The organism is Halanaerobium kushneri, from assembly GCF_900156285.1.
In the GTDB taxonomy this organism is placed as follows: Bacteria; Bacillota; Halanaerobiia; order Halanaerobiales; family Halanaerobiaceae; genus Halanaerobium; species Halanaerobium kushneri.
On record NZ_FTNC01000007.1, the window covers coordinates 1 to 57,671 of the forward strand.

54 protein-coding genes, 1 pseudogene and 1 riboswitch (1 of these 56 running past the window's edge) are annotated in these 57,671 nt (G+C 33.5%); of the genes and pseudogenes, 50 read left to right on the forward strand and 5 right to left on the reverse strand.

Translation table 11 applies throughout. The features are described 5' to 3' along the window. The first annotated feature begins 340 nt into the window (after positions 1 to 340). From BW929_RS06065 to BW929_RS06075, 3 genes are read left to right on the forward strand one after another with little or no spacing between them, the layout of a single operon-like run. Positions 341 to 817, forward strand: a complete 477-nt coding sequence (locus BW929_RS06065) for a trimeric intracellular cation channel family protein (protein WP_076544614.1) — start codon at positions 341 to 343, stop codon at positions 815 to 817. Positions 818 to 839: 22 nt separating this feature from the next. Further along, entirely contained in the window at positions 840 to 2,015 is a 1,176-nt protein-coding gene (locus BW929_RS06070; RefSeq protein ID WP_076544486.1) for an amidohydrolase, read from the forward strand. Between the two features lie 25 nt (positions 2,016 to 2,040). After that, complete coding sequence (locus tag BW929_RS06075; RefSeq protein WP_076544487.1) at positions 2,041 to 2,895, forward strand: VOC family protein; 855 nt, start codon at positions 2,041 to 2,043, stop codon at positions 2,893 to 2,895. Positions 2,896 to 3,022: 127 nt separating this feature from the next. Here the strand turns inward: BW929_RS06075 and BW929_RS06080 are convergent. Beyond that, positions 3,023 to 5,680 (reverse strand): annotated as a pseudogene (locus tag BW929_RS06080) (carboxylesterase family protein); the annotation flags it as partial. Positions 5,681 to 5,883: 203 nt separating this feature from the next. Here BW929_RS06080 and BW929_RS06085 point away from each other — a divergent pair. The 18 genes from BW929_RS06085 to BW929_RS06170 all read left to right on the forward strand — a co-directional run bounded on the left by BW929_RS06085 (position 5,884) and on the right by BW929_RS06170 (position 22,765). Then, positions 5,884 to 6,639 carry a GntR family transcriptional regulator gene (locus BW929_RS06085; RefSeq protein WP_076544489.1) on the forward strand — a complete coding sequence of 252 codons (756 nt, stop codon included), beginning with the start codon at positions 5,884 to 5,886 and terminating at the stop codon, positions 6,637 to 6,639. A gap of 82 nt (positions 6,640 to 6,721) precedes the next feature. Then, positions 6,722 to 7,747 carry a BMP family lipoprotein gene (locus tag BW929_RS06090; protein ID WP_143414017.1) on the forward strand — a complete coding sequence of 342 codons (1,026 nt, stop codon included), beginning with the start codon at positions 6,722 to 6,724 and terminating at the stop codon, positions 7,745 to 7,747. A gap of 59 nt (positions 7,748 to 7,806) precedes the next feature. After that, on the forward strand, positions 7,807 to 9,309 hold the full coding sequence (locus BW929_RS06095) for an ABC transporter ATP-binding protein (protein WP_076544490.1): 1,503 nt from the start codon (positions 7,807 to 7,809) through the stop codon (positions 9,307 to 9,309). Beyond that, positions 9,299 to 10,360, forward strand: coding sequence for an ABC transporter permease (locus BW929_RS06100; RefSeq protein WP_076544491.1), 1,062 nt, complete (start codon positions 9,299 to 9,301; stop codon positions 10,358 to 10,360). The genes BW929_RS06095 and BW929_RS06100 overlap by 11 nt, the downstream gene beginning before the upstream one ends. Then, positions 10,360 to 11,277, forward strand: coding sequence for an ABC transporter permease (locus tag BW929_RS06105; protein WP_076544492.1), 918 nt, complete (start codon positions 10,360 to 10,362; stop codon positions 11,275 to 11,277). Before BW929_RS06100 ends, BW929_RS06105 begins: the two co-directional genes overlap by 1 nt. Next, positions 11,270 to 12,598 carry an amidohydrolase gene (locus BW929_RS06110; RefSeq protein ID WP_084566114.1) on the forward strand — a complete coding sequence of 443 codons (1,329 nt, stop codon included), beginning with the start codon at positions 11,270 to 11,272 and terminating at the stop codon, positions 12,596 to 12,598. Before BW929_RS06105 ends, BW929_RS06110 begins: the two co-directional genes overlap by 8 nt. Before the next feature lie 19 nt (positions 12,599 to 12,617). After that, on the forward strand, positions 12,618 to 13,394 hold the full coding sequence (locus BW929_RS06115) for a nucleoside phosphorylase (protein ID WP_076544493.1): 777 nt from the start codon (positions 12,618 to 12,620) through the stop codon (positions 13,392 to 13,394). A gap of 190 nt (positions 13,395 to 13,584) precedes the next feature. Next, on the forward strand, positions 13,585 to 13,890 hold the full coding sequence (locus BW929_RS06120) for a nucleotidyltransferase family protein (RefSeq protein ID WP_200805225.1): 306 nt from the start codon (positions 13,585 to 13,587) through the stop codon (positions 13,888 to 13,890). A 399-nt stretch (positions 13,891 to 14,289) separates the two neighbouring features. Beyond that, on the forward strand, positions 14,290 to 14,586 hold the full coding sequence (locus BW929_RS06125; RefSeq protein ID WP_076544494.1) for a nucleotidyltransferase family protein: 297 nt from the start codon (positions 14,290 to 14,292) through the stop codon (positions 14,584 to 14,586). Next, complete coding sequence (locus tag BW929_RS06130) at positions 14,573 to 14,908, forward strand: HepT-like ribonuclease domain-containing protein (RefSeq protein WP_076544495.1); 336 nt, start codon at positions 14,573 to 14,575, stop codon at positions 14,906 to 14,908. Before BW929_RS06125 ends, BW929_RS06130 begins: the two co-directional genes overlap by 14 nt. Before the next feature lie 38 nt (positions 14,909 to 14,946). Then, positions 14,947 to 15,071, forward strand: a riboswitch (cyclic di-AMP (ydaO/yuaA leader). Between the two features lie 135 nt (positions 15,072 to 15,206). After that, on the forward strand, positions 15,207 to 16,529 hold the full coding sequence (locus BW929_RS06135) for a TrkH family potassium uptake protein (protein WP_076544496.1): 1,323 nt from the start codon (positions 15,207 to 15,209) through the stop codon (positions 16,527 to 16,529). Between the two features lie 21 nt (positions 16,530 to 16,550). Next, positions 16,551 to 17,204, forward strand: coding sequence for a potassium channel family protein (locus tag BW929_RS06140; protein WP_076544497.1), 654 nt, complete (start codon positions 16,551 to 16,553; stop codon positions 17,202 to 17,204). Between the two features lie 81 nt (positions 17,205 to 17,285). Continuing rightward, entirely contained in the window at positions 17,286 to 19,112 is a 1,827-nt protein-coding gene (locus tag BW929_RS06145; RefSeq protein WP_076544498.1) for a HAMP domain-containing sensor histidine kinase, read from the forward strand. After that, complete coding sequence (locus BW929_RS06150) at positions 19,105 to 19,518, forward strand: response regulator transcription factor (RefSeq protein WP_076544499.1); 414 nt, start codon at positions 19,105 to 19,107, stop codon at positions 19,516 to 19,518. The genes BW929_RS06145 and BW929_RS06150 overlap by 8 nt, the downstream gene beginning before the upstream one ends. Then, complete coding sequence (locus BW929_RS06155) at positions 19,508 to 20,203, forward strand: response regulator (RefSeq protein WP_076544500.1); 696 nt, start codon at positions 19,508 to 19,510, stop codon at positions 20,201 to 20,203. The genes BW929_RS06150 and BW929_RS06155 overlap by 11 nt, the downstream gene beginning before the upstream one ends. Further along, a complete protein-coding gene (locus tag BW929_RS06160) occupies positions 20,204 to 20,617 on the forward strand; it encodes a potassium channel family protein (protein WP_076544501.1) in 414 nt (137 codons plus the stop codon). A gap of 2 nt (positions 20,618 to 20,619) precedes the next feature. Further along, complete coding sequence (locus tag BW929_RS06165; protein WP_076544502.1) at positions 20,620 to 21,282, forward strand: potassium channel family protein; 663 nt, start codon at positions 20,620 to 20,622, stop codon at positions 21,280 to 21,282. Position 21,283: 1 nt separating this feature from the next. Continuing rightward, on the forward strand, positions 21,284 to 22,765 hold the full coding sequence (locus tag BW929_RS06170) for a TrkH family potassium uptake protein (protein WP_076544503.1): 1,482 nt from the start codon (positions 21,284 to 21,286) through the stop codon (positions 22,763 to 22,765). Positions 22,766 to 23,184: 419 nt separating this feature from the next. Here the strand turns inward: BW929_RS06170 and BW929_RS06175 are convergent, their stop codons facing one another. Then, positions 23,185 to 24,705, reverse strand: a complete 1,521-nt coding sequence (locus BW929_RS06175; RefSeq protein WP_076544504.1) for a sensor histidine kinase — start codon at positions 24,703 to 24,705, stop codon at positions 23,185 to 23,187. Then, the gene (locus tag BW929_RS06180) at positions 24,695 to 25,426 is read right to left on the reverse strand and encodes a response regulator transcription factor (protein ID WP_076544505.1); all 732 of its coding nucleotides are present in this window, start codon (positions 25,424 to 25,426) and stop codon (positions 24,695 to 24,697) included. The genes BW929_RS06175 and BW929_RS06180 overlap by 11 nt, the downstream gene beginning before the upstream one ends. A gap of 196 nt (positions 25,427 to 25,622) precedes the next feature. Here BW929_RS06180 and BW929_RS06185 point away from each other — a divergent pair, with 196 nt between their 5' ends. The 9 genes from BW929_RS06185 to BW929_RS15225 all read left to right on the forward strand — a co-directional run bounded on the left by BW929_RS06185 (position 25,623) and on the right by BW929_RS15225 (position 35,366). Further along, on the forward strand, positions 25,623 to 26,210 hold the full coding sequence (locus BW929_RS06185; protein WP_076544506.1) for a hypothetical protein: 588 nt from the start codon (positions 25,623 to 25,625) through the stop codon (positions 26,208 to 26,210). 86 nt (positions 26,211 to 26,296) lie between these two features. After that, positions 26,297 to 27,313: a sodium:calcium antiporter gene (locus BW929_RS06190; RefSeq protein ID WP_076544507.1), complete on the forward strand. Its 1,017-nt coding sequence runs from the start codon at positions 26,297 to 26,299 to the stop codon at positions 27,311 to 27,313. Positions 27,314 to 28,098: 785 nt separating this feature from the next. After that, positions 28,099 to 29,475 carry an AAA family ATPase gene (locus BW929_RS06195; RefSeq protein ID WP_076544508.1) on the forward strand — a complete coding sequence of 459 codons (1,377 nt, stop codon included), beginning with the start codon at positions 28,099 to 28,101 and terminating at the stop codon, positions 29,473 to 29,475. Between the two features lie 81 nt (positions 29,476 to 29,556). Then, positions 29,557 to 31,116, forward strand: coding sequence for an AAA-like domain-containing protein (locus BW929_RS06200; RefSeq protein WP_076544509.1), 1,560 nt, complete (start codon positions 29,557 to 29,559; stop codon positions 31,114 to 31,116). Positions 31,117 to 31,569: 453 nt separating this feature from the next. Further along, positions 31,570 to 32,370 carry a cation efflux transmembrane domain-containing protein gene (locus BW929_RS06205; protein WP_076544510.1) on the forward strand — a complete coding sequence of 267 codons (801 nt, stop codon included), beginning with the start codon at positions 31,570 to 31,572 and terminating at the stop codon, positions 32,368 to 32,370. A gap of 41 nt (positions 32,371 to 32,411) precedes the next feature. Further along, positions 32,412 to 33,569, forward strand: coding sequence for a cysteine desulfurase family protein (locus BW929_RS06210; RefSeq protein WP_076544511.1), 1,158 nt, complete (start codon positions 32,412 to 32,414; stop codon positions 33,567 to 33,569). Positions 33,570 to 33,622: 53 nt separating this feature from the next. Beyond that, the gene (locus BW929_RS06215) at positions 33,623 to 33,904 is read left to right on the forward strand and encodes a transposase (protein ID WP_076544512.1); all 282 of its coding nucleotides are present in this window, start codon (positions 33,623 to 33,625) and stop codon (positions 33,902 to 33,904) included. A 14-nt stretch (positions 33,905 to 33,918) separates the two neighbouring features. After that, complete coding sequence (locus BW929_RS06220) at positions 33,919 to 34,917, forward strand: IS3 family transposase (protein ID WP_258222415.1); 999 nt, start codon at positions 33,919 to 33,921, stop codon at positions 34,915 to 34,917. Positions 34,918 to 35,228: 311 nt separating this feature from the next. Further along, a complete protein-coding gene (locus BW929_RS15225) occupies positions 35,229 to 35,366 on the forward strand; it encodes a hypothetical protein (RefSeq protein ID WP_159437152.1) in 138 nt (45 codons plus the stop codon). A gap of 39 nt (positions 35,367 to 35,405) precedes the next feature. Here BW929_RS15225 and BW929_RS06225 read toward each other — a convergent pair whose 3' ends face one another. Continuing rightward, entirely contained in the window at positions 35,406 to 36,173 is a 768-nt protein-coding gene (locus BW929_RS06225; protein WP_076544514.1) for an undecaprenyl-diphosphate phosphatase, read from the reverse strand. 244 nt (positions 36,174 to 36,417) lie between these two features. Here BW929_RS06225 and BW929_RS06230 point away from each other — a divergent pair, with 244 nt between their 5' ends. The 19 genes from BW929_RS06230 to BW929_RS06310 all read left to right on the forward strand — a co-directional run bounded on the left by BW929_RS06230 (position 36,418) and on the right by BW929_RS06310 (position 55,585). After that, the gene (locus BW929_RS06230) at positions 36,418 to 37,548 is read left to right on the forward strand and encodes a peptidoglycan DD-metalloendopeptidase family protein (protein WP_076544515.1); all 1,131 of its coding nucleotides are present in this window, start codon (positions 36,418 to 36,420) and stop codon (positions 37,546 to 37,548) included. A 148-nt stretch (positions 37,549 to 37,696) separates the two neighbouring features. After that, positions 37,697 to 39,925, forward strand: coding sequence for a heavy metal translocating P-type ATPase (locus BW929_RS06235; RefSeq protein ID WP_076544516.1), 2,229 nt, complete (start codon positions 37,697 to 37,699; stop codon positions 39,923 to 39,925). Between the two features lie 223 nt (positions 39,926 to 40,148). Next, positions 40,149 to 40,652 carry a class I SAM-dependent methyltransferase gene (locus BW929_RS06240; RefSeq protein ID WP_223174487.1) on the forward strand — a complete coding sequence of 168 codons (504 nt, stop codon included), beginning with the start codon at positions 40,149 to 40,151 and terminating at the stop codon, positions 40,650 to 40,652. A gap of 112 nt (positions 40,653 to 40,764) precedes the next feature. Continuing rightward, a complete protein-coding gene (locus BW929_RS06245; RefSeq protein WP_076544517.1) occupies positions 40,765 to 41,133 on the forward strand; it encodes an ArsR/SmtB family transcription factor in 369 nt (122 codons plus the stop codon). 751 nt (positions 41,134 to 41,884) lie between these two features. Beyond that, entirely contained in the window at positions 41,885 to 43,273 is a 1,389-nt protein-coding gene (locus BW929_RS06250; protein WP_073158290.1) for an AAA family ATPase, read from the forward strand. Further along, entirely contained in the window at positions 43,266 to 43,943 is a 678-nt protein-coding gene (locus BW929_RS06255) for a hypothetical protein (RefSeq protein ID WP_081374545.1), read from the forward strand. Before BW929_RS06250 ends, BW929_RS06255 begins: the two co-directional genes overlap by 8 nt. A gap of 270 nt (positions 43,944 to 44,213) precedes the next feature. Further along, positions 44,214 to 44,336, forward strand: a complete 123-nt coding sequence (locus BW929_RS15525; RefSeq protein WP_257286577.1) for a hypothetical protein — start codon at positions 44,214 to 44,216, stop codon at positions 44,334 to 44,336. Between the two features lie 52 nt (positions 44,337 to 44,388). Beyond that, the gene (locus BW929_RS06260; protein ID WP_073158286.1) at positions 44,389 to 44,811 is read left to right on the forward strand and encodes a hypothetical protein; all 423 of its coding nucleotides are present in this window, start codon (positions 44,389 to 44,391) and stop codon (positions 44,809 to 44,811) included. A 64-nt stretch (positions 44,812 to 44,875) separates the two neighbouring features. Beyond that, entirely contained in the window at positions 44,876 to 45,049 is a 174-nt protein-coding gene (locus tag BW929_RS15230; RefSeq protein WP_159432604.1) for a hypothetical protein, read from the forward strand. A gap of 32 nt (positions 45,050 to 45,081) precedes the next feature. Continuing rightward, on the forward strand, positions 45,082 to 45,537 hold the full coding sequence (locus BW929_RS06270; RefSeq protein ID WP_073158282.1) for a JAB domain-containing protein: 456 nt from the start codon (positions 45,082 to 45,084) through the stop codon (positions 45,535 to 45,537). Between the two features lie 86 nt (positions 45,538 to 45,623). Continuing rightward, positions 45,624 to 45,752 (forward strand): hypothetical protein, encoded by a 129-nt coding sequence (locus BW929_RS15530; protein ID WP_256208207.1) that lies wholly within the window; start codon positions 45,624 to 45,626, stop codon positions 45,750 to 45,752. Between the two features lie 59 nt (positions 45,753 to 45,811). Further along, positions 45,812 to 46,705, forward strand: coding sequence for a phage recombination protein Bet (gene bet, locus BW929_RS06275; protein WP_073158280.1), 894 nt, complete (start codon positions 45,812 to 45,814; stop codon positions 46,703 to 46,705). Continuing rightward, entirely contained in the window at positions 46,702 to 46,968 is a 267-nt protein-coding gene (locus tag BW929_RS06280) for a LysM peptidoglycan-binding domain-containing protein (protein WP_076544519.1), read from the forward strand. The genes bet and BW929_RS06280 overlap by 4 nt, the downstream gene beginning before the upstream one ends. Before the next feature lie 476 nt (positions 46,969 to 47,444). Further along, a complete protein-coding gene (locus tag BW929_RS06285; RefSeq protein ID WP_073158276.1) occupies positions 47,445 to 47,885 on the forward strand; it encodes a hypothetical protein in 441 nt (146 codons plus the stop codon). A 53-nt stretch (positions 47,886 to 47,938) separates the two neighbouring features. Next, entirely contained in the window at positions 47,939 to 49,432 is a 1,494-nt protein-coding gene (locus tag BW929_RS06290; protein ID WP_076544520.1) for a type I restriction-modification system subunit M, read from the forward strand. Next, positions 49,425 to 50,696, forward strand: a complete 1,272-nt coding sequence (locus tag BW929_RS06295; protein ID WP_076544521.1) for a restriction endonuclease subunit S — start codon at positions 49,425 to 49,427, stop codon at positions 50,694 to 50,696. The genes BW929_RS06290 and BW929_RS06295 overlap by 8 nt, the downstream gene beginning before the upstream one ends. 3 nt (positions 50,697 to 50,699) lie before the next feature. Next, positions 50,700 to 53,735: a type I restriction endonuclease subunit R gene (locus BW929_RS06300; RefSeq protein ID WP_076544522.1), complete on the forward strand. Its 3,036-nt coding sequence runs from the start codon at positions 50,700 to 50,702 to the stop codon at positions 53,733 to 53,735. 12 nt (positions 53,736 to 53,747) lie between these two features. Next, complete coding sequence (locus BW929_RS06305) at positions 53,748 to 54,476, forward strand: M48 family metallopeptidase (protein ID WP_076544523.1); 729 nt, start codon at positions 53,748 to 53,750, stop codon at positions 54,474 to 54,476. Between the two features lie 29 nt (positions 54,477 to 54,505). After that, entirely contained in the window at positions 54,506 to 55,585 is a 1,080-nt protein-coding gene (locus tag BW929_RS06310) for an RES family NAD+ phosphorylase (RefSeq protein ID WP_076544524.1), read from the forward strand. 141 nt (positions 55,586 to 55,726) lie between these two features. Here the strand turns inward: BW929_RS06310 and BW929_RS06315 are convergent, their stop codons facing one another. Next, positions 55,727 to 56,905 (reverse strand): IS110 family RNA-guided transposase, encoded by a 1,179-nt coding sequence (locus tag BW929_RS06315; RefSeq protein ID WP_076544525.1) that lies wholly within the window; start codon positions 56,903 to 56,905, stop codon positions 55,727 to 55,729. Positions 56,906 to 57,187: 282 nt separating this feature from the next. Here BW929_RS06315 and BW929_RS06320 point away from each other — a divergent pair, with 282 nt between their 5' ends. Next, positions 57,188 to 57,671 carry the 5' portion of a PIN domain-containing protein gene (locus tag BW929_RS06320; protein WP_159437153.1) on the forward strand. Its footprint extends 347 nt past the window's final position, so only the first 484 of its 831 coding nucleotides appear in the window; it begins with the start codon at positions 57,188 to 57,190; its stop codon lies off the right edge, out of view.

Here is a 57,671-nt window from a genome sequence, read left to right on the forward strand (position 1 = left end):
TAAAATAGCAGCCAGAATAGTAAAAACAGGCAGATATATTTATTACAAACTGGCAGAAGGCTGTCCCAACAAAGAATTATTCTTTAAGGTACTGGATAATATACAGGGTTTGGGATTTATCTGAACCTGAATACTAAACTACCTTAACATATAGGGCCTGTAAAGTTTTAAAGACAAAAAGGAAGAACAGGGGATATCTATACCCGATTTTAATAGTAATTTTTACCATAATACCAAAAACAGATCTTTTTTAAGAATTCAACTCAAAAAAATATTTTTAAGTTCTTAAATCAGATGATTTTAGAGTTAAATAAAAGGAAAAATTTATTTTGTGGTTGCTATGAATAATTCAGGTTTAATTAATAAGAATTTACCGGTTTCACTTGCTAACCCAATTTATCTTATAATTAGTATTTTATCAGCCTTGATAGTTATTTTATTTTATAAAAAGATTATTCGTTTTAATCAAATCTTAAATATTTTTGATGCTGTTGGTCTGGCTGCATTTACTGCAATTGGCTCAGATGTAGCAGTTAATAATGGTTATACCCAACCATTTATTATTATAGTTTTAGCAGTAATGACCGGGACAGGTGGGGGTACACTGCGAGACTTATTTGCAAATGAAATACCTTATGTGTTTCACAAAGAAGTCTATGCGGTAGCTGCTGTAATTGGATCAGTTTTCTTTATTATAACTTATCGAACTATTGGTAATAGTGCGGCTTTGTATACTGCTTTTGCAGTAACTTTTTTAATCAGGCTATTTTGTATTAAAAAAGATATACATTTAAAGAAAGTTTCAAAAGAGGCTTAATTATAATAGAAAGGATGTTTTTATGTCAGATATACTGGAAAAAGCTAAATCAATTGAAAACTATATTATTAATTTTAGAAGAGATTTACATAAAAATCCTGAACTCAGCAGTGAGGAATATCAAACTCAGGCTAAAATAATAAATGAATTAGAAAAAATGGAGATTGAGTACAGGAAAGTTGGAAATACATCATTAATAGCTACTCTAAAGGGCAAAAAAAGTGGAAAAACTATAGCTTTAAGGGGAGATATGGATGCTCTGCCAATAAAAGAGGAGGCAGATTTGGATTTTAAATCACAAAAATCTGGAATTATGCATGCCTGTGGACATGATGCTCATACTGCCATGCTACTAGGTGCCGCAAAAATTCTGTCTGGAATGAGAGATGAAATAGTTGGAGAAATTAAATTTTTCTTTCAGGAAGGTGAAGAAACATTTTTAGGTGCTAAAGAAATAATAAAAGCTGGGGGGATGGAGGAAGTTGATGCCTGTTTTGGTATGCATGGAATGCCAGAACTAGAAACTGGTTATGTTAATATTGAACCAGGATATAGAATGGCAGGTAGTGACACTATTTATGTTAAGTTTGAAGGTGTATCAGGTCATGGATCAGCTCCACATCGAGCTAAAGACACCATTTATCCTGCTTGTACTTTTGTCACAGATCTGCAGGGAATAGTAACTAAAAATATCGATGCGCAAAAGCCATTAGTTCTTTCAGTTGGTAAATTTGTTGGAGGAACAAAAGCAAATGTTGTTGCTAAATATACAGAACTTGATATCACTATGAGATATTTTGATTCTGAGGTCAGGAAAAAAGCTCATCAGGCAATAAAAAGGCACGCGAAAGCAATTGCAGATGCTTATGAACTTAAGGTGGATATAAGAATAGAAGATGGCACTCCCAGCCTTTATAATGATGAAAGCTTAACAGTTTTAGCAGCTCAATCTGCAGCAAAAGTTTTTGGAAAAGGTAGAAATAAAACTATACCTAAATATATGGGATCAGAAGATATGGCTTATTATTTTAAGCATGCTAAAGGAGTATACGCATTTATCGGATATAGAAATGAGGAAAAAGAAGCTGTTTATTTTCCCCATCATGAAAAGTTTAAGATTGATGAAGATTATATGAAATATGGTACCGCATTACATGTGCAGTTTGCTCTTGATTTTTTAAAGAACAGCGCAAGTTGATTTTCTAAAAGAGAGGAATGATAGAATGAAAGAATTTCATAAGCAAAAAAATAAATATGTCAAACAAATTGTACTAAAAGTCAGAGATTTAAATAAATCACTGGATTTTTATCAGAAAATATTGGGCTTTGATGTTTTAGAAAAAACAGCAAATAAAGTTTTATTAACAGCTGATGGATCAACCCCTATTATTACTTTAACTTCTTACGCTAATATAATTAAAAAACTACCAAAGCGAAAAGGCTTATATCACTTTGCAATTTTGCTCCCTGAGAGATTTCAGCTGGGATTATTTATTAAAAACTTGAGAGAAAATAATTATGAAATTACAGGAGGGACAGATCATGGTGTAAGTGAAGCAATATATCTTAAAGATCCAGATGATAATGGAATTGAAGTTTATTCTGATTTAGACAGCAGTGAATGGAATCGAAAAAATGGTCAGATAGAAATGATAACTGATCCTTTAGATTATGAGGATATATTGGATGAAGCAGGTGATAGAGTATGGGATGGTATTCCTAAAAAAGCAAAAATAGGTCATATCCATCTTCATGTTGGTAATTTAGAAAAGGCAGAAGAATTTTATGTTCAGGGATTGGGTTTTAATCTTATCCAGAAAATGGGGAGGTCAGCTCTATTCTTATCAACCGGAGGCTATCATCACCATATAGGATTGAATACTTGGAATGGGGTTGGAGCAGATCCACAGCCAGAAAATGCAGCTGGGATGTCATATTATATAATAAAATTTCCTGATCAGAAAACGATAAATGAGAGTATAGAAAATTTAAAAAAGCTGGGATATAAAATTATTGAAAAGGAAAACGACATATTTACAGAAGATCCTGCCGGCAACTTTATCAAGTTAGTTATTTAATTTTAAGGATCAAAACAGCTGTAAAATGACGGTAAAAAGTCGAATAAGATTGGCCTCTCGATTAAAGAGGAATTACCCCCAGAAGAGCTTCATTTTTGAAGCTCTTCTGGGGGTTTAGATTTGGTTTTTAGTTGTTAATTTTATATATTTTTTCAACTAACTCTTTGTTAACTTTATCTCTTAGTGGATAATTAGTGTTTAAAGCATTTTCTGATTTTCCATCATGCCAGTGCATAAAGTTTTCACCTGTTTTATTACTGCATTCATTCCAATTAGCTAAGTCTGCTCCATTTGGGTTTCCTGTTTTAATAAAATTAACAAAATAAGAAGAAATCTCGTCTGCTAAATTGTGATCTTTTTCTGTCCAATTTCTTTGTCCTTCAACATTTCTAAGTGAATAGAAAGAATACCAAAGTTCTGAAGAGTGAAAAGCACCATAAAAGTCAGAATTTCTACCTGGTGGGAAGTGGTTGAAATAGTATACATAAGCATTCATATTTTCATTATTTTCTTTAGCATATTTAGCCGATATAATATACTTTTGGAAAGCTAGGTCGCTCATTATTCTCCAGTTCATTTTATAAGCTTCTTTTTCACTTTCTGGATTATATGCCTTTAATCCTTTACTTCCATATTGGTTAATAATTGTTTCTTCAAAATTATTAACTGGCATTTTACCTTCTGGATTTCCAAATAATGAAGTCATTTCGTCACTTGTCCCACCAATCATTATATCAATATCATCTAAAGCACCTTTTTTTCTTAAATCAATTGACTCTTCTGTGAATACATAACCATCAATAGTAAAATTTGTTATTGAAGAGAGCAAATCGCTGCCATTATCCAGTTTGTTTTCTACAAATGCTGTAACAGGAAGTTCACGTAATTCAGTTAATGACATTTCTTTACCAAATGCTTCTTTAATAGCTTTTTTACCAGACTCAATACTTTCATCTAAAGTTTGATATTTCATAAATCTTGATTTTTGAGGCTCGGTAAGAAGCCCATCAAAACCGCTTTGGATTATTGCTGCTCTATATAAACCATCAGCTAAGGGTGAACGAAGTAGAGCTGTTACATTAAAAGCACCAGCCGATTGACCAGCGATTGTAACTTCACTTGGATTTCCACCAAATTCATTTATATTGTCTTGAACCCATTCTAGCCCTTTAATTAAATCGAGAATTGCATAGTTACCAGTAGATCCGTGTTCATTTTCAGCTGCAGCTTCTTCAAGAGCAAGAAATCCTAAAGCACCGAGTCTATATTGTACTTCAACTACAACAATCCCCTTTTCAGCCAATTTTGAGGCTTCAAATTCAACTTTAGAATTATAGCCGTGATTATTTCCTCCACCATGGATATAATATAGAACTGGCAAACCAACATTTGGAGACTCAGCTGGAGTATAAATGTTTAAATTTAGACCGTTTTCACTAAATTCAGGTATGTAATTATCATCATAGTAAAATTCGGTACCATAAAAACTTTCCCCTGGCTTGCTGGGAGGAGTTTGATATGCTCCATCTCCCCATTTAGTTGTTTTCTTAACTCCTGACCAGGATTTAACAGGTTGAGGGGATTTCCAGCGGTTTTGACCGGCAGTGTCAGAAGCAAATGGAAGTTTACCCTGTGGAATATAGTTTCCAGTGATAATATTCATAACTGCTGCATCACGAACTCCAAAAGTAGCAAGTAAGGCACCTGCATCTCTTAGACCACTTGCTTTATCAATAACAAATGGCTGACGAAAGTAAATTGAAAGAATGGTGTTTTCTGCTCCAACTTCGTCCATTATTTGATTAATATCTTCTAAAGAAGGTGATACAACCCAGCTTTCAGCTTCCGAGGGCTGTTCTATAGGTAATATTTGATCTTTGTTTTCAAGCATAACTATTGATTTACGCTGAGCTTCTTCAGCTTTTCTTTGATATGCTCTATTTCCAACTAAATAGGAAGCGCGATCAGGATCAACATAAGGATTTTCAAAAAGACCGAGTTCAAACTGTTCAGTTAAAAGTCTCTTTACAGATGTATTAACTCTTTCTTCGCTAAGCTTTCCATTTTCTACTAAATCAATAATAACACTGTTATCATTAAATCCTGAAAGCACATCAACACCAGCCTTTACAGACATTTCCATGCGCTCAGGAATAGTTTTGTTTTCTACACCCCAGGGAGTCATAGTCATAATACCTGTATCTGAGTTAACATTACCTGTAAATCCTAGTTCTCCTCTTAATAGATCTGTAATAATCCCCTTAGAGAAGGACATACCAACATCATTTGGTTCATAGTCCTGATCGACAGGCATACCATAATAGGGCATTACAGAAGTTAGTCCTGCATCAATTGCGGCTTTAAATGGTTTTACATGATAATCAAACATATCTGCTGGATAAACTTGGTTTTTACCAAAGTTGTAGTGAGCATCTCCTCCACCTTCTTGAGGACCACCACCAGGGAAATGTTTCATTGTCAGAACAATACTGTCATTAGTTATTTCTTTCCCTTGGAGATTTTCAATTAGCGTTGTCATAATATCAGCAGCAAGATCGGCATCTTCGGTGAAGGTTTCATGTATTCTGAACCAGCGAGGCTCTGTAGCTAAATCTGCCATGTAGCCATACATACTTCTTAAACCAATAGAATTCCATTCACTTCTCATGGTTCTAGCAAATTCAGCGATTAAATCCATATCTCTAGTAGCAGCTAGACCAGCTTCTTTTGGCCATTCTGAGAAAGAACCAGCAGATACATTAATACCAGCTTTTGCACCAGAATCATAAATCGACGTTTGACACCCCACCCCCTAGAGTACAAATGAATATTTAAAGAAATGAATTGTCTAGTCTCTCAATTGGAGATGATTTATCTTCAGATTATTTTAAATATTCTTGCAGGAAATTCTTATAAAACCTAGAATATATTAATAGCTTGTTAAACAAGTTATAAAACATGTACAACAAATGATTGGAGATGTTATTTATGGATAAAATTCAGATAATTGATAAAATTTCCAAAAAAGCAACTGATAGTCGTCCGTTATATGTTATAATTTATGAAAAATTATTTGATCTTATAAAAGAAGGCCATTTTAAGAGAGGTCAGAAATTACCTGGAGAGCATACACTTGCTAATCAATTTGGAGTTAGCAGAGGTACACTTAGACAGGCTCTATTGATATTACAAGAGGATGGTATTATCTATAACTATCAAGGCAAAGGTAATTTTGTTTCCCAAAACAAAAAAATGTTTGGAATAGGTTTAGAGAAAAAGGGTAATATTTTAAATATAGCTAATCGCGGGAAGGTGAAATTGACTGATGATATTGAAGTTTTTTTTGAATCTCCTAATAAAATGCTTCAATCAGAGCTAAAAATACAGGCGCATGAAATAATACTTGTTGTAAAAAGAGTATATAAGGTTGATAAAAAAGCAGTCTCGTACTTTATATCTTTTATTCCTTATAAAAATATAAATAAAGAGGAAATAGATATAGAAGATCATAGAAGTCTTGTGGATTACCTTGATAGTACTTTTTACAATAAGGTGGCTAATTCTCAATCTGAAATACTACTGACAGAAGCTGGTGATTTTATTGCTGATAAACTGAATATAAGAGAATATACACCACTAATTTTAATTGAAGAAGACCTATATAAAACAACTGGAGAAGTCCTAGCTTTTTATAAGCAATATTTTTTATCTGAATACTTTTCTTTCTATATTAACAGGAAATAATTATATGGAGGTGATTAACAAAGAGAGTTTAATTTAAAGTGATCAAAAATTGCTTTTCAAACAATTAAAGGAGGAGTAAAAAGTGAGACTTAAAAAAATCATGTTATTTTCATTAGTGGTGTTTTTTGTTTTTTCATTGACAGTGAGTATAGGTGCTGCAGAAGATAAGTTTGGCTTAATACTAGCAACTGGTGGATTGGGAGATCAGTCTTTCAATGATCTAACTTATCAGGGAATGGGAAGAGCTCAAGAAGAACTTGGTATTACTTTTGACTATGTAGAACCAAAAGAAATTGCTGATTATGAAACCTATCAGCGTGATTTGGCTAAATCAGGGGAGTATGGATTAATTGTTACAGTAGGATTTGATCAGGCTTCTGCTTTAGAAAAAATTGCAACTGAATATCCAGATCAGAAATTTGCAATTATTGACATGGTTGTCGATAAGCCAAACGTTGCTTCTTATGTATCGAAAGAGCATCAAGGTTCATTTCTTGTCGGAGCTCTAGCAGGTTTGATGGAAAAACAAAACAGCAATCCAAAACTTAATGATGATCAAGTAATCGGTATTGTAGGAGGTATGGACATACCATTAATCAGAAAATTTGTGGCTGGATATGAAGCTGGTGCTAAATATGTAAACCCTGAATTAGAAGTTCTGGTTGATTATGTAGGTGGCTGGAGTGACCCAACTACTGCAAAAGAAATTGCTATGGCCATGAATAGACGTGGTGCTGATATTGTTTATCATGCTGCAGGTGGGTCAGGACTTGGAGTTTTCCAGGCAGCAGAAAATGAAGATTTTCTTGCTATAGGAGTAAATTCAAATCAAAATCATATTAAACCAAATTACATTATAGCCAGTATGGTGAAAAAAGTTGATGTTGCAACTTATGATTCAGTTAAGAGTGTTCTTAATGATAGCTTTGAACCTGGTGTTCATAATCTTGGTATCAAAGATGGAGGAATTGATTATACTCGTGAGAACAGTGAAGTTGAAGTAGAAGAAGAAATAATAGAGCAAGTTGAAGATTTGAAAGAAAAAATTAAATCAGGCGAAATTGAAGTTCCTGATACAATTGAAGCTGTAGAAAGTTTCTTAAATTAATAAATTATAATCTCCGGTAGTTTGTAAAAGCTACCGGAGATTCAATGGAGTGACTAAATATGCCTTTAGCAATAGAAATGAAAAAAATAACAAAGAAATTTCCTGGAGTTATGGCAAATGACAAGGTTAATTTTAATGTTGAAAAAGGAGAAATACACAGTCTTTTAGGTGAAAATGGTGCGGGTAAAACGACTCTAATGAATGTGCTGTTTGGATTATATAAACCTGAAGATGGAGAAATATTTTTAGAGGGAGAAAAAGTTAATATAAAAAGTCCGAAGCAAGCATTGGAAAAGGGTTTAGGAATGGTTCATCAGCATTTTATGTTGGTTAACAGAATGACTGTACTTGAAAATATTATTTTAGGTATGAGTAATGAGCTTGCATTGAATAAAAAAGAACATAAAAGAAGTATTAATGAATTAGCAGAAAAATATGATTTTGCGATTAATATTGATGAGAAAATTGAAAACCTCTCTGTGGGTATGAAACAAAGGGTGGAAATATTAAAGACTTTATATCGTGGCGCTGAAATTATTATTTTTGATGAACCAACAGCTGTTCTAACACCAGGTGAGGTTGAAGAGCTATATAATATTTTAAATATGTTAAGAGAACAGGGAAAAACAGTTATATTTATAACACATAAACTGAATGAAACTATGGAGATTGCCGATAGAATAACTGTTTTGCGTAACGGTAAAAAAGTTTCAACTGAAAAAAAGGAAAATACAAATACCAATAAATTAGCTCAGCTAATGGTAGGAAGAGAAGTTGATTTTGAAGTTGATATCAAAGAAAAAGACCCTGGAAATGAGATATTGAAGATTAAAAATTTAGAGCTACTCTCAGACAGGAGTGAAACTATTGATCTCAGCGTTCATCAGGGTGAGATAGTTGGAGTTGCTGGAGTTGAAGGCAATGGACAGCTGGAATTAGAAGAGATGATTATGGGATTAAAAAAGGTTGAAACCGGTCATATTTCTTTATCTAACAAAGAAATTACTAATACAAGTACTAAAGAACGGAAGAAAATGAGAATAGCCTATATACCATCAGACAGGCATAACCGGGCTGTGTTTAAAAACTTTACAATTAAAGAAAATATTTTACTTGGCTATCATTATAAGTCTCCATTTTGTAAAAATCATATCATTCAAGAAGAGAAATTAAGAGAACATAGTGAAAAAATAATTTCTGACTATAATGTAAAAACCCCAAATAGTGGACAATTATTAAAAAATCTATCAGGCGGTAATCAGCAAAAAGTCGTATTAGGAAGAGAAGTAAGTCAGAAACCAGAATTTGTACTGGCTGCACAGCCTACAAGAGGGCTTGATATTGGAGCAATTGAATATATTCATAATCTTTTACTTGATTTAAGAGAAGATAATAAGGGAATTCTATTAATCTCAGCTGATCTCAATGAAGTAATCAAATTGAGTGACAGAATAGCTGTATTATATGAAGGTAAAATTATGGCTTTTAAAGATAAAAAGAACTTTACACGAAATGAAATTGGAATGTTAATGGCCGGGGAGATGGTAGAAAATGAAGTTTAAAGATATAATAGGAGGTATTTCGAGATCTGAGTCAGTTAAAGATGTATATATATCTTTATTCTCCATCCTATTAGCCCTAATTATTGGTGCGTTTTTAATATTTTTAATTGGTAGTTCACCTCTTCAGGCATTTACAGTAATGTTTGATGGTGCTTTTGGATCAGTAAGTAATATAGCAAATACCTTGACCAAAACAATTCCTTTAATATTTACAGGTCTTGCTGTTGCTGTCGCTTTTCGCTGTGGATTATTTAATATAGGAGCTGAAGGACAGTTATATTTAGGTGCATTTTTTAGTGTGTTGACAGCACTAAAGTTTTCTTTTTTGCCAGCTTTTATTCTGCTACCTGTAGCAATACTTGGAGGAATTATCTCTGGTATGATTTGGGGAGGAATTCCTGGGTTTCTTAAAGCACAATTTGGTACCCATGAAGTTGTTGTTACTGTAATGATGAATTATATAGGTATAAATATAACTTCATATTTAGTAAATTACCCTTTTAAGGCAGAAGGTTGGGTTGCCCAGACTGATATAATTCCTACTGCAGCAATATTACCTAAATTAATTCCCAAAACACAACTTTCAGCTGGTTTAATTGTGGCAGTTATTGCTGCCCTAGCAGTGTATTTTTTACTCTGGAAAACAGATATTGGTTATGAAATCAGAGCTGTGGGAGAAAATCCAACTACTGCTGAATCAGGTGGGATTAATATTAAGAAAAATATATCTCTAGCTATGGCAATCAGTGGAGGACTAGCTGCTTTGGCTGGTGTAACACAGTCTTTGGGTGTATATGAGAGATTTATTGACGGCTTTTCTCCTGGATATGGTTTTACTGGTATTGCTGTAGCAGTTTTAGGTAGAAACCATCCCTTGGGAGTAATATTAACTGCTCTTCTGTTTGGAGCCCTTGAAACGGGTGCTCTTAAAATGGATAGAGTTACTGAAATATCTAATGACTTAGTAATAGTTATTCAAGGTTTAGTTATTCTTTTTGTAGCTGCACCAGAGATAATTAGATCTATTCTTAAGAGGAGGGAGAGCCAATAATGGAAATATTTAATGTTTTGAATTTTGATCTTATACCACTGACATTAAGGTTGGCTGTCCCAATTGCTCTGGCAGCTATAGGAGGAACTTTGTCTGAACGCAGTGGAATTATAAATATTGGACTTGAGGGTATGATGCTGACTGGTGCATTTGGAGCAGTATATGGTTCTTTTTTGACAGGTTCTCCTTGGTTTGGTGTGATTTTTGCCTGCCTGGCTGGCTTAATAATTGGAAGTATACATGCTGTATTAACAATAAAATATAAGGCTAATCAGGTAGTTACGGGTGTTGGAATTAATATTCTTGCTATGGGCTTTACTACAACAATGATTAAAGTAATCTGGGGAAAAGAGGGGATGTCAGGTGAGGTAAATAACTTATCTGATGTTTCAATTCCTATTTTAAAGGAAATTCCACTTATAGATTGGCTTTTTACTGATCAGTCACCACTTACCTATTTTATGTTAATAGTTGTAATTTTAAGCTGGTATATTCTTTTTAAAACCAATATTGGTCTTAATTTACGTGCAATTGGAGATCATCCGAGAGCAGCAAGAATTTCAGGGATTAATGTTACTAAGTATAGATATACTTGTGTTATGTTAAGTGGCCTTTTAGCCGGCCTTGGTGGTGCTTTTCTTTCTTTAGTGCAGAATAGTTTATTTGTACAGAATATGACTGCTGGAAGAGGTTATATGGCACTTGCCGCTAATATTTTTGGAGGCTGGAATCCTTTAGGTTCATTTGTTGCAAGTTTAATTTTTTCCTTTGCTCAGGCTATTCGTTTTAATATGATTGGTTATAATATTCCTGATCAGTTTATCCAGTCGCTACCATATATTCTTACACTGGCAGTGCTGGTTGGTGCAGGCAGAAAGACAAGAGCACCGGAAGCGCTTGGTGAGATTGATGAATAATATTTATACTTTAACGGATGCAGTGATTTTAACTATGGACGATAACCAACCATTAATTAATACAGGAAGAATAGTTATAGAAAATGATTGTATTAAAAAAATTGGTCAGAGCAGTGAAATTGATGCAGAAGGTAAAATATATTCTTTAAAAGATAAATTACTGATGCCTGGTTTAATTAACACTCATTCACACAGTGTCTCACCTTTATTTAGAGGTATGGCTGATGATTTAAAATTAATGGATTGGCTAAATAACGTCATCTGGCCAGCTGAGAAACATTTAAGTCCAGAAGCTGCTTACTGGGGAGCTGCGATGTGTGCTCTTGAATATATAGAAAATGGAATTACAACTTTTGTTGATCAGTATTATTTTGCTGAAGATATTGCCAGGGCAGTAGTAGATACTGGTATCAGGGCAGTTTTAGCACCATCTGTTTTTAGTGGTAAAACAGCCGAAACTAAGAATACCTTTCATGCTGCCAGAAATTTTATTAAAAAATACCAGCTTAGGTCTGGGGAAACAAATATTTATCCTGCTATTGGACCCCATGCACCTTATAGCTGTGAACAAAATTTGTTAGAAGAGGTAGGTGAATTCGCCAAAGAAAAAGATGTTCTGGTGCATATCCATATTTCTGAAACAGTTGATGAAAATAGAGAGATTCAAGAAAAATATGGTGTTACCCCAACTCAGTTTTTAAAACAAACAGGTATTTTGGATAATAAGGTCATTGCTGCTCACTGTATCCATTTAAATGAACAGGATCTTCAAACCTTTAAGCATAAAGAAATAGCTGTAAGTTATAATCCGATCAGTAATCTGAAATTGGTTTCAGGTATCATGCCGATGAAGGCTATGGTCGAAAAAGGATTATTAATAACTGTTGGAACAGATGGGGCTCAGAGCAATAATTCTTTGGATTTGTTACGAGATTTAAAAACAGGGGTTTTGTTACAAAAACAGTTCAATGAAGATGCAACTTTTATTAAAGCAAAAGAGGCTGTAGAATTTGTAACAAAAAATGGAGCAAAAGCTATTGGTTTAGAAGATCAGTTAGGTTCACTTGAAATTGGAAAAAAAGCTGATCTTATAAGTATTGATCTTAACTCTGTTAATTTGAATCCGGTTCATTATAATTATCTTGATAATATTTATTCTGCGATTGCATATTCAGCTTCAGGAAAAGAAGTTCTGGATGTAATTATCAATGGGGAATTTATTATGCAAGATGGTAATTTCTTAAAACTAAGCAAAAAGACTATTTTGAATAATTCTAAAAAACAGGCTGAAATTTTAATGAAAAAAGCAGGTTTGCTATAATATATGGGAGGTAATAATTATGAGCTTAACTAATAAACAGGAAAGAACGGAAGGGAAAAAACAGTATCATATTCATCTAAAACCAGGAGATATAGGTAAATATGTTCTATTGCCAGGAGATCCTGCAAGAGCTGATAGAGTAGCAAAATATTTAGATGATGCTGAGTTAAAAGCAGATCATCGAGAACATAGAACTTTTACGGGGTTTTATAAAGGGGTTAAGATATCAGTTACTTCAACAGGAATGGGCTGTCCTTCAGCCTCGATTGCCGCTGAAGAGTTGATTAATATTGGGGTGGAGTGTTTAATTAGAATTGGTAGTACAGCAGCTTTACAACCGGAACCTAAAATTGGAGATCTTATTGTTTCTACAGGGTCAATGAAAAATGAAGGTACTTCAAAATTTTATGTTCCTGATGTTTTTCCTGCAGTACCAGATTTTGAATTGACAAGAACTATTTTGGATACTACTGCTGAAATGGCAGAAGAATTAGGTTATAATTATCATTATGGTATTAATGCGACAGATGATGCTTTTTATGGTGAAGATGAAGCCTGGCTTAAAAAGCTTTCTGATTTAGGAATACTGAATGTGGAGATGGAAAGTTCAGCTATTTATACTGTCTGTCATAAAAGAAAGAAAAGAGGAGCGATGATTTCAGCGGTTTCAGGGAATCTTGTAACAAATGATGTTATTTATGAAACAGAAAACGAAGGCTTAATCAAGGGCTGGGAGAATGAGATAAAAGTTGTATTAGAAGCCATTTATAGGTTTGAACAGAGAAATCTATCGTAAAAACAATTTTTGCTACAAGTCTGTATAAAGAAATATTTGAATAAAACTCGCATCTCAATTGGAGATGATTTACCCTCAGAGAAACTTCATTTTGTTCAGTTATTGATGGAGCTTTTCTGGGGTTTTTGTTTTTATACTTATGTATTTATGATATAATAGAAGCAGAAATTAATAAAGAAAGGATTTCAATATGAAATGGAAAAATATTAGAGATGAATATCCCGACTGTTGGATCCTATTAGAAGCAATAGAAGCTCATTCGGACCAGGAAAAAAGAGTGGTTGATAAATTAGCAGTTCTGGATAAATTTAATAATAGTGAGATTGGTCTGCTTGTTGAATTTAAAGAAGGAGAAAAAACCTTTGATAATTATATGAATCTAAAATTTTATCTTGAGGATAATTTAAATAAAGATGTAGATCTTGTGATTAAAGATGCCTTAAAAGAAGAGTTAAAGGCAGATATTTTAGGAAGTGCTAAATATGCGCAGGCCTGAAGTCTAGACATAGTGTCTGGTTATTTTTTTACCTTATATAACAAATGGTGCCCCCGGTAGGAGTCGAACCTATGCTCAAGGCTTCGGAGAGTTTTGTCGAAGTTCCTTATATTAGCATCTTTTCTTATAATCCCTGTCATAACAGCTATCTAGTGTTGGAAATATCCCATATAGTTGTAAATAAATGTATATTTTACTGCGGTATTTAACGGTGGCTGAGGCTCACTGCGGTGAAATCACGGTGGAAAATTGAATAAAATTAGTATCTCAATTGGAGATGAATTACCCTCAGAGAACCTTCGTTTTTTAGTTAGTAATGGAGCTATTCTGAGGGTTTTTGTTTTTATACTCATGTCTTTATGATATAATAGAACTAGAACAAAATAGGAGGTCGATATTATGACAGCTCAAAAGATTATTGAATTTCTACAAAGAAACAGAAGTATTTTAAATAGATTTGGAGTTAAAAGCATTGCCTTATTTGGCTCTTATGCTAGTGGTCAGGCTACTAATAATAGTGATATTGATCTGCTTGTTGAATTTAAAGAAGGAGAAAAGACCTTTGATAATTATATGGAACTAAAATTTTATCTTGAGGATAATTTAAATAAGGATGTAGATCTTGTGATTAAAGATGCCATAAAAGAAGAGTTAAAGAAAGATATTCTAGGAAGTGCTAAATATGCGCAGGCCTGAAGTATATTTAAAGGACATTTTAAATTCAACAAATAAAGTTCAGAACTATTCAGGTGATATGTCATTTGAAGAATTTAAAGAAAAAGAGATGGTTCAAGATGCTATTCTAAGAAACCTTGAAATTATAGGTGAAGCTGTTAAAAACATACCTGCTGATATTCGTGAGGAATATCCTGATTTAGAATGGAGAAAAATTGCTGGCCTTAGAGATATATTAATCCATGACTATTTTGGTGTTGACTTAGAAATAGTTTGGAATGTAATTGAAAATAAAATACCACAACTTAAAATAGCAATAGAAGATATTTTGAATCATATTTGACAATATTATTATAATGTGTTTTAATATAGGAAAAGAAAATATTTCTGTTGTCTAATCTCATCTGAGAGCGGGGGACCCACTTTTTTGGGGCGAATCTATTTTTAGAAGAAGACCTTTACTTCTAGCCCGACAGCTAACTCCGTAGACTTTAAATAAGGGACAGACTTGATGCCACCATGTATTCTATATGGTGAAATTTATCTATGGCACTACAGTCTATCTGTAGTGTTTTTTTGATTTTATAGAGCTTTTTCTAAATATATAACTTATTATACTTGTCTGGAAAGGAGTAGAGAGAATGAAGATCAGTAAGAAAAATTTAACCCCGGCACAGTACTTAGTTTTTGGTTATTTTATTATTATCATGCTGGGTTCAATACTTTTAATGCTGCCAGTTGCAACAACTGATGGTCAGGGACTGGGGGCTATAGATGCAGTTTTTACAGCAACTTCTGCCACCTGTGTCACAGGTTTGATTGTTGTTAATACTAAAGAAGCCTTTACTCATTTTGGCTCAACAGTGATTATGCTTTTAATCCAAATTGGTGGACTGGGTATCATGTCAATGTCTACCTTATTTGCCTTTATTATTGGGAAGAAGATTAGTTTAAAAGAAAGATTAATTATTCAAGAAGATTTAAATCAGTATCAGATATCGGGAATGGTGAGATTGGTCCAGTACTTGCTTGGTTTTACCTTTGCAATTGAAGGAACTGCTGCAGTTATCTTATTTTTCCGTCTGGTTGAGGATTATCCTACAGGGAGGGCAATTTATCTGGCTATTTTCCACGCTATATCTGCGTTTAATAATGCTGGTTTTGATCTTTTTGGAAACAGCCTGGAGAACTTTACCGGTGATATAACAATTAACTTTGTTATTATGGCTTTAATTATCCTCGGTGGTATAGGTTTTGGAGTGATGGTAGAAGCTTATAACAGAGTTAAGTTTAAAAAAACAACTCTGCAGACTAAAATAGTACTTTTAATTACTTTAGCTTTACTTATCTTTGGTTTTATAATCTTTTTTGTTTTAGAATATGACAATACTCTTGCTGGTCTGCCCTTGCTTGATAAGACCCTGGGGGCAATGTTTTTATCTGTAACTCCTAGAACAGCAGGTTTTAACACAGTACCAACCGGGGCTTTAAAACAGTCTTCACTTTTTATAATTATTATCCTGATGTTCATCGGAGCTTCTCCCGGTTCAACTGGTGGAGGTATTAAGACAACAACTTTTGGAGTGATGCTTGTTACCTTAAAAAATATGATCACAGGTAAAGAAGATATGGAAGTATATAACCGCCGTTTTGAAAAAAAGATTGTCTATGAAGCCTTTACTATTACAATGCTTGCTGCCGGGCTTGTTGTACTTGTAACTACGCTTTTATTAGTGATAGAAGATTTTCAGTTTATAGATATTTTATTTGAGACCGTTTCTGCCTTCGGTACAGTGGGACTTTCAACAGGAATTACCGGACAGTTATCTGACATTAGTAGAGTCTTAATTACAATTACTATGTTTGCCGGTAGAGTTGGTCCACTAACCCTGGCACTTGCTTTTGGCGAAAGAGTAAGAAAAGGAAAATATCATTATCCAACAGAAAAAGTAATGGTCGGTTAATTTTGATAGGAGGACAAATAAATGAAGCAGTTTGTAGTAGTAGGTTTGGGTAGATTTGGTGCCAGTGTTGCAACAACTCTGGCTGAAAATGGACATGATGTATTAGCAATTGACCGTGATCCCGAAAAAGTTCAGGCGATCAGTGCAGATGTAACTCATGCTGTAGAAGCTGATGCGACTGACGAAGAGGCTTTAAAAACTCTGGGAGTCAGGAACTTTGATGTGGCAGTTGTCAGCATTGGAGATAATGTTTCAGCAAATATATTATGTACTTTAATCTTAAAAGAGTTAAATTTACCTTTTGTAATAGTTAAAGCACCAGATAAATTACACGGCAAAGTTTTAACCAAAGTTGGTGCAGACAGAATAGTCTATCCTGAAAGAGATATGGGGGCTAGAATTGCTCAGAACCTTATTTCTTCAAATGTTTTAGACTATATAGAATTTGCTCCCGAATATGGTGTAATAGAGCTTTTAGCAACTGATAAAATGATAGGCAAATCCTTAAAAGAACTTGAATTAAGAGCCAGTTTCGATGTCAATGTAATGGCAATCAAGCGGGGAGAAAACATCCATATTTCTCCTGGAGCAGATGATATAATTGAAGAGGGGGATAAATTAGTTCTAATGGGTAAAAATGAGAATCTGGACAAAATGCGTGATTTTGGGAATTAGTTTATTAATACAATGATAGAGATAATGTCTAATATAAATTATGATTAAACAGACAAATATAATTTTAGGGGTGTGAAAAATATGAAGATTAAAACTTTAAAAGGTAAGATGCTCCTTGGTTTTGCAGTTATGATCTTAATTTTGGCGGGAGTAGTTGGCTGGAGTATTTATAACTTTGAGTCGCTTTCAAATGCGATCAATGATATTTTAGTTGAAAACTACCGCAGCATTAAAGCTAGTGACAGTATGGTCGAATCGATAGAGCGTCAGGACAGTGCACTTTTGCTGCTTTTGAGAACCTCAGAAGAGCAGGGGCAGGAAATATTTCGACGCAACGAAAAAGAATTCTATACCTGGCTGGCTAGAGCAGAGGATAACATTACAATAGATGGTGAAGGCACAATTCTTGAGAAGATCAATGAAAAGTATTTTAGTTTTGTCTCTAAATTTGATCAATTCTATAATGCAGACGAAAATCAGCGCTGGGAGATTTATAACCAGGAATTACTGCCCTTATTTAATGAGATCAAGACTGATATCCGTGAGTTAAGAGAACTTAATAGACAGGCAATGGTAGAGGCTCAGGGAGATGCAAACAGCAGAGCCAATCAGGCAATAATTTATACAATTGGACTGGCTTTATTAGTTACAGCATTTTCATTAATCTTTGCTTTTTATCTTACTAAACAGATACTGCGGCCGATTAAAGAACTAGAAAAAGGTATTAAAGAAGTGGCTGCCAGAAACTTTCAGCGTAAAGTTGAAGTGGCTTCTGAGGATGAGATCGGGGTGCTGGCTGATGAATTTAATGAGATGATTTCCAAATTGAAAGAATATGAGAAAATAAATGTTAAAAAACTGCTGATGGAAAAAGAAAAGTCAGAGGCTGTAGTGAATAATTTAAGCAGCCCTTTAATAGTGACAGATAAGGACCATAAGATTGTTTTAATCAATGAAACAGCTAAAGAACTTTTTTCACTGAGGGAGGATGTACTTGGTACTCACTTTTTAGAGGTTATTAAGGCAGAAGAGATTTTTGAGTATATTAAAAATCCTGAAGCTAAAGAGGAGAAAACCTTTCTGCTAAAAAAGAATGATAAAAAAAGACATTACAGGATTTCTACCAAACAGGTAATTGATGAAGACGAAGAATATCAATTTACTGTTACTCTTTTAGAGGATATTACCAGATTAAAAGAAATTGACAACATGAAATCTGAATTTGTTTCAACTGTATCTCATGAGTTTAGGACCCCATTAACTTCTATGAATATGGGCCTCAACATGGTAATTAACGAGGATACAGGAGAATTAAATGAGGAACAGAAGGAACTGCTGGAAGCAGCCTATGAGGATGTGGAACGATTAACTGAGTTAGTAAATGATCTGCTTGATCTCTCTAAGATTGAATCAGGTAAAATTGAAATGGAGTTTGATAAGGTAGATGTCAATGATATTATTGAAAAAACACTTAACCCCTTCCATAAACAGGCGGAGGAAAAAGAAATTGAGCTCAAATTTAAACAGTCTGAGGATAACATTTTTGCTTATGCAGATCCTTCAAAAATCAGCTGGGTTATATCTAACCTGGTTGGAAATGCACTCCGCTATGCTGATGAAGGTAAAATAGAAGTGGATGCAGAAATAAAGGGTAGAAGGGTTCTAGTATCAGTAGCAGATAATGGACCGGGGATTCCAAAAGAATACCAGTCTAAAATTTTCGAAAAATTTGTTAGGGCCGGCAGTGATAAAGAAGAAAAAAGTGGAACCGGTCTCGGCCTTGCTATTGCAAAAGAAATTATTACAGCCCACAATGGTCGGATCTGGGTTGACAGTGAAGAAGGAGAAGGCTCTACTTTTTCATTCTACATCCCAAGATATGGCTATCAGGAGGAAAATAATGAGTAAAATTTTAGTAGTAGATGATGAAAAAAATATTAGATTAGTTGTTGGTAAAAGTCTGGAAAAGGCAGGTTATAATGTGGATTATGCTGTAGATGGAGTGGAAGCAGTTGATAAGGCTAATAATATTAGTCCAGATCTTATTTTACTTGATTTAAGGCTGCCGAAGATGAATGGTTTTTTAGTACTTGAAGCTTTAAAAAGTGATGCAGCAACTGAGGAAATACCGGTTATTATATTGTCTGCTTTATCTGAAGAAGATGATGTGCAAAAGGCAATTTCTTCAGGTGCTGAAGACTTTTTAGTCAAACCAATCAGCCAGAGTGATTTACTGGCTGCTGTAGAAGAAAGTATTATGGAAGCAGGAACAGGACAGGAAGAAATAGAGGAGGAAGATAATAATGAAAAATAAAGTACTGGTTGTTGATGATGAAAAGAATATTCGTTTGACTTTAAAGAAAGCTCTTTCGAATGCAGACTATGAAGTTGAAACAGCTGTTAATGGAGAGGATGGACTGGCAAAATTAAAAGAAGAAGAAATCCCGGTTGTACTGCTTGATATGAAAATGCCGGGAATGGATGGCATCCAGTTTTTAAAAGAAGTAACAAATAAAGAAATTGAGACAAAGGTAATAATGATTACAGGATATGGTAGTGTAGAAACAGCAGTTGAAACTCTAAAGTTAGGGGCTGTTGATTATCTGCGTAAACCATTTAAGCCAGAAGAAATTATTAATATTGTTCAGGATGTATTTGAACGCTATAAGGTTGAAAATAGTGAAAAAGAAGTAGAAAGTTTTGAAGAATATATTATGCTTGCTAAAAATGCAATTAATAAACGAGACTTCTCAAAGGCAAAAGAAATGCTGCAGCAGGCCACTTCTCTTGACTCTGAAAAGCCTGAACCATTTAACCTGCTCGGTATTATTTATGAGATGCAGCATAAGCAGGGAGAAGCAATGAAAATGTACAGAGCTGCTCTGGCACTTGATCCTGGCTATAAACCGGCAAATGAAAACATTGAAAGGGCAGGAGAAAGTATGGGCTCCATTGACTTAGATGATGTTAACTTTGGAGATGACGAGGAGGAAGAATAGATGTTTATTGTTATTGTAGGCTGCGGCCGCACGGGTTCTCTGCTTGCTGGAAAACTTTCTCGTTCTGGTAACGAAGTTGTTGTTATAGAGCAGAATCCAGATTCATTTGCTCTGCTGCCGGTTGACTTTTCCGGTTTTGAAATAGAGGGGGATGCAGCGGAAAGTGATGTTTTGATTGAAGGTAAAATAGAATCTGCTGACCTTTTAATAGTTAGTACTGGCAATGATCAGATTAACTATCTTGTCTCACAGATGGCAAGGGTTAATTTTGATGTACCCAGAATTATGGTCAGGACTATAGACCCATCAGTGGAGAAGATGTATGAAAAAGAAGAACGTTTTGAGATATTTTCTCAGATATCTCTTTTGGCTGAAAACATGATAAATAAAATTGAGCGAGAAGGGATGAGGTAATTATGGAGATTATACTGGTTGGAGGAGGTAAGCTAATTTACCACCTTGCCAAAAAGCTAATTTCTAAAGGACATTTTGTAACAATTATCAATAAAGATCGTAAACTTGCTGATGATCTGGCAAGAGAAATAAAGGCTACAGTTGTCTTTGGTGATGCAGCAGATAAAAAAGTTCTGGAAGATGCTGGCGCCTATAAGGCTGATAACCTTGTATCTTTGACGCAAAAGGACCACAGTAATCTCTTTATCTGCAAAATGGCAATGGACTACTTTGGAGTTGAGAGAACTACAGCTCTAGTAAATAATCCAGAAAATGAAGAACTGTTCAATATTTTGGGGATTACGGGGATCTTTAATGTTACAGATTTGATTAGTTCAATTATTGAGCAGAGTGTGATTTCAGAAGATGTAAGTAATTTAACCATGATTGAAGAGGGGAAACTAAGTATCTTCCAGGTTGAGGTAGCACCTGACTCTGCAGCTGCTGGCAAGGAAATTAAAGAAATTGACCTTCCTATTTCTATTGTTTTAGGTGGTATAGTTAGAAATGGAGATATTTCAATTCCTAGAGGTGGGTCTAAGATTCAGGCAGGAGATAAAATTGTCATAATTTCACTGCCCGAAGAACAGGCAGAAGCTATTAAAGTCTTTGGTGGTGAAGAATAAGATGAAATATAAAAATCTGCTTATTTCTCGTTACTTTCTGATTTCAAAATATACCGGGATTATTATTATCTTTGCCGGGGCTGCTATTCTATCACCACTTTTATTTTTACTAGCTTTTCCTGAAGAAAGCAGCCTGGCACCTCATTTTCTGCTGGCAGGAGGACTTTCTATTCTGGCAGGATTAGTATTATTTATTTATGGGAGCAGACATCAGGAAGAAGATGTGGAGTTATCCTTAAACGAAGGGAGTATAATTGTTATTTTCTCCTGGCTTGGGGCAATTTTCTTCTCTGCAATACCTTTTATAACTATTTTAGATATGAGCTGGAGCCATTCTATTTTTGAAGTAGTAAGTGGTTGGACAACTACCGGTTTGTCTCTTGTTGATGTTACTAGTGCCCCGAAATTAATCCTGATCTGGCGCTCGATTATGCAGTTTTTCGGTGGAGCTGGCCTTGCAGTAATTGCTTTATCTTCACTGCTCCCGGTTCATGGAATGGGATTATATATGGCTGAGGCAAGAAGTGATAAATTATTACCCCATGTAAAACGCTCTACCATGTTGATCATGAAAATCTATACTTTCTATACTGCAGCAGGGATTATTCTCTATTATTTTGCAGGGATGCCGCTCTTTGATTCCATAAATCACTCGATGGCTGCAATTTCTACTGGAGGTTTTTCCACTCAGCCTGACAGCATCGGCCATTACAACAGTTTATCTATTGAAGTGGTGACAATTGTCTTAATGCTGCTTGGTACAATAAACTTTGCAACTCATTACACACTGCTTAAAGGTAAGGTTAAAACATTCTTTAAAAATGCTGAGATACGTTTAATGATAACTCTATTTATATTTTTAACTCCTATATTAATGTTTTTTTCATTAAACTCTTTATACCCTATGCTAAGCGAGAATTTTAGAATTACCTTTTTCCAGATCATTACAGCTTTATCAACAACCGGTTTTTCGACGATTTCTTTTGCCGGCTGGCCGATATTTGCTAACTTTATCATTATATTAATTATGCTTGTTGGTGGTGGAACAGGTTCAACTGCTGGTGGTATTAAGCAGTATAGAATCTATTTGATTTTTAAATCAATCTACTGGGAAATTAAAGAACAGTTTTTACCTCGCAGAAGTGTCAGCAGCAATTATCTCTGGCGGGGAGAGAATAAGTTTTATGTAAAAGATCAGCATGTAAAAGATGTAGCTAACTATATATTACTATACTTGTTTACTTTTTTTGCAGGAGTAGCAGTCCATACAGCCTATGGATATTCTCTTTTAGATAGTATGTTTGAATTTGGATCAGCTCTGGGTACAGTTGGGATTTCAATCGGTTTACTTTCGCCAGAAGCTCCTCTGGGTATAATCTGGACTCAGACAATTGGAATGTTTTTAGGTAGGCTTGAATTCTTTATAATTCTTTATGCCGGGATAAAACTATTTAAAGACGGAGTTTATATTTCGAAGCATTAATGTAGTCTTAATTACCCCAGAGAGATTCTATTTGTTCAGTAACAATGGAGCTTCTCTGGGGTTTTTATTTTGTATAATATTTTCTTCAGGAGAACTTAATAATTAGATATTATTTCGAGTTTTATGTAATATAATAAATTTAGGCTCAAGTAGTAAGTTGAAATATCAGGGAGGTGCTGAAAAATGAAAGACAAGAAAAAACCTGTGAAGAAAGAAAGTGAAAAGAAAGAAGAAAAGAAATAATTTCTTTAATCAGTAACAGCTAAACTATGTATATTTTCCCCTGTAGACTTAATGCTAACAGGAAATTTTTTTGTTGTTAATAATCCGATAAGATGAAAAAAATCACACTAAGGATTTAAAACAGCTGGCTGATTATTTGGAACGCCAGAATCTGGATTAGGGTTATCTTTTTAGTTTTAACCTTTAACCAGGTGTTTTTTATTTAAAGTTACTATAAATGAGGCACCACCTTGCTTATTATTTTGAATATTGACCTCTGCTTGATGTTTATCAATAATGTCTTTAACTATAGCCAGACCAAGCCCGGTGCCATTACTATCATTTCTGGATCTTGATTCATCTACTTTATAAAATCTTTCCCATACTTTATCCTGTTTTTCTTCTTCGATTCCTTTCCCTTCATCTTTAATCATGATTTTCACATTTTCTATTTCATTTTTTGGATTATTAATTTTTTGAGTTATAATTTCTATCTTAGAATTTTCAGGTGAGTGTTTAACTGCATTATCAATTAAATTTATAAAAACTTCTTTAAATTTATTTGGATCTACTTTAATCTCCAAGTTATTATTTTCGTAATTTCCTTTTATTTTAATATTTTTCTTATTGATTTCAGTTTCTAATGAATTGACAGCAAAACTAATTAAGTCTTTTAGTTTAACCCTTTTTATATTTAATTTAATTCCATCTGAGTCTAATTGACCAAGGATAAGTAATTCTTCTACCAGGTATTGAAGATGTTCAGCTTCATTTTTCATTATTGATGAATAATTTTTTAGCTGTGTTTGATTTAAGTCCTGTTCTTCAATTATTTCAGCAAAACCTTTAATTGATGAGAGAGGTGTTCTAAATTCGTGAGATATGTTTGCAATATATTCTTTTCTGAGTTTTTCCAGTCTGTTTTTCTTTTTGATTGTTTTTTCAATTTCTTCTACAGCATAATTATAGGTTTCGATCAAATTCTTCAATTCAGTTGTTTTAACATTATTCTCTTTGATTTTAGTAAATTCATTATTAGAAATATTCTTAGCAGAAGCCTTAACTTTATTTAATGGTTTGACGATGTTTTGACTGAATCTAATGCTCAATAATAAAGCAATAATCAAGGCTATTAAGGATGAATAGAAAATTAATTTTAAGATGTCAATTATAGTTGTTTTTACACTATCTAACTCTGATTTCAGTATAATGCCTCCAATAATATCAGAGTTTCCTTTTGTATTTAACGAGATGTCTTTATTTTCATTAAGTGGATCTTTAAAAAGAGGAAAGATCATTAATAGTTCATTTTTTTTAGGTCCCTTTATTTTATTTATAACTTGATTACCGGCAATTACTTCTTTTAGAGTTTTATCTTCGATCTCCATTTTTAGAGAATCAAAATTAGATGAATTCAATATAAAATCTCCGTGATTATTAATTATTCCAATTTCTAGTTCAGATGTTTTAGAAATTGTGTTTATTCTTAACAAACTTTCATCCTGTCTGAATTTTTTTAGATTGGCATCATTGATATAATTATTAATAATTTCTGCAATTCTATGCCCATCTTTAGAGGCTTTCCATTCTCGTAAACCATAGTAATAGTTTTGGATTAAATATCCAAAGATACCACTAATAATAATTATGGTGATTAATACAATAATAGTATTTGTGATTAACAATCTGCTAAAAAAACTATTAAAATTAATCTTCATGATTATCTTCCTTAAATGAAAATTTATAGCCAGTACCCCAGACAGTTTTTATGAATTTATTATTTATATCTTTTTCCTTTATTTTTCTTCTAATTCTTTTAATATGCTCATCAATAGTTCTAATCTCTTGATTATTTTCAACCCCCCAGATATTTTTGAGCAGTTCTTTTCTAGAAAAAACTTTATTACTATTTTTTAACATAAATTCAAATAAGGCGAATTCTTTGGGAGCAAAACTAATAAGTTGATTGTTGATAGAGATGGATTTATCATCATTACTTAATTTAAATCTAAATTCAGAAAAATTGTAGACTTTAGAATTATTATTTTCACTTCTAGTTTGATTTCCAGACCTTCTTAAAACCGCCTTGATTCTTGCTCTTAATTCTCTGGGAGAAAATGGTTTGGTTACATAATCATCTGCACCAATTTCCAGTCCTAATACTTTATCAGCCTCTTCAGCTTTGGCTGTCAACATAATTATGGGAGTATAGACTTTCTTTTCTTTTAGTTTTTTACAGATTTCCCAGCCATCCATTTCGGGAAGCATTATATCAAGCAGAATTAGATCATAATCATTTTCCATAGCTTCTTTATAACCTGATTTTCCATCTTTTTTAAATACAACTTCTGTGTTGTAACTATTAAACATAGCCTTAACTAGCTCAAATATATTTTTGTCATCTTCAATTAATAAGATTTGTTTGTTATTTAAATTCATAGTTACCTCCTTCATTTACAATTTGTTTATATTATATATTCTAAGATAACGGCAAAAATCCTTTTTTAAATCTAAAATAGCTAATAATTTAATTTAAATATAAATAATTTGTATATAAATTTGATTTTTGTTTATAATTTGTTTATAATTATAATCAAGAAATAGTTATAAAATTTAATTAATTTGGAGGGGTACTATGAATAAAAATGAAAAAAGCAAAATGGAAATGTTTTATTATTATTTGAAGATAGGTTTAGCTATTGCCTTTGTTATTTGGGTTACCATTTCAATTAATGGTTTACAGGGCACAGCACAGGAAAACAGCAATTTGATTTTAAGACCAGAATTTGAGACATCATTTCTTCCTGGAGGTCCTGAGAGATTTTCGGAGGCCTATGCTGATGTAGAAAATGTTGATACAGAAGCAAAAGTTGAAGAAGGAGATTATCTCTGGAGTACAATACTTATTGCTAATAGAGGTAAAAAAGATGGACAGGAACTAAATATTAATATAGAAACTGCTGCAGAAATGGATCAAATTCTTGTTAGTCCAACTGGCTATAGTAATGAAGTTAATATAGAAACTGAAGATAATAAGATGAGTACTGAGATTAGTGTAGAAGAGCTTGATATTGATGATGCAGCCAGGATATTTATTGGGTTTAATAAGGATAAGATAAATGTCAATGAGCAAAATTGGGCTGATAGTTATGAAGATTACTTAAAAAGAATTAGTATTGAATCAGGAAATGTTGAAGATATATTTTATGGATTAGCATATTAAAAGTATATACACTCCCATTTAATAAAGAGACCGGCATTAATGCTGGTCTCTTTAAATATTACTTATTATGATCAAGGAGGATTTAGTTGAAACAGCTATTTTTTGAATTTATTTTAATGGCAATTTTCATTATAATTTCAGGAACTTATTTATCAAAATTTGGAGATATAATTGCTGATAAAAGTGGTCTGGGTCAGGCTTTTATCGGTGGAATTTTAATTGCAATGGCAACTTCACTACCAGAACTTGTGACAAGTATCAGTTCAGCTCTTGTTGGAGCTCCAGATATTGCAGTCGGTAACGCTTTTGGCAGCAACACATTTAACCTTGTCATTTTAGCCTTTGCTGATTTACTTCAGGGAAAAGGTCCACTACTACTTCGAGTTAACTACAGCCACCTTCTTTCTGGTCTGGTAGGAGTTTTACTTTCAGCATTGGTAGTTTTCAGCCTTATCTTATCCCATTTTATGAATTTCAATTTGAGTATTTTTGGTGTGGGAGTAGATAGTATAACCTTACTTATTACATATATTATAAGTGTGAGAATGATCTATCGTTATGATCAGAAAAATCCACTTGATCCAGATGACCCAGTAAAAGAAGATTCCAATCCTGATTATACTTTAAATAAAGCTTTAATGGGCTTTGCTGCCTGTGCAGTTGTAATTGTTTTTAGCGGCTATCGATTAACTATTACTGCTGATCAGATATCTATGCTGACCGGGATCGATCAGAGTTTTATTGGGTCAGTTATGGTAGCGGCAGCAACTTCACTGCCGGAGCTTGTTGCAACAATTTCGGCTGTTAAGATTGGTGCCTATAATATGGCAGTTGGAAATGTCTTTGGCAGCAACATTTTCAATATGACAGTAATTTTCTTTGCCGATATATTTTACCGTCAGGGAGTTCTTTTACAGGATGCTAAGATAGTTCATATTTTAACTGCAACAGTTGGTATAGTTATGGCTACAATTATTTTAATTGGTTTATTTTATCGCTCACGGCGTTCTTTTATGTGGATGGGCTGGGATGCGATTGCAGCTGCAGCAGTTTATTTTGCAGGTGTTTATCTTCTTTTTCAGTTGGGACTGAATGTGATTTAGTAATAAGATCATTAATAGTAGAAGTATATCCAAAATTTACTGGACTTATGAGAAAAACTAAAAACCCACTCCATAAAAGGAATGGGTACAAAAAGAGGAGAGAATTATCAAGTACAAAAATCTATATTATAACTGCAATTGATGCAGATTCAAAAAGGGGATCAAATTTATACTTTTATTCTATTTATAATAATATCAGCAAGATATTAGTTCTCAATTAATTACAAATTAAAAACTTATTAAATAAAGAATAGTGGAGTTAAAGCTCCAAAATTTAATAACACTATGCTAAAAATATCTCATGTTGTTGAAAACCAATGTATACTTTACTGTGGTATTTAACGGTGGCTGAAGCTCACTGCGGTGAAATCAAGGTGGAAAATAGAATAAAATTAGCATCTCAATTGGAGATGAATTAACCTCAGAGAAACTTCATTTTGTTCAGTTATTTATGGAGCTTTTCTGGGGGTTTTTGTTAATCTATTTTATTCGTGAAGTTTATAAGCGTTAAAAGCCTCTGCATATATCTATAAGTGCGGATAACTCTAACGGATTGAACAGTTTACACTTTTAGCTATAAATTATTATAATGTGAGGTGTAATCGAAATGAGGACACCTTGTTTAACATCGTAAAATTTAATATAGGTTTAGTCTGAACAACTATTAAGAGAATCACCTTATAGACTATTTTTTTAACTAATATGATATTTTTTATATCGATTTTGCTTAAAATATTGCTTTTTATCACTAATAGTTGTATAATTTAATCAGTGGAGGTGATCAAATGAAGGAGAAAATGCTGCGTCTGCAGCAGGTACAACTGAATAACTTTAAGAATGTTAGTCAGGGTCAGATTGATTTCAACAGTTATAAAAGCGAAGACTTTTTTTCTAAAGCATCAGATGTGCTGGGAATATACGGTCAGAATGGTTCTGGTAAAACTGCTTTTATTGAAGCTCTGTGGATACTGAAAATGGTCCTGCTTGGAGAATCTCTGCCTGGAGATATTAAAGATTATATATACCAGGGTGAGAAAGAAGCTGCTATTAATGCTGTTTTTTCTATGTCTTTAGGAGAGAATAAATATCAACTCTTTTATGAAATGGTAATTGAAAGAAGAGAAAATGCTGTTCCAGTAATTATCAAGGAAGATCTATCATATAAAAAGCTTGAAGAAGATGGCTGGACATATAAGAGAGGGATAATAACTCACAACCTTGATGAGAAGGAGCAATTGTTAAGTCCCCAGAAGAATTACAATTTGCTCACTAAAAACAATAAAGATGCTAAAGTGGACCTTAAAGTGGCTAAGGAGCTTGCGAAAAAGGAACAAACATCTTTTATTTTTTCTAGTGAGATGGATCATATTTATAAGGGTAATAAAGCCTTTAACGAATTTACTGATATTATAATGGAGATTAAACAGTATGCTCGAATGAACCTGTTTGTGATCAGAAATTCTCGTTCAGGTATGATCAATGCCAATCTAATTATACCGTTCTGTTTTCAACTTAGTGATTCAGAGAGAATAGAAGGTGGAGATCTGGCAATAGCTCTGTCTGAGCCGACAACAGTTCCTGAGCGGGTCCTCTCTACTGTTAAAAATGTTATCGAGAACTTAAACATTGTCTTAAAAGAGATAATTCCAGATCTGACAATTAAAATTAAAGAGTATGGAGAAGAATTGGATGAGAATGGTGATCCAGTTATTAAAATAGAGCTGCTGGCAGAAAGAGGAGATATTAAGATTCCTCTGAGATATGAATCAGATGGTATTAAAAAGATCATATCGATCTTGAGTGCAATGATTGCTATGTACAATAAGCCGGGTATTTGTCTGGCTGTTGATGAGCTTGATGCCGGTATATTTGAATATCTTTTAGGTGAAATTCTGGAAATCATACAGGATAGAGCTAAGGGACAGCTGGTCTTTACTTCTCATAATCTAAGACCACTGGAGAAACTTAATAAAGAGTCACTTATTTTTACAACTACTAATCCTCAGAATCGATATATTAGATTTACCAATGTTAAGGAAACCAATAATCTAAGAAGCTTCTATTATCGTGGAATTAAGTTAGGTGGACAGGATGAAGAGGTTTATAAGAAAACTGATAAACATAGAATTGCTAGAGCTTTCAGGATAGATCAAATTCAATGACTCAATGACTGCTTTGATTTAATTAAGTTATCTACTGTGGTATAATAAGCATAACTTGAAGCTGAAAATGAGGTGAGCTAAATGAAAAAATTTAACACTACCGGCGTCTGTATTCCAGAAAAACATTATATGGCTGATGTTAGTAAAAAAATTAGAGAAATTGAAAAGATGGTTGCAGAGGGAAAATATTTTACTATTAATAAACCTCGTCAGTCTGGAAAAACTACAATTTTGTATTTGTTAAAAAAACATCTGGAAAAGAAAGAGTATAGAGTTATTAGTATTACTTTTGAAGATTTTGATCAGGATATTTTTAGTAGTATCAATACTTTTTCTAAGGAATTTCTTTTAACAATTAGAGATCGTTTTGAATTTAGTGGAGATTCCAAATTTGTAAAATTAATTGAAGAAAAAGTAGATACTGTTAATAATTTTAAAGATCTTTCTCGTTTTATCACCACAATGATTAGAAAAAGTAATAAAGATATTGTTTTAATGATTGATGAAGTTGATAAAAGCAGTAATAATCAGCTTTTTTTAGATTTTCTCGGCATGTTAAGGAGTAAGTATTTGTTTGAGCAGCAAAATCAGGATTTAACTTTTAAGAGTGTAATTTTAGCTGGGGTTCATGATGTAAAAAATCTTAAACTTAAATTAGGATCTGATGAGGAACATAAATATAACAGTCCCTGGAATATTGCTAGTGAGTTTAAAGTTGATTTTGAGCTGGAGGTCGATCAAATAGCTTCGATGTTAAAAGAGTACCAAGAAGACAGGAATATTGACCTGGGTTCAGATTATTTTGCTAAGAAAATGCATTATTATACTTCGGGTCATCCGTTTTTGGTTAGCAAATTAGCAGAGATAATTGCTGAAGAAATACTGAGAGAAAATGAGTCCAGTTGGGATAAAGAATATCTTGAGCAGGCAGTAAAAATCATTTTAGCAAAAGACCTTCCTAATTTTGATACCTTAATTAAAAATATCGAAAATAATAATGATTTAGAAGATATGTGTATAGATTTAATTGTAGATGGTAGAAAAATCACTTATAATCTGGATAATCCAACAATAGAAAAAGGGGAACTCTACGGTGTTTTCAAGAATGATGGCGGCAGCTTAAAAATTCATAACAGAATTTATGAACAGCGAATATACAATTATTTAATTTCTAAAATAGAGAATTCACTGGAAAGTGATGCTTTTGATTTCAGAGACAGCTTTATAGACAATGGTCAGCTTAATTTAAAAGAAGTACTGGAGCGTTTTCAGGTTTTCATTAAAGAACAATATAGTGATCAGGATAGAGGATTTTTAGAAAGAAATGGTCGTTTGATTTTTCTCGCTTTTTTAAAGCCAATTATTAATGGTAAAGGATTTGATTTTAAAGAAGTGCAGATTTCTCAGGAAAAAAGGCTTGATGTGGTAATTACCTATCTTGAACAGAAATTTATTGTGGAATTAAAAATCTGGCGGGGAGAAGAATATCACAAGCAGGGATTAAAGCAGCTGGCTGATTATTTGGAAAGCCAGAATATGGATCAGGGTTATCTTTTGAGTTTTAATTTTAATCAGAATAAGGAATATAAGAATCAAGAACTGGAAGTTAAAAATAAAAAAATCTTTGCTTACTGGGTATAAACAAATGGTGCCCCCGGTAGGAGTCGAACCTACGCTCAAGGCTTCGGAGAGTTTTGTCGAAGTTCCTTATGCTATTAGATTTTCTTATAATCCCTGTCATAACAGCAACCTAGTGTTGGAAATATCCCATATAGTTGTAAAATACTGTATATTTCACTGCGGTATTTAACGGTGGCTGAGGCTCACTGCGGTGAAATCACGGTGGAAAATAGAATAAAATTAGCATCTCAATTGGAGATGATTTACTCTCAGAGAGGCTTCATTTTGTTCAGTTATTGATGGAGCTTTTCTGGGGGTTTTTGTTTTTATAACTATGGCTTTGTGATAAGATAAAAGTAGAGAGTAATAAAGGGAAATTTTAATTCGGTTTTTTTCTTCCCATATAACTAATTTGTTGAGTCTGAAATTGTTTTTGCCCTGCGGTTTATATATTAACTATCAAAGGAGGTTTATATGTATAAAAGTATTTTTAAAGTGAAAAAGATGGATTGTCCCTCGGAAAAAAATCTAATTGAAACAAAACTTGGGTCAATTAAATTAATCCAAAAACTTGATTTTGATCTTGAAAAAAGAAAACTTATTGTTTTTCATTCACAAAAAGATAAAAGAATAAAAAATTATTTAGATGAGCTAAAGCTGGATTCTAAATTAGAAAAAGTTGTTGAAATACAGGATGAAAATAATGAGATTACAAATGACTCTCAGAGTCAGAAAAAACTTCTAAAAACTGTTCTTTTAGTTAATTTAGGTTTTTTCCTCTTTGAAATGACTGCAGGGCTAATTGCAAATTCAATGGGGCTTGTTGCTGATAGTTTAGATATGTTTTCAGATTCAATAGTTTATTTAGTTAGCCTTTTTGCAGTAGGTGGGAGCATTCTTCTTAAGAAGAAAGTTGCAAAACTTGCAGGATATTTTCAAATTTTTATTGCATCCTTTGGATTTATTGAAGTATTAAGAAGATTTTTTGGTTTTGGAGAAATGCCTGATTTTAGTACAATGATAATTGTATCTATTTTGGCTTTTATTGCTAATTTGTATTGTCTTTACTTATTCCAAAAATCAGATAGCAAAGAAGCACATATGAAAGCAAGTTGGATTTTCACTTCAAATGATTTAATTGTAAATTCGGGAGTAATTATTTCAGGAGTTTTAGTTTATTTTTTTGACTCAAATAAGCCTGATTTAATAATTGGAGGTATTGTGTTTATTGTAGTAATCAATGGAGCTAGAAAGATTTTAAATTTAGCTAAATAATAATTTTTTATATTTAAGTTCAGAAAGGAAAGTGTTAAACTATGATCTATCTTGATTATAATGCTACAACACCAATTGATAAGAAAGTAGCTGAAGCAATGGAAGAATATATTTATGGAAATTTTGGTAACCCCTCAAGCAGCCATGAACTGGGATCAAAAACAAAACAGGCTGTAGAAGAAGCTCGAAAAAAAGTTGCCAGTTTATTAAATGCTTCACCAGAGGAGATTATTTTTACTTCTGGAGGAAGTGAGTCAAATAACATGGTGCTCAAGGGTGTTGGATATACTTATCAAAATCGTGGTAAGCATATTATCACTTCTGAAATAGAACATCCTGCCGTGATCTCTCCCTGTAAGTTTCTTGAGGGAAACGGTTATGAAGTTACTTATTTATCTGTAGATCAGGATGGAGTAGTAGATATTGAGCAATTAAAAGCTGCTCTAACTGACGAAACAATTTTAATTAGCATCATGCATGCAAATAATGAGACAGGAACAATTCAGCCACTGGCGGAAATAGCTGAAATAGTCTCAGAAAACAACATTTTATTGCATACCGATGCTGCTCAGTCTGTGGGTAAAATTGAAACAGACGTTAAAAAGCTGGGAGTAGATTTTCTATCAGTAGCCGGCCATAAAGTTTATGCCCCAAAAGGGATCGGTGCACTTTATATAAGAGATGGAATTGAGATAGAACCTTTAATTCATGGAGCAGGACACGAAATGGGAAAAAGAGCGGGGACAGAAAATGTAATTTTTGATGTTGCTCTTGGTAAAGCCTGTGAACTTGCGGAAGATCTGTTTCAGGGAAAGAAAGCTGACTTTGAGCATAATACTCCCGGGGAAATTAAAGAATTGAGAGATTATTTTCAGAAGCAGCTGCAGAAAAACTTTAAAGATCGAGTTATTCTGAATGGCCATCCGACGAAACGCTTACCAAACACTTTAAATATTAGTTTTTTAGATTACAGTGGTCAGGAAATTCTGGATCATTTAGATAATGTAGCTTTATCTACAGGCTCAGCCTGTCATTCTGATTTAGTAGAAATTTCTTCGGTCTTAAAAGCTATGTCTGTAACTATGGAAACTGGAAGAGGTGCTGTGAGATTTAGTCTTGGTAAATATACTATAATGTTTCTAAGCCTGTCAAAGAGATTTTTAAAAGTTTTTTGTAGTAATTTGAATTATGCCAGCTAGCTTGACATGGTCGTTTTCTTCCTTCAAAATAATAACTAGAAAGGGAGATAATTATGAGTAAAAACACTAAGCGCTCACCTGAAGAAAAGATGGAAATTGTTCTTGAAGGTCTTCAAAATGATAATATCTCTGAGACCTGCCGCAAACATGGAATTTATGAGAGCCAGTTTTACCAGTGGAAAAAACGTCTTATTGGATCTGCCAGTAAAGTCTTTAGAAACAAAAAGAAAAAAGATCCTGAAAAAGAGAAACTTAAAGATGAAGTAGATAAACTAAAAAAGACTCTTGTAGAACAAACCTGTGAGCTGCAGATTCTAAAAAAAAACGACAAATAGGACTACATGGTGAAATCAAAAATGACTGGCTTAAACCAGAAGAAAAAAGAAAATTAATGGATATTGTGGAAGAATCCACTCTGCCTGTTAAAACAACCTGCGAAATATTAAAACTTAATTCCTGGCGTTACTATTACTGGAGAAAACGTTATGAAACTGACGGGATGGAAGGACTTAAAAATCACAAGTCCACTCCTGCAGCATGTCCTCACAGCCTCTTAGAAGAGGAAAAACAGGCAATAATAGATTATGCTCTTAAACATCCTGATCAGCGTCATAGAAAGCTAGCTAAAAAGATGATGGATGATGATATTGTTTATGTATCTGCATCCAGTGCATACCGAGTGCTTAAGGAAGGTGGACTTATTCCGGATCAGGAATATCATAAAAAGAAAAAAGCAGATGGAAAAATTGAAGTTGATAAGCCAAATAAAATGTGGCATACCGATATTAGTTATATCCCTGTAAAAAATACTCATGCCTATTTAATCTGTGTTCTCGACGGCTATTCCCGTAAAATCATACATGGAGAACTTTCTCAAACTATGACTGCAGACGATATGCAGCGGGTCCTTAGCAGAGCCATGTTTAAAGCAGGTATATTTGAAGCAGATCCAGTCAGCAGGCCAGCACTTGTAAGTGATAATGGCACTCAGCTTGTAGCTAAATCTTTTACTGAATTCCTTGAAGAATGGGAGATCAAGCACATCAGGATAGCTGTAAAGCATCCAGAGACAAACGGGAAAATTGAAGTCTTCCATAAGACAATAAAGTATGAAAATGTATATGCTCAGGAAAAATATCAAAGCTTTTATGAGGCCAGAGAAGATATAGAGAATTTCATTGACCAGTACAATTCTGAAAGACTGCACCAGGGTATAGGGTTTGTAACACCAGATCAAAAATATAACGGCAAAGCTGATAAAATTATAAATGAGAGAAAGAAAAAACATCAGTCAGCAATTGATAGAAGAAAACGGCTCAATAGAAAGAGAAAATCAACAGCTGCATAAAACACCTCGGACTACAAAAGTATTTTTAAAATTTACTTGACTTTTCAGAAACAATGCATATACAACCAGGGATGAAATTGAACATGTTTTAGATAAGTTAGAATCTTTACGTGAATTATAATATTTAGAGGAGGAGATAATTGATGGGGTAGAGTTAAGTAATATGACAGAATTTACTCAGTGGATTATTGAGGCTGATAAGGTAATTAATTTTTAGTGAATTTATAATTGTAAACTGAACTTAGAGATGATATCCCCTCAGAGAAGCTTCATTTTTTCGATTAATGATGGAGCTTTTCTGGGGGTTTTATTTGTTAATAATATCTATTATTGGACAATTATCACTGTCTTTTGCTTTAATACAATCAAAGACAAATGGAAGAAATATTAAGTCCACAATGCAGAACAAAGGGGAAAAAGTTAGTGTAGTAACAATAAAAACTGATTGAAAAAGAAGTTGAAAGGAATAACTCTTGTCAAATCTGATATTATAAAGAAAATATTAATATTAATCCAAGTGGAATACAATAATAGGCAAAATAATGAAGTTTTTGTTCTTTTATCATTTTTAAGAAAAAGTTAATAGCAAGATAACCTGTGATCATTGATGATATAGTAGCTAAAAATAGATAGAAATAATTTAGGTCAGTTGTACCATTTAAAGTTAATTCTTTTAGTTTGAGAAGAGTTGCTCCTCCTATGACAGGTATAGAAAGAATAAACGAAAATTTGGTAGCAAGTTCTCTGTTTAAATTTTTATATAAGCCGGCAGCTATAGTAGATCCAGAGCGAGATAAACCGGGGAAAATTGCGAGTGCCTGAGCTAGTCCTATAAAAATTGAATCTAAAACCGACATATCTTTTATCTTCCGTTTATTGATTGTTATTTTATTAGTTAGCCAGAGTATTATACCGGTAATTATTAAAAAAAACCCGACAACAGTTAAAGAAGAATTCATTTTTTCAAAAAAATCTTCAAAAAATATCCCTACAACTGCAGCAGGGATTGAGCCGATTATGATATATAGATTAAAAGTCTTATAGTCATCCTTAAAATAAATCATATTTAGTATATCCTGGTAATACACAAAAAATATTGCCAGTAAAGTTCCAAAATGCAAAAAGATGTCAATTGTCAGTCCAGCTTTAATATCTAAAAAATATTTAAAAAGCACAATATGCCCTGAACTGCTGATTGGTAAGAACTCAGTTATTCCCTGGATTACGCCTACAACTAAGTACTTAATAATTTCCATAAATAACCTCCAATATAATTTTATTAAATTATTATAGCATATAGTTCTCATTTTAACAAATTGAGTTTTTACTCCTGTTTCAATAATTTAATTAAGTCCGGTGAATAGTAGGGTGAAAGATTTTTTTGACGCTAGGGAAGAAATATAGTATAATATATTTGAACATCTACTCATACATTAAAAGTTTATTCTATTCTTTACTATTTTTATACAATACTAATGAAAACAGGGAGCAATCTGAAATATGAAAAAAAGATTTATAGCTATTCTTTTATTAATTGCATTTACAATAATTTACAAAAACTTTGTTCTGGGAGAGCGGCATTTGGAAAGCACAAGAGTTCCCAGAGGATCTATTTCTGTAAAAAAAGAACTTGATCTTAAGCGAAACTCAAAAGAAAATTCAGATTTTAGTTTGATTATAACGGAAAAGCGAAAAAATGCACTGGAGAGAAAGACCGATTTTGTTAAAATCAAAGAAGAATTTAACCTCTCAGAGAATTCAGATCTTAATTTTGCAGAAAATCAGTTAGAATTTAATAATAAATTAGAATACATAGAAAAATTATATAAAGATAAAGACACAAAGTATAATATTGAAAGCTCCAGTCAGGGTTTTACTGAAGAATTAGTTAAAGAAAATAGTCGAAAGCCGGGCAGTAGAATTGGCTTAATTAATCAAATAAAAAAGCACAGAGTAGAAAACGGTGAAACTCTTTGGGATATTGCTCAAAAGCACAATGTGGATTTAGATACTTTAATTGGGGCAAACGATATTAATAATATTAATAAAATAAAACCCGGTCAAACGATTAAGGTTCTTCCAGTAAAAGGGATCTTATATAAAATAAGTCCGGGGGAGAATCTTTCATCTATTACTGATAAGTTTAATATAAGTTTAAACAAAATTATTGCCAGTAATTTAATTAATAATCCAAATAGGGTTCAACCTGGTGATACATTAATCTTACCTGGAGCAAAACCTGAATTTGGTTATCGTGATCGCCTTGAAAAAGTATTTACTAAACCAGTATATGCAAGAATCTCGTCTTATTTTGGTAGGAGATGGGGTAGAATGCATGAAGGTATTGATTATGCAGCTCCTTCAGGTTCGAAAGTGAAAGCATCAGGTGAAGGTAGAGTTGTATATAGTGGTTGGGCTAGAGGTTATGGTAAAACTATTATTATTGAACACCAAAAAGGAATGAGAACACTTTATGCACACAATTCTAAGTTGATAGTCAATACTGGAGATAGAGTTTCAAAAGGTGATTTAATAGCAAAATCCGGTAATACCGGTAATACAACAGGACCAAATGTGCATTTTGAGGTTCAGGTTAATGGAAGACCAGTTGATCCTTTATCATATATTTAAAAGGTTTACCTAAGGGTAAATCTTTTTATTTAAACAATATATGAATAATTGCTCAATCATTGTTGACAAAAATCGAATTCAATGGTATACTATATATGAACAATTATTCAATTAATCATATATTAAATTATAACTAGGGAGGATTATTATGCCAGAAAAAGCAGAAAATAAGAAAAAGAAATTTGAACTAGAAGGTTTGGCCTGTACTAATTGTGCAGGTAAGATTGAGAAAGAAGTTAATAATTTAGAGGATATAGAAAAGGTGAGTTTGAATTTTGCTACCAGCACGATTACTGTTGAAGGAGAGGGTGCTGATAATTCATTTGAAAATGAATTGCAAGAAATTGCAGATAGAATAGAACCTGGCTTAACTGTTAAGGAGTCTAGAAATAGACGAAAAAGAGCTAATCAAAAGTCTGATCACAACCAGGTCCATGAACATAATCACGAGGACGGTCGTGTAAATGATCACGAAGAGAGTCACGATCATGGGGTTGACGATGAAAATTCTTATCTTAAAAAACGATTCTGGCCGGGAACAATAATTTTTGCTCTGGCAATAATTCTATTCGAACTACCATTTTTGGAAGTAGAATTGGGAAGTTTATCAATATATCTGGAATGGCTACTTTTTGGTTCCAGTTACCTGCTTATCGGTGGACCAGTATTAATGGCAGCTTTCAAAAATATAAAGCGAGGCCAGGTCTTTGATGAGAACTTCTTAATGAGTATAGCAACAATTGGAGCTTTTTCTATTCAGGAGTTTCCTGAAGGTGTAGCAGTAATGCTTTTCTACATGGTTGGTGAGATTTTCCAGGAAAGAGCAGTTGACCGTTCCAGACGCTCAATTAAAAAATTAATGGATATAAGACCTGATTATGCTAATTTAAAACTTGAAGATACAACAAAAGAGGTTGACCCTGAAGATGTTCAAATAGGTGATATAATAATTATAAAACCTGGTGAAAAAGTACCACTTGATGGAGAAGTGCTTGAAGGAAGTTCTATGGTAGATACTTCAGCACTTACCGGGGAATCTGTTCCGCGTAAAGTTGAAACTGGTGATGAAATTTTGAGTGGAACAATTAACAAAGATGGTTTATTAACAGTAGAAGTGACAAAAGAATATGGTCAGTCAACAGTATCTAAGATTTTGGAACTTGTGGAAAATGCCAGTGCAAAAAAAGCACCAACTGAGAAGTTTATTACTAAATTTGCCCGTTATTATACACCGGTTGTAGTCTATTCGGCTCTGGCTATTGCGGTCTTACCGCCACTATTTTTACAGGGAGCAGCCTTTGCAGACTGGTTTTATCGAGCTCTTATCTTTTTAGTTATTTCCTGTCCCTGTGCACTTGTAGTATCCATTCCGTTAGGATTTTTTGGAGGAATAGGTCGAGCATCGCGACAGGGCGTTCTGGTTAAAGGTGGTAATTATCTGGAAGCACTGAACAATGTTAGTCAAATAGTATTTGATAAAACTGGAACTTTAACTAAAGGAGAATTTGCTGTTAGTAAGGTGGAATCATATAATGGCTTTAATAATGAGCAGATTTTAACTATGGCTGCTTATGCTGAAAGTCATTCCACCCACCCGATAGCAAAGTCCATTGTCGAAGCGTTTGACCAGAAAATTGATAATCAAAGAATAAAAGATTATCAGGAAATTTCTGGACACGGGATTAAAGCTGTGGTTGATGACAAAGAAATTCTGGCAGGTAATATCAAATTAATGAATAAAAATAACATTGAATATCAGGAAGTTGATGCAGATGGAACAATTGTTTATCTAGCGATTGAAAATAAATACGCAGGTTATATAACAATTACGGATGAATTAAAAGAGGATTCGATAAAGGCAATTAAGGGTTTAAAAGAATTAGGTATTAAACAGTTAACTATGTTAACTGGTGATCGGGAGGCAGTTGCCGGGAGAGTAGCCCAGCGGCTTGGCTTAGATAATTATTATTCTGAACTTCTACCGGATCAGAAGGTAGATGAAATTGAAGAATTACTTGGCAGACAGAAAGAAAATGATAAACTTATCTTTGTAGGAGATGGAATCAATGATGCACCTGTTCTGGCTCGCTCTGATATAGGTGTTGCTATGGGAGGACTTGGTTCAGATGCAGCTATTGAGGCGGCAGATGTTGTCTTAATGACAGATGAGCCTTCAAAATTAATTACTGCTATTAATACTGCCCGGAGAACAAGAAAAATTGTCTGGCAGAACATTATTCTGGCCTTAGGTGTAAAAGGTATAGTACTTATAATGGGTGCTGTGGGTTTAGCAACCATGTGGGGAGCAGTCTTTGCCGATGTAGGTGTGGCATTAATTGCTGTCTTTAATGCTATGAGAATTAGCCGTAATGTTTAATTAAGCAAGTAAAAAATCCCTCTGAAGCTTAAAAATAATTTCATCAGAAATATGTTTGGATAAAATCTTCAGGGGGAAATCATTTATAAGGCTGTGGGGGGATTATAATGAAATATTATGATATCTTTTCTTATCTATATGATCTACTAGCACCTGACTGGTATTATCACAAGCCGCGAAAATTTGCTATTGAAAAACTGGATTTTAAAAAAACAGTAATATAATAGTTTTACCCTGTGGAACTGGACAAAGTTTTAAATATCTTAAAAATCAGTTGAAAAGTAATGGTTTAATAATTGGTATTGATTATTCTGAAGGAATGTTGACAAAAGCCAGAAAAAAAATTAGAAAAAAAGGTTGGGATAATATAATAACTTTACATGAAGATGCTGCTAGATTTAATAAATCTGATATTGCATCTATTTCAGAAGAAGAATTAAATATTGATGCTATCTATCTCGAATTGGGTTTATCAGCTATGCCTGAATGGCAAAAAGTTATTGATAAAAGTCTTTCGCTTGTAAGGGTTGGCGGTAAAATTGTTATTATGGATTGGTATATGGAAGAACTCAATTTATGGGGCCGTTTTATAGACTTAATTGGTAATGCTGATGTTACTAGACCAACCTGGGAGTATTTAAAAAGCAGAAAAGAAGTGAAAGATTTTAATTTAAATCACAGTTTTAAAAATGGCGGTGTCTTTGTTGCTTCAGGATATAAAGTTTAACCCCAATAATTGCTGCTGTATAATTTAGATTAAAGTAAATGCCTTCTATTAGAAATTAATCTATGTTAAAATAAATATAAGGTGCTAGTTTTGATTTGGGGGAGATGATTTAATGGCAAAAGACAAAAATTTTTGTGATATGTGTGAAGTGTTTGACCCGGATGAGCAGGTTGTAAATTTAATGAAAGACCGTAAACTTCAAGAAAATATTGTTTATCAGCTTTCAGAACTATTTAAGACCATAGGAGATCCAACACGGATAAATATTTTATATGCTTTAAAAGATAGGGAGTTATGTGTTTATGATTTGTCTGAAATACTGGAAATGAGTTCTTCTGCAATATCTCATCAATTAAGAGTTCTTAGGAACAATAACCTAGTTAAATATCGAAAGGAAGGTAGGTCTGTTTATTACTCTCTGGATGATAATCATGTTTTATGTTTGTTTGGACAGGGTTTGAATCACGTTTTAGAGGATTAATATTTTTATCTTTAGATGTAGTTTATAAAAATTAAACTTACTGGATTTTTCAGAAACAATGCATTTTATTATTGAACTATAAATTTGGGTGCGATTATTCACCCTCAGAGAAACCTTCATTTTGTTCAGTTATTGATGGAGCTTTTCTGGGGGTTTTATTTTGTATAATATTTTCTTCAGGGGGACTTAATAATTAGATATTATTTCGAGTTTTATGTAATATAATAAATTTAGGCTCAAGTAGTAAGTTGAAATATCAGGGAGGTGTTGAAAATGAAAGATAAGAAAAAAGTAGCTAAGAAAAAACCTGAGAAGAAAGAAGAAAAAAAGGAAATAAAGAAGTAATTCCTTTAATAAGTCAAAACTAAACAATGTATATTTTTCCCTGTAGACTAATAGTTACAGGGTATTTTTTGTTGAACTATTTGATTGGTGAAGTTGATGAGTGTTAAAAACCTCCGCACATATCTATAAGTGCGGATAACTTTAACGGATTGAACAGTTTACATGTTTAGCTTAACTATAAATTATTATAATGTAAGGTGTAATCGAAATGAGTACACCTTGTTTAACATCGTAAAATTTAATATAGGTTTAGTCTGAACAACTATTATGAGAATCAGCTGATAGACTATTTTTTTGACTATAATCTAAACTTTTTAACGAATATGATATTTTTTATATCGATTTTTCTGAAAATGTTGCTTTTTATCACTAATAGTTGTATAATTTAATCAGTGGAGGTGATCAAATGAAGGAGAGAATGCTGCGTCTGCAGCAGGTACAACTGAATAATTTTAAAAATGTTAGGCAGGGTCAGATTGATTTCAACAGTTATAAAAGCGAAGACTTTTTTTCTGAAACATCAGATGTGCTGGGAATATACGGCCAGAATGGTTCTGGTAAAACCGCTTTTATTGAAGCTTTGTGGATACTGAAACTGGTCCTGCTTGGAGAATCTCTGCCTGGAGATATTAAAGATTATATATACCAGGGTGAGAAAGAAGCTGCTATTAATTCTGTTTTTTCTATGACTTTAGGAGAAAATAAGTATCAACTATTTTATGAAATGGTAATTGAAAGAAGAGAAAATGCTGCTCCAGTTATTATTAAGGAAGATCTATCATATAAGAAACTTGAAGAAGATGGCTGGACATATAAGAGAGGGATAATAACTCACAACCTTGATGAGAAGGAGCAGTTGTTAAGTCCCCAGAAGAATTACAATTTGCTCACTAAAAACAATAAAGATGCTAAAGTGGACCTTAAAGTAGCCAAGGAGCTTGCGAAGAAGGAACAAACCTCTTTTATTTTTTCTAGTGAGATGGATCATATTTATAAGGGTAATAAAGCCTTTAGCGAATTTGCTGATATTATAATGGAGATTAAACAGTATGCTCGAATGAACCTGTTTGTGATCAGAAATTCTCGTTCAGGTATGATCAATGCCAATCTAATTATACCTTTCTGTTTTCAGCTTAGTGATTCAGAGAGAATAGAAGGTGGAGATCTGGCAATAGCTCTGTCTGAGCCGACAACAGTTCCTGAGCGGGTCCTCTCTACTGTTAAAAATGTTATCGAGAACTTAAACATTGTCTTAAAAGAGATAATACCAGAGCTAACAATTAAAATTAAAGAGTATGGAGAAGAATTGGATGAGAACGGTGATCCAGTTATTAAAATAGAGCTGCTGGCAGAAAGAGGAGATATTAAGATTCCTTTGAGATATGAATCAGATGGTATTAAAAAGATCATATCTATCTTGAGTGCAATGATTGCTATGTATAATAAGCCTGGTATTTGTCTTGCAGTGGATGAACTTGATGCCGGTATATTTGAATACCTTTTAGGTGAAATTCTGGAGATCATTCAGGATAGAGCTAAGGGGCAGTTGGTCTTTACTTCTCATAACCTAAGACCGCTGGAGAAACTGAATAAAGAGTCACTTATTTTTACAACTACTAATCCTCAGAATCGATATATTAGATTCACCAATGTTAAGGAAACCAATAATCTAAGAAGCTTCTATTATCGTGGAATTAAGTTAGGTGGACAGGACGAGGAAGTTTATGAGAGAACAAATGAATACAAAATAGCCAGAGCTTTTAGGGCTGCTGGTAGAGTTGATGCTGATGACTAGAAAATTAATTCTATTCTTAGTAGAAGGTATAACGGAGGAAATATCTTTTGGTCTTATTTTTTCTGAGATATTTGAGGATAAAGAGATTGAATTTCAAATTGCTCGTGGAGATATAACTACCAGGAATGGAGTTAATTCTCGTAATGTGATAGAAGTAATCAATGAAGAAGTATTATCTTTTTTGGACAAAGAACATTATAATAAAGGGGATATTTTAGAAATTATTCATTTGCTGGACACTGACGGAGCATATATCAGTGAAAATTTGATCGAAAAGCATGATAAGGATAAGATTTACTATTATGGTGATAAGTTATGTACCAGACATCCTGAAAACACAAAGAAAAGAAATAATAAAAAAAGCAGCATCATGGATAGACTGAGTAGGCATTCTAAAATAAATGGTATTCCATATAACGCTTACTACTTATCCTGTAATTTAGAACATGTGCTTCACAATGATGCAAATATTGATGATAATCTAAAAGTAGAAAAAGCTGAAGAGTTTAGTGATAGCTATTTTGAAAAGAAATTTGAGTTTTTGGATTTTATTAGAACTAATAGTTTTGCTGTCGAAGGTGAATATGAAGAAACTTGGGAGTTTATTAAGCAGGGAAATAACTCCTTAAACAGATATAGCAATTTGTACCTTGTTTTTGAAAATATCTAGCATTTTTAATGGCTTATTTTTCTATTAGCAATCTCAAAAATTGAACAAAATTTCTAGCGGGACCACGTCTTAATTATGAATTTCAGATCGACGTTCGACGCCCCACCCCCTAGAGCATAACTGAATACTTAAAGAAACTGAGCTGTCTGGATAGTCTCTTAATTGAGGCTTTCCTGGCAGCTCTTTTTTTATGCCTAAATTTAAGTTAAGGAGGTGAGTGTAGATAAGGGAGTGGGCTTAGTCCAAAATGATGAAAAGGAGGTGAATCAGATGGCTTCTAATACACTTGTTATCTTATTACTTGGTGCTTTAGCCTGGCAGAGTTTGTTCAGTGGAAATATTCTGCTGGCTTTGTTCTTTATTCTCTTTGATCTTTATCTGATATCTGAGTAAATGCTGTTTAAGTTGAAAGTCAAAATAAAACTAAAATACGGAGGTAATAATTATGTTTAAAAATGAAAACAATGTTGAGACTGTTTTAAGACTAAGAGAAATGCTGGTTAGAGCAATGATGGCAGAGAATGATGTAATGCAGGAGCTGGTCCTAAATAAGCTGGATGAGCTGGGGCTTAAGAGAAAAGATGAGCTCAAATATGCTGAGAAGATTATTGCTTCTAAGAGTGGTGACAATGCCTTTAAGAAGCTTGCTCAGACAGCTGAGAATGGCGTTAAAAAGGCAGCTGGACTTGCATCTACTGGAACTAGGAATGTTGCTAAAGTCACTGGGGTGGCTGCATCAAAGGTCGATAGAGCTGCCCTGAAGGCAATAGAGAAGTCGGTTATCGCTGCCAATTCTACCAGACTTAAATCAGAGAGTGTTTTCTCAGGACTGAAAGATGCATTCATGGAAGGTTGGAATAATGCTTAGGATTAAACTCAGGGGACTGTCAGTGAGAGCTGATGGTCTCTTTTTTTATTTGGAGGTGAAAATTATGCCGGTTAATGGTGTGCCGAGTGATGAATGGAGAGTAAAGAGAGCTTTAGGACCTTATGCTGAGCCAATGGATGAAGATGATCTGGAGAGAGCAGCCAGACTACTGCAGAAAAAGAAGAAAAGAGCTGCAGCTTTAAGCAGTGATGATCAGGAATTTAAGATGCCCTTTTAAATAAATACTAAAACATAAAGGAGATGAGAATAATGGTAAATATTCAGAAGTTTAGTCTAAGAATTGTTAAGGAGTCAGGTGGAAGGTATGACATTGATAAGTATGTGAGGAACCCGTTTCAGGCAAGAGATCTCTTTGTAGAAGTGGTTGAACTTGACAGGAGAGCAGAAGAAGTCTTTGCTATCGCTACCATTGATGTTAAGAACAAGGTAACAGGGGTATTTGAGGTTTCTACAGGTACATTGACTTCAAGTCTAGTTACTCCCAGAGAGGTCTTTAAACGGGCAATACTGCAGAATGCAGCGGGTATAGTTTTAGCTCACAATCATCCTTCAGGTGTGGCGGATGCAAGCAGTGATGATATCTCAATTACTAAAAAGCTGCAGAAGGCCGGTAAGATAATGGGGATCAATGTAGTGGACCATATTATTATCGGCAGCAGAGATAACTTTATCAGTATGCAGGAAGAGAATCTGATGAAAGACTGAATCAGCAAAAGTTAATAATATTTAATTAACCTGGCCGGCGCCGGGCTTTTTTTATGTCTAAAAAGCAGAGAAAGGAGGTGAATAAGATGTATGTAAAGCACTGTCCTGAGTGTGGAAGGAAGTCCTACAGCTCCTGTAAAAAGGGTGAATGGAACTGCCCCCACTGTGACCATGATCTAAGTGATGAAGAAGCTCAAAGACCAGAAGAAGACTAAATATAATTGGAGGCCTGGATTAAATCTGGGTCTCCTTAAATTAAGAGGAGGAATAAAAAATGAGTGCAAAGAGTAAAGTTGTTGATATTAACAGAAAGAAAAAAGAACTGATTACTTTTACTGATGAGGAGCTAGAAACCCTGAGACGAACTGTTGCCGGAGATGCAAGCAGTGATGAGTTTAAGATGTTTATTTATCTGGCTAAAAACTATGGACTTGATCCTTTCAATAAGGAAATATTTTTCTGGAAGAAAGATGGTAAGCCAACAATTATGACTTCCAGGGATGGTTATCTAAAGATAGCTGATAGGCATCCCCAGTATGATGGGCTGATTTCAGATGTAGTTAGAGAAAATGATAAGTTTAGACGAAAAGAAACTGGAATTAATCATCAATATGGGACCAACCGCGGACAGATTGTCGGTAGTTACGCTTTAGTTTATAGAAAGGACAGAAGCTATCCCGTTTATATCTTTGCTCCTTTTAATGAGTATCAGGCTGATTCTAAGATCTGGGAGCAGTATCCTTCAGCTATGATTCTTAAAGTAGCTGAATCAATGGCTTTAAAGAGGGCTTTCAGTGTCTCTGGTCTTGTTTCCAGGGAAGAAATGGCTGTACAGCAGCAGAGTGATTATAACTTTGATGATATTCCATTCAGCCAGGTACAGGGTAAGAAGAAAAAATGTAAGACTCAGAAAGATGAAACTTTGAAAAAAGATCAAGTTAAGTCTCTAACTGAAAGAGAACTTGCTATTAAAGAAATAGTTGGTGATGCTCCTAAGCTGAAAGAGGATCTCTATAATTACCTCAGACATGTAAAAAGAGAAAAAGGTATAGACCGCAGCAAAAAGATATCGATTAACAGTTTAAGTAAGGATCAGTTTGAGCAGCTGAAGTCTATCTTAAATACATTTAGTAGGTTAAGTGCTCAGGAAAGGAAGGAAATCTCATGAATAAACTAACCATATGTGCTGTATTGATGGCAGTACTGGTTCTGACAGCAGCAATTCTAGCTCAGACAGGTCCAGATGATATTATTGATAGTTACAGCTGGAATGAGGTTTATGTGGTAAAGCGAGGTGATACCCTCTGGGAGATAGCAGAAGAGATTAACTCTGACCTTGACCCGCGACTGATTGTTGCAGCCATTAAAAAGGTCAATGAGATTGAGACAATGATCAGAGTTAATCAAAAGATTGTGATTCCAGAAAAATAGACTAAGAAAGGGTAAAGCTTTGAGAAATCTTTTCTGGTTCAAAACTATAATCTAATAATATCACTGGAGCGACTAATCTTCAAAAATAATCATGCAGTCTTCATTATGAATAAAGGTAAATCATGATGGAGACTGCTTATATTTTACCCCAACCTATATGGCTTTAAATGCTTGTTTTGAGGGCATTTATCTGTTAACATACAAATAGTCAGATAAGGAAAAATAGACGTATATGACTCTCTGAGATCCTTTAGGAGGGACTATTCCAGTGTGCTAATGTATGTAGGAGATAAAGAGAATATAGTTGGTTATACTTCTCTTTTTCTACAAATTACGACAATAATAACTACTGCAGCAATAAAGGAAAATTAAAGAATTTCTTGAAGTATAAATAGTAATAGGTAAAATATTTTCTTGCTGGTGACAATACGGTGTCAGAGTAGTGAGCTACAATAAATTAAAGGGGATGAAAAATAATGAGAAGAAAACTGGGATTAAGCCTTGCTTTAATATTTGTGTTGGTCTTTACTTTTTCAATTCAGGCTGCTGGACCAGAAGATCTATTTCTTGATTCTGATGCTGCTCAAGAGGTTATAAAGGAGCAGGCAACAGAAGACTGGGAAGATGATTTTGAAATGGTTAAATACCAGATTGATAACCAGACTGCAGCCTATAACTGGCTTATAAAAGTAGAGGATCATATTGATTTATTGAAACTGGCTAAAGAAAAATGGGACACCGATTATGAAATGATTAAGTACGAATATGAAAACCAGGTAGCTGCCTATAACTGGGTTCAATCTCAAGAGGAACATCCAGAAATTATGGCTGCTGCCAAAGAAAAATGGGGCCTTGACTATGAAATGGTCAAGTATGAATATGAAAACCAGGTAGAAGCTTATGAGAGTATAAATTAAACTTTATAATATATTAATAAATGAGAACTTAACTATTCTAGGAGGAATTATAAATGTCGAAGTTAACTTTAGAGGAATTAGAATCACATCTCTGGGAATCAGCCAATATACTAAGAGGCAGTATTGATTCTGCAGATTATAAGAACTACATATTTGGACTATTATTTCTAAAAAGAATGAATGATGTATTTATGGAGAACCGAGAGCACATTATTGAAGAATACGGTCAAGAAGTAGTAGATGATCCAGACTTTTACACTGAGTCAAAGGTATTTATTCCTGAAAGAGCTCGCTGGTCTGCAATTAAGGAACAGACTGAAGATATTGGAGCAGCTATCAATAAAGCCTTTGTATTTTTAGAACAGGAAAACTCTGTTTTAGAAGGAGTGCTGACAACTGTTGATTTTAATGATAAGGATAGACTACCTGACAGTGTATTAGAAAAGTTAATTCAGCATTATACTGATTTAAAATTAGGTAATGAAAACTTAGAAGATGCTGATCTTTTAGGTAGAGCCTATGAGTACTTAATCAGACAGTTTGCTGATGATGCCGGTAAAAAAGGTGGAGAGTTCTATACACCTCGTGAGGTGGTTCAGCTTTTAGTAAGAATTCTAGATCCACAATCTGGAGATCGAGTCTATGACCCGGCCTGCGGCTCTGGCGGGATGCTTATTTATTCAGCTGAACATATTAGAAAAGAAGATCAGGATAGAATGGAGAATATTTCTCTTTTTGGTCAGGAAAGAAACTTAAATACCTGGTCTATTGCTAAGATGAATATGTTCTTACATGATCTTTATGATGCTCAAATTAAAAGAGGAGATACCTTTACAGAGCCACTGTTTTTAGAAGATGGTGGTAAGCTGCAGCAGTTTGACAGAGTAATTGCCAATCCAATGTGGAATCAGAGCTATGCTAAGGGTGATATTAAGGAGTCTCAGGCATATAATAGGTTCAATTATGGTTTTCCACCTAAAAACTCTGCTGACTGGGCCTGGGTTCAGCATATGTTAGCAAGTGCCAATCGTGATGGTAAGGTTGGGGTAGTGTTAGATAACGGTGTATTATTCCGCAGCCGTTCTGAAGGTAAGATCAGAAAGAAAATTTTGAAGGAAGATTTAATTGAAGCTGTGATTGCGCTGCCTTCTAATTTATTTTACAACACTTCTTCACCTGGCTGTATCTTAATGCTGAACAAGAATAAGCCTGCTGAGAGAAAGGATAAGGTTATCTTTATTTATGGTGAAGAAGATTATGAGGAAGGAAGCAACCAGAACTTCTTAAGAGATCGAGACTTAGAAAAGATATTGGATGCTTATCATAATTTTGAAGATATAGAGAAATACTGTAGAGTTGCAGATATGGAAGAAATAGAGAGAAACGATTTCAATTTAAATGTTCCTCGCTATGTGGATACAACAGAAGAGGAAGAGCCTGTAGATGTAGAAGAAGTTTTAACTGAGCTTGATCAGCTAGAAAAAGAAAGAAATGAGATAGAGTCAGAGATGATGGGTTATCTCAAGGAGCTTGGTTATCATGGTTAAAGAGGGATATAAAAATACTTCAATTGGGACCATTCCAGATGATTGGGAAGTTGAGCGTTTAAGTGATGTTGGTGATGTAACTGGTGGTAATACACCCAGAAGAAGTACAGATGAATATTGGGGAGGAGATATTCCCTGGCTTACTCCTTCACAACTGACTGGAAAATTGATTAATGAAATCAGTGAAACTGATGAGTATATAACAGAAAAGGGATTTGAAAATAGTTCTGTGAAGTTATTACCACCTGGGACTGTAATTATGAGTAGCCGTGCTACAATAGGCGAAACAGTTATTAATAAGGTACCTATGACAACAAATCAGGGATTTGCTAATATAATTTGCGATGAAGATAAGGTTTTTAATTATTACTTATTATATTTATTAAGTTATATTACTCCTCGTTTGGAGGCTCTAGCAGGAGGAAGTACCTTTTTGGAGATCAGTAGAACTAATGTTAGAAGTTTGAATATTCCTGTTCCTCCTCTCTCTGAGCAGAAAAAAATAGCATCAATCTTATCATCAGTAGATAAATCAATAGAAAAAACTGATGAAGTGATAGAAGAAATAAAAGAACTGAAAAAAGGGTTAATGCAGGAATTGCTTACTAAAGGGATTGGGCATAGTGAGTTTAAGGAAGTAAGAATAGGTCCCAAAACTATAAAAATACCAAATATATGGGAAGTTAAATCTTTTGATGAAATATCAAGTGTAAATCAAGGTTTACAGATATCGATATCTAAAAGAAGCAAAAAGCCTGGTCCTAATAAATTAAAATATATTACAGTTCAGCACTTAAATAATCCTAATGATAGTAGATATATATATTATATTAATGAGCCGAGAGATTCTGTGATATGTGAAAAGGAAGATGTTTTAATGACTAGAACAGGGAATACAGGAGAAGTTATAACTGATGAAAGAGGAGTTTTTCATAATAACTTCTTTAAAATTGATTTTGATAGGGAAATTTTAAATAAAGATTATTTGTTTTATTATTTAAGTTCAAAATTTATTCAACATGTTATAAAGACATTTGCAGGCACTACAACTATTTCTGATTTGAATCATGGTGATTTTTATAGCATACCTGTTTTGATTCCTACTAAAAAAGAGCAAAAGAAAATAGCATCAATCCTATCATCAGTGGATGCTAAGATAAAAAAGGAAGAAGAATATAAAGCTAAACTGGAAAGACTTAAAAAAGGTCTGATGCAGAAACTATTAACAGGAGAGATTAGAGTAAATACAGATATGGAGGTTTAGAAAATGACTGGGAATTGGGATGAGTATAATCAATCAGAAAAACCTGCTTTAAATTTACTTAAAACTTTAGGCTATAAAGTCTATGACCAGCTGGATAAGGATTTTGTTAAGCTACCTCAAAGAGAATCAGAACACCAGGTTATTCTAATCGAAGAACTAAAAAGTGCTCTTAAAAGAATTAATCCCTGGATTAATGAGAATAACTTAAATAAAGCTATCAATGAGATCAGACCAGCTCGTCTGAAGGCTAATTCTCTAATGTCAGCCAATGAGATTATCTATGATAAGCTGATTAATCACATCAGTCTGAAGCAGGATATCGGTTTCGGCAAGAAAAACCAGACTGTAAAGTACATAGATTATGAGAATCTAGACAACAACTCCTTTATAGCAATCAACCAATTTCGAGTCAAAGGTAAAGAAACTATTAAACCTGACATAACTCTATTTGTCAACGGTTTACCTCTGGCTGTAATAGAATGCAAAAATAATACCACCTGCAATGAACCAGAAGAAGAAGCAATAACTCAGCTAAGAAGATACCAAAATATAAGAAGTGATGATAATGAGGAAGGTGCAGAAGAATTATTCTACCCCAACCAACTGCTTGTTGCAGCCTGGGGTGATTCAGCTTCTTCTGCTACAGTAGGTGCTCCAGCTCAAGCTTTTAAAGGTTGGAAGGACCCTTATCCTTATACTAAAGACTCTTTAACAGAACTTCTGGGTAAAGAGCCTACAGGTCAGGATATACTACTCTTTTCACTCTTTAAAAAGAATAGATTTTTAGATATTATCAGGAACTTTACTGTCTTTGAAGATAAGGGTAACTCTAAGGTTAAAATGGCCTGCCGCTACCAGCAGTATAGAGCAGTGCAAAAAGCAGTAGAAAGAATAAAAAATGCTGAGAGTTTAGAAGACAGAAACGGAACTGTCTGGCATACTCAGGGTTCAGGTAAATCTTTAACCATGCTCTTTTTAGCTCTTAAGCTGAGAAGAATGAAGGATATCGGTAATCCCACAATGCTGATTGTAACAGATAGAGTCGACCTGGATGAACAGATCAGCGGTACTTTTAAAAGGTGCGGATTTCCGAATCCAGAAAGAGCAGGCAGCGTTAAAGAACTAAAAGAGCTTTTATCCTCAGAAGCAGGCAGAACCATTATGACTACTATCCATAAGTTCCAGGAATATGAAAAGGAAAAATATCCTGTTTTAACTGAAAGAGAAAATGTCTTTGTAATGGCAGATGAGGCTCACAGGACTCAGTTTAAGGATTTGGCCTCCAATATGAGAAGAGCCCTGCCCAATGCAGCCTATATAGGTTTTACAGGAACACCAATAGATAAAGAATCACGCAGCACCTTAAGAACCTTCGGTGATTATATTGATACCTATACTATAGAAGAATCAGTTGCAGATAATGCTACTCTGCCAATTAAATATGAGAGCAGGCTGGCTGATTTACATGTAGAGGATAGGACCCTAGATGAATTATTTGATCAGAAGTTTCATAAATATAGTGATGAAGAAAAAAAGAAGATCAAAGAAAAGTATGCTACTGAAAATGATATAGCTGAAGCAAGTTCCAGAATTGAAACTATAGCCTTAGATATTATTAAACACTATAATGAAAAGATAGCCCCTTTTAAGGCTCAGATAGTGGCTGTAAGCCGTCTGGCAGCAGTAAGATATAAAGAGGCTATTGATGAATTAGAAGGTCCAGAAGCAGCTGTATTAATCTCTGGCGGGCACAATGATGAAGGCTTGCTTAAAAAATACAGTGTTGATAATGATCAGAAATCAAATATAGTTGAGAGGTTTAAGAATCCTCACTCTTCACTTAAAATAATTATCGTTTGTGATATGCTTCTAACTGGTTTTGATGCTCCAATTGAGCAGGTTATGTATTTAGATAAGTCACTCAAAGAACATAATCTGTTGCAGGCTATAGCCAGAGTTAATAGAGTCTTTCCTGAGAAGAATTATGGTCTGGTAGTAGATTATTATGGTGTTTTTGATAACCTTAAAAAAGCACTGGCTATCTTTAATCCTTCTGATGTTGAAAATGCTGTAACTCCAATTGAAGATGAGAAGCCAAGACTGGAAGCCAATCACAGAGAGGTAATGAAATATTTTAGAAATACAGATATGAATGACCTGGAAGCCTGTATTGAGCTCTTTGAAGATGAAGAGAAGAGAAATGACTTCAAAAATGACTTTAAGGACTTTGCTAAAAGTATGGATATCATCATGCCTCACCCGATTGCTGATCCTTACAGGGGTGATTTATATAAGCTGAGCAAAATTCATACAGCAGTTAGAAATAGGTATCGTGATGATAGTATTGATATCAAAGGTGTGGGAGAAAAGATTAAAAAGCTAATTGATGATCATATCAGGGCAAGTAGTATTAGAGTTTTACATGAACCAGTATCTATCCTTGACGAGAAAGAATTTGAAGAAACTCTAGATGATCTAAAATCTGATAAGGCTAAAGCCAGTGAGATGGAGCATGCGATAAAGAAAGAAATTAATGTACAGATGGAAGAAAATCCTGTCTATTATAAAAAACTTAGTGAGCGACTGGAAGAGATCATTGAAAAGCGTAAAAATAATCAGATGAGTCTTATAGAACAGATTGATGAGATGAAAGATATAATTCATGATATGAGAACAGTCCAGTCTAAAGCAGAGAAGCTGGGCTTAAATAAAAAAGAATTTGCTCTCTATGAATTACTTCTCAATGAAAGAGAAAAAGAAGAGAAAGGCAAAGTTGCTGAAGAACCTGGTGAATATACTGCAGGAGAAGGTAGTAATGAGCCTTATGTAAACAAAACTGTCAAAGAAGTTACTCAGAATATCTTTAATGACTTAAGTGAGTATACTAAGATTGATCTCTGGCGGCAGAAAACTGAAGTCCTTCAGAAGATGCGAAAAACAACTAAGGTCCACTTGATCAAATATGATGAGTTTAAGCAGAAATATGAGAGTTTAACCAACAAGATAATTAAGCTCTCTCAGAATATATTTATGTTTTAATCGGAGGTAAGAATGCAGCATATTAAACTGGGAAATAAACTAATAAATTATGAAATAATACGCACTAGACGTAAAACTATGGGGATCATTGTTGATCATGAGAGGAATTTAATAGTTAGATCTCCAAAAAATACAGCAGAAACTAAAATAGAAGAGGTACTAAAGAAAAAAACTAACTGGATTCTTTCCAAATTAAAGGAAATGGATAAGATTAAGCCGGCACCAAAAGAAAAAGAATTTATGACCGGGGAGAAACTTCCCTATTTAGGTCGAAGATATAGGCTGGAAGTTAATCCGGCAGAAATTTCAAAAGTGGAAGTAAAGCTCTACCAGGGTAAGTTTATTATTGACTATCCAGTGGAGCTTAAAGATAAGAAAGAAAAGCGACGAGAAGAAATTCGGACTGCATTAATTGAATGGTATCGTGAACATGCTAAAGAAAAGATTAATGCGCGAGTGGATAAGTATAAGGTTAAGCTTGATGTTGAACCAAATAATGTAGTTGTAAAAAAACAGAAGAAACGTTGGGGCAGCTGCAGCAGCAAAGATAACCTGAACTTTAATTGGAAGATCATCATGGCACCAATGTCTATTGTAGATTATCTGGTAGTACATGAGCTTACCCACCTAATACATGACAATCATTCTAGAGATTTCTGGGCAACTGTAGCTGCTGTTATACCTGACATTAAAGAGAAAAAAGAATGGTTGAAGGTTAATGGTAGGAGATTGGATTTTTAGTTTTGAAATTTGTTATTTAGGAGGATAAAATGGATATTAATGAACAATTAAAGGCTACTAGAGCGGCTTTAGCAGCATTTGAGCATAAAAGAAATTTAATAAATAATTTACCTATGGAAGCGATAAGAAGACAAGAAGAAATGATAAACCAAATAGATCATAGTTCTGTTTCAAAGATTGTTGATCAATATAGGGGATATCAAAAGCAAATCAATGGAATGCTTGAAGCAACAAGTCAGCTTTATAAATACCAAAGTATGATGAATGAAATGTTAAAATCACCTGTATTAGAATTAATAAATAATATAGATGATACTTGTTCTTTTTCTTCAGAGATTTCTAGAAATGCATTATTAGATCATTTTAAAAATTTACCTGAAAATTATATCCTACTTGAAAAGTCAAAAAATAATACCAAAGAATATATAATTAAAGATACAAAAACTGATAGTCAATTACCAGTTGTTGATAGCACTAGTGCTTTTGGTATTGTGAGTATATTTGATAATATAAGTGAAGAAGAGGCATTTAATTTTTATAATTATTTAGTTAAATACCCTATGTTAGGACTAAATCATGAGATAGGAAAAAAAGTTTTCAAAGAAATTAAAAGGTCAAGTTTAATTGAAAAAAGTGAGATTAGATTATTTCGTGCGCGTACTAGAAGTAAAGGTCAAGAAAGACCTTTTCCTGAAAAAGAAATGTTTGAACCCCCATTTGGAAGATCAAGTCATGGACGTTACAATTTGCCTGGACTAAATGTATTGTATACATGTGATTCTTTTGAAGGTGCTATAAAAGAAGTTAAACCGGGAAAAGGTACAAAGGTTGATATAATTGAATGGGAATTATTGGGAGGGTTCAAAATGTTAGATTTATCTGAAGTTGATTGTCCTTTAGTAAATTATTGTAATTTTTCTTCAGATAGTGATTATAATTTGAAACCATCATATTTAGTTCCAAATTTCATTGCTCAATGCTGTGATTTATTAGGGGTTGATGGGTTAATTTATAAGAGTGATATGTTAGAAGATGCAAATAATTATGTGTTTTTTTCACCAATTAAAAGCGAGTTCGAATTTATAAAAATGTATAGCAACGGTTATTGATGTAGTAATTCTAATAAATATTAACTATATTTGAGACTAACTATATGAAGTCAAGTAATTTTTAAAATATTTTTCTAAAATATTATGGCATAACAAACAGAGCAACTGAGTTGCTCAAATTAAAAATTAGAATTAAAAAACCTATGTTTGAGGTACAAAACTAATATTATTCTTTAGCAAATGAAAAATGACTCTAATTAGTTTTTTACCCACATGTGATAAAGCAACAAAATAGTGTTTTCTTTCAGAAAGCTTTTTACTTAGATAATCCTTAAAAGTTTTATCTCGCATAGTAACCGTTTTCGCAGCCTGTAAAATAGCCCATCGTAAGTATTTAGATCCTCTTTTAACCATAATTGTATGTGTAGCATTATAATTTCCAGACTGGCATACTGATGGATCTAAACCAGAGAAAGCCACTAGTTTTGATGGTTTTGGAAAACGATGGATATCACCGATTTCTGCAATAATAGTTGCTGCTAAGGTATGTCCAATACCAGGTATAGTAATTACTGGTGTATTAATTTCATCCAATAATTCTTTGATTTTTTTGTCAATTATTTTAATTTCGCTATCAAGAAACTGAATGAATCTAATAGTTTGTTTAAGTTCAAAAGCGGTAGCTCTATTAGAAGAACCAATAGATTCAGCAGCTATATTTTTTAACTCAATAGCTTTATTTCTGGAATATTTACCTCTTGAGTTTTTCTTGAGTAAGTTAGTGAGTTTAGTTAAGTGACAATTTGATATATCCTTAGTTGTTGGTAATTCTAATAATAATGCTTTAGATGATGTTTGGTGTATAGAGTAGATATGTTCAGGCAACTCGGGAAATATAATGGTTATTAATCGTGTAAGTGATACCTTAAATTTACTGCGTTGACTGACCATCCGATGACGGTGTCTGGTTAGTGACTTTAGCTCAATTATCTGATATGATATAGGTGAATAGGACTTTGAGTCATCAGTAAAGAGCATGGTCGCAATAACCTTTGCATCGGTTTTATCTGTTTTAGTTTTCCTGAGAGTATTACTTTTTCTATTGTTGTTAGTAATAATGGGATTGAAGATAATAACTTCAAACCCCTCAGAATACAGATAATTTGTGATATTAGTGCTGTAATGACCTGTAGACTCAAGTCCTATTTTTACTTTTTTATGATTGTGAGCCTGACAGATGGAAGTGATTTTTTGAGATAGAGTTTTAAAGCCATGGATATCATTTTGGATCTGAAGATTATTTTCATGAATAGTGCCTTCAGAATCGACAAGATAACAGTTATGCTTTGATTTAGAGACATCAATACCAATGAATAGCATGAGCAACATCTCCTTAAATAAAGTATGCTGTGTTTCCACAAAACTCTATGTTGAATGTATCCTTGTTGTAGATAAAACGTCAGGCGTTATCTAACTAATTAACAATTAAACATAGAGCTGTGGTTATAGCCTCAAAAGAAACAGTCTGCTAGAATTGGATAATAGGGATAGCAGCTGTAGGTGAGATAACTAATCCACAGCATCTAATTAAATTATATAATTATTATTAAAGAAAGGGAATGTATAATGTTCTTCCCTATGTTCATTATACAAGGTGATTTGATGACATGGACTAGTGACACTGGAAACACTTATAAATTATGTTTATTAGATACGAATGCTGTGAGTGAAATTATTAAAAATCCCAAAAGAGAAGGTAGAGGTTTTATAACAAGATTTCCACCTGGCAAGTTTGTGCCATGTATTACGATCTATAACCTAATTGAATTAAGAAGGAAAGTTGAAATATTTGATAAGTTTTTAAACTTCTTTTCTCTTTATCCATTTTTTCTATTAAAACCATTTCAATTTTTGCTAGCAGAAGAATTACTTAACTATGATACTAACAAAAAAGTTTCTGCACTATTCAACTCATTTTCACCTTTGGGTAGAGATAGTTCCTATAAACTCAGGAAGTTTGTAGAGAATATGTTTAAGATAAATGAAATAAAAAGCATTGAAAAAAATTGGCGAGATGAAGAAAGGGAGACTTTAAAAACTTGGCTATCATTTAAAGATAATTTTAAACCGACTAAGAGTGATGCTA

Coding starts and splice junctions, on each gene's coding strand:
- BW929_RS06155 (WP_076544500.1), top strand. CDS start 19,508: ATGAAAAATAAAGTACTGGTTGTTGATGATGAAAAGAATATTCGTTTG.
- BW929_RS06115 (WP_076544493.1), top strand. CDS start 12,618: ATGAGCTTAACTAATAAACAGGAAAGAACGGAAGGGAAAAAACAGTAT.
- BW929_RS06075 (WP_076544487.1), top strand. CDS start 2,041: ATGAAAGAATTTCATAAGCAAAAAAATAAATATGTCAAACAAATTGTA.
- BW929_RS06245 (WP_076544517.1), top strand. CDS start 40,765: ATGGCAAAAGACAAAAATTTTTGTGATATGTGTGAAGTGTTTGACCCG.
- BW929_RS06145 (WP_076544498.1), top strand. CDS start 17,286: ATGAAGATTAAAACTTTAAAAGGTAAGATGCTCCTTGGTTTTGCAGTT.
- BW929_RS06170 (WP_076544503.1), top strand. CDS start 21,284: ATGAAATATAAAAATCTGCTTATTTCTCGTTACTTTCTGATTTCAAAA.
- BW929_RS06120 (WP_200805225.1), top strand. CDS start 13,585: ATGAAATGGAAAAATATTAGAGATGAATATCCCGACTGTTGGATCCTA.
- BW929_RS06135 (WP_076544496.1), top strand. CDS start 15,207: ATGAAGATCAGTAAGAAAAATTTAACCCCGGCACAGTACTTAGTTTTT.
- BW929_RS06215 (WP_076544512.1), top strand. CDS start 33,623: ATGAGTAAAAACACTAAGCGCTCACCTGAAGAAAAGATGGAAATTGTT.
- BW929_RS06065 (WP_076544614.1), top strand. CDS start 341: ATGAATAATTCAGGTTTAATTAATAAGAATTTACCGGTTTCACTTGCT.
- BW929_RS06175 (WP_076544504.1), bottom strand. CDS start 24,705: ATGAAGATTAATTTTAATAGTTTTTTTAGCAGATTGTTAATCACAAAT.
- BW929_RS06270 (WP_073158282.1), top strand. CDS start 45,082: ATGGTAAATATTCAGAAGTTTAGTCTAAGAATTGTTAAGGAGTCAGGT.
- BW929_RS06280 (WP_076544519.1), top strand. CDS start 46,702: ATGAATAAACTAACCATATGTGCTGTATTGATGGCAGTACTGGTTCTG.
- BW929_RS06140 (WP_076544497.1), top strand. CDS start 16,551: ATGAAGCAGTTTGTAGTAGTAGGTTTGGGTAGATTTGGTGCCAGTGTT.
- BW929_RS06070 (WP_076544486.1), top strand. CDS start 840: ATGTCAGATATACTGGAAAAAGCTAAATCAATTGAAAACTATATTATT.
- BW929_RS06195 (WP_076544508.1), top strand. CDS start 28,099: ATGAAGGAGAAAATGCTGCGTCTGCAGCAGGTACAACTGAATAACTTT.
- BW929_RS06305 (WP_076544523.1), top strand. CDS start 53,748: ATGCAGCATATTAAACTGGGAAATAAACTAATAAATTATGAAATAATA.
- bet (WP_073158280.1), top strand. CDS start 45,812: ATGAGTGCAAAGAGTAAAGTTGTTGATATTAACAGAAAGAAAAAAGAA.
- BW929_RS06260 (WP_073158286.1), top strand. CDS start 44,389: ATGTTTAAAAATGAAAACAATGTTGAGACTGTTTTAAGACTAAGAGAA.
- BW929_RS06210 (WP_076544511.1), top strand. CDS start 32,412: ATGATCTATCTTGATTATAATGCTACAACACCAATTGATAAGAAAGTA.
- BW929_RS06110 (WP_084566114.1), top strand. CDS start 11,270: ATGAATAATATTTATACTTTAACGGATGCAGTGATTTTAACTATGGAC.
- BW929_RS06160 (WP_076544501.1), top strand. CDS start 20,204: ATGTTTATTGTTATTGTAGGCTGCGGCCGCACGGGTTCTCTGCTTGCT.
- BW929_RS06235 (WP_076544516.1), top strand. CDS start 37,697: ATGCCAGAAAAAGCAGAAAATAAGAAAAAGAAATTTGAACTAGAAGGT.
- BW929_RS06250 (WP_073158290.1), top strand. CDS start 41,885: ATGAAGGAGAGAATGCTGCGTCTGCAGCAGGTACAACTGAATAATTTT.
- BW929_RS06100 (WP_076544491.1), top strand. CDS start 9,299: ATGAAGTTTAAAGATATAATAGGAGGTATTTCGAGATCTGAGTCAGTT.
- BW929_RS06095 (WP_076544490.1), top strand. CDS start 7,807: ATGCCTTTAGCAATAGAAATGAAAAAAATAACAAAGAAATTTCCTGGA.
- BW929_RS06225 (WP_076544514.1), bottom strand. CDS start 36,173: ATGGAAATTATTAAGTACTTAGTTGTAGGCGTAATCCAGGGAATAACT.
- BW929_RS06130 (WP_076544495.1), top strand. CDS start 14,573: ATGCGCAGGCCTGAAGTATATTTAAAGGACATTTTAAATTCAACAAAT.
- BW929_RS06185 (WP_076544506.1), top strand. CDS start 25,623: ATGAATAAAAATGAAAAAAGCAAAATGGAAATGTTTTATTATTATTTG.
- BW929_RS15525 (WP_257286577.1), top strand. CDS start 44,214: ATGGCTTCTAATACACTTGTTATCTTATTACTTGGTGCTTTAGCCTGG.
- BW929_RS06310 (WP_076544524.1), top strand. CDS start 54,506: ATGGATATTAATGAACAATTAAAGGCTACTAGAGCGGCTTTAGCAGCA.
- BW929_RS06085 (WP_076544489.1), top strand. CDS start 5,884: ATGGATAAAATTCAGATAATTGATAAAATTTCCAAAAAAGCAACTGAT.
- BW929_RS06295 (WP_076544521.1), top strand. CDS start 49,425: ATGGTTAAAGAGGGATATAAAAATACTTCAATTGGGACCATTCCAGAT.
- BW929_RS06200 (WP_076544509.1), top strand. CDS start 29,557: ATGAAAAAATTTAACACTACCGGCGTCTGTATTCCAGAAAAACATTAT.
- BW929_RS06230 (WP_076544515.1), top strand. CDS start 36,418: ATGAAAAAAAGATTTATAGCTATTCTTTTATTAATTGCATTTACAATA.
- BW929_RS06180 (WP_076544505.1), bottom strand. CDS start 25,426: ATGAATTTAAATAACAAACAAATCTTATTAATTGAAGATGACAAAAAT.
- BW929_RS06125 (WP_076544494.1), top strand. CDS start 14,290: ATGACAGCTCAAAAGATTATTGAATTTCTACAAAGAAACAGAAGTATT.
- BW929_RS06165 (WP_076544502.1), top strand. CDS start 20,620: ATGGAGATTATACTGGTTGGAGGAGGTAAGCTAATTTACCACCTTGCC.
- BW929_RS06285 (WP_073158276.1), top strand. CDS start 47,445: ATGAGAAGAAAACTGGGATTAAGCCTTGCTTTAATATTTGTGTTGGTC.
- BW929_RS15530 (WP_256208207.1), top strand. CDS start 45,624: ATGTATGTAAAGCACTGTCCTGAGTGTGGAAGGAAGTCCTACAGCTCC.
- BW929_RS06315 (WP_076544525.1), bottom strand. CDS start 56,905: ATGCTATTCATTGGTATTGATGTCTCTAAATCAAAGCATAACTGTTAT.
- BW929_RS15230 (WP_159432604.1), top strand. CDS start 44,876: ATGCCGGTTAATGGTGTGCCGAGTGATGAATGGAGAGTAAAGAGAGCT.
- BW929_RS06205 (WP_076544510.1), top strand. CDS start 31,570: ATGTATAAAAGTATTTTTAAAGTGAAAAAGATGGATTGTCCCTCGGAA.
- BW929_RS06105 (WP_076544492.1), top strand. CDS start 10,360: ATGGAAATATTTAATGTTTTGAATTTTGATCTTATACCACTGACATTA.
- BW929_RS06290 (WP_076544520.1), top strand. CDS start 47,939: ATGTCGAAGTTAACTTTAGAGGAATTAGAATCACATCTCTGGGAATCA.
- BW929_RS06150 (WP_076544499.1), top strand. CDS start 19,105: ATGAGTAAAATTTTAGTAGTAGATGATGAAAAAAATATTAGATTAGTT.
- BW929_RS06300 (WP_076544522.1), top strand. CDS start 50,700: ATGACTGGGAATTGGGATGAGTATAATCAATCAGAAAAACCTGCTTTA.
- BW929_RS06255 (WP_081374545.1), top strand. CDS start 43,266: ATGACTAGAAAATTAATTCTATTCTTAGTAGAAGGTATAACGGAGGAA.